Here is a 57,671-nt window from a genome sequence, read left to right on the forward strand (position 1 = left end):
ATAGCCTATAAGACCCTTAACCTTGTGCGCCTCATCATGTATATTTACATTGTTGATGGTAACACTGCCCGATTGCGGATTGAGAATTCCGGTAAGTAAATTAATTAGCGTTGTTTTTCCAGCTCCGGAATCACCCATAATACCCACCAGACTTCCTGAATTTGAACGGAAACTCATCGGGTGTAATCCTGTTTCGCTTCCGGCGTATTTAAACGCGATTTTTGAAGCTTCAAATACGAATGGCTTTTTTTGTTTGCTCTGATAGAAGTGGGATGCCACCTCGGTGTAGGTGATTGGGGTGATGCGTTTGTGCCTGAGCGAACTGCCCGGGCGCATGAAATATATACGTGCTGGTTGAACCACCTGCCCGTTAAGGGTCATCTCTGTGCCACGCTTTGATTTGATAAGCAATAAGCTGGCTGAGTGGATGTTCAGAATCCGTAGTTCATTGTTTAAATGTTCCCTGTAAAGAAAGCCTTCTTTGTCAATATTTTCAGGGTTTCCACTAATAAAGAGCAGATTGTGTCCAGGTGCTTTACTTTGAAAATCGTCAGTTATAAAAGCGTATAATTCTATATATTCATCTGCTTTTATATTGAAAGTTTCTGCAATGGTGTTGGCAAACTCCAGCTCAATTGCAGAGATGTTTCCATGCCCGGAATTTAGAAACTCGAGTAGCTGAATTAAAACAATGAGCTTTTGGTAATATGTAAGTTCCTCGTTAATCTTGGTGGCAATCCTCAGGACCCGAACTGAGCTGGCTGCATATCTTTTCTTTATTCGCTCAGTATCACGCAGTTTTTGTGTTTGTTCATTTTTGTAGGTATCAAAAAGAGCCAGATATTCATCTACCAGTTTTTGATTTAGCTGTTGGGAGAGGTAATTTCTTACGATGTTTCGACCTTCCTCCGAATCCTGCTCAGGGGAAGAGAGTAAAGCAAACAATTGCATCAAGGCTTTCAAAATTCCTTCACTCATTGTCTAAACAGATTTACCCGGTGGAGATTGATGCTTATCTATGTGTTTCTAGGGACGTTTATCGCTATTTGTGAATCCAATCAGAAGCATTGCCATACCCGATTGTGCCACATCGGTATTCAAACGGGCTTCGATAATGCACTCCATCGAACCTTCCATTTTGAAATCCCACAAGGCCGGATTGTTGTAATCTTTGCTATTGAAGAGTTTATTGCGATTGGTATCAAGAAGTGTAAACTCGATAAGTCCCGGATCAAATGAACACAACACTATTCGGTATGTATTGCCATGATAGAACGTGGTTCTGAACTCCGCAACTTCATCTCCGGTTAAAAATGCCTTCATCGATCTATCACCGGTAATGAAAGGACTCCTGATGTTTATCAGGCAGTTTTTTACAAGTTCTTCTTCCTGAGAGTTTATGCCGGTTGGAAGGATAAAAGTCAGTGCCAACAGGGTCAGTATAAAAACTGTTTTTTTCTTCATCGTTATTAGTTTTTTATCCTAATTTCTCAAAGTTATTCAAAACCTATCATAATATAAATAGATGATTGCGCTTTTTTTCGTTATTCTGTAAAAAATGGTGTTATGTCAATCTAAAATGATTAAGAGCCTTTGTGAAAAATCAGGAACAATATGGGTATTAATAGTCCAGCTAACGAAAGCAATGCGCCCCGATAGCTAATGCCGTTCTTTCCCTTGATAATAAAAAGTCCGGTTATCGATATCACTATGAGAGCTACTGCAAAAATATCGGAAAACCATTTCCACCAGCTGCCCGGATTATAATGCAGATAATTCACATGATAGAATAGTGGACGCTTGCGAATGCTCTCGAATATGAAGGATTCAGTGGTGAAGTTGAGCGTGATGGATGCATCACCTGTAAGGAATATTCTTATTTGGTCAGGAGAAGGTCTGAAGTGGCTTTTGTAGCGATTGTTGAGTTGTTGACGCTCGAGGAACTCAACAATGGCCTTTCTATCACCTGATTTCAGCTCATTGTCACTAAAAAGTGACTGCTCTTCATGGGTTATAATATAGTTGGGGTTCCAGTCGTTGCGGTGATTAATTGCAATTCCTGACAGGGCATAAACGATGGTAATGCCAGCAAAAAAATATCCCAAATCACGATGTATTGATCTATTCCACTTTCGCCAATTGGTTTTCATATCCAGGGTTAGAAAAAACCGGAATCTGAAATTCAGATTCCGGTGATTTATGTGCTCGTTTGTCTATATAATCACTTTGTATTCACTACACTCCATTTGCAGATTCGCCGTTTTGCTATCGTTTACACAGCTGTGTCCTTCAGCATGTTCATGATCGTGTTCATGTGCGTGGTTGGTGCCTACAATTACACCAAACACTTCAACTTGCGAACCTTCAAGTTGCAAACCAAAAGAACTGATAGACTCTCCTGCAGTAATCAGCAGCACATTCTCTTCATCGGTTCCCTGAAGAAACATCTTTTTTCCGCCATTTCGGCAGGTGTGGATGCACAAACCTTCCAGAAGTATTTCTTTGCCAATAAAGGCATCCGGGTTTGAAAACACATCATCTACGGATACGGAGCGGGCTTTAATTGCGTGATTACTGCAACATGGCTTTGCTGCTTCATTGCTCGAGGTGGGTCTCTTTTGGTTGCAAGCTGCGAAGCTTATCAATGCCAGGGTTAAAATAATTAATTGTTTCATCTCTTCTCGTAAGTTTAAGTTTTGTGGATGCAATTTAGTTTTTTGTTGCATGGTTTCAAAATAACCTCATACATCTCTGGTTGTTTCAAGAAAGAAACTGTATGCTGCAATTTTGTCGCTCAATGTTTTGGTGTTTTGTGTCAAAATGGCGCTAAATTGGATGTGGCAACGGATTTGTTGGTTCACTGTCTAAACCAATTATTTTAAATCATGAACTTGAATCAATTTACCATAAAAGCACAAGAGGCTGTTCAACAAGCCTTTCAGGTAGCCCAGGGATTTAACCATCAGGCTATTGAAACCGGCCATTTACTAAAAGGAGTAATTCAGACTGAAGAGGGGCTAACGCGTTTTATATTCAGCAAACTTGGAATTGGCAATGTGATGCCAATTCTCGACAAAATAGTAGAGTCATATCCAAAAGTCTCGGGAGGTGAACCATATTTGGGGCGTGGCGCTTCAGATGCGCTTCAAAAGGCGCTTAATAAAGCGCGTGAAATGGATGATAGGTTTGCATCTATCGAACATATTCTGATTGGACTTTTATCTGGCAATGATGCCGTTGGAAAAATGCTTAAAGATGCAGGTGCTACCGAAAGTGCCATGACACAGGCTGTGACGGAATTGCGCAAGGGCAGTAAGGTGGAAAGTCAGACTGCTGAAGATACATACAATGCATTGGGTAGGTTTGCCATCAATTTGAACGAACAAGCACGGCTGGGAAAGCTTGACCCCGTAATTGGACGTGATGAGGAAATCCGACGCATTTTACAAATTCTAAGCCGCCGTACAAAGAATAATCCGGTTCTTATTGGTGAACCCGGAGTGGGTAAAACAGCCATAGCAGAAGGGCTGGCTCATCGAATTATAAATGGCGATGTACCCGACAACCTGAAAAGTAAGCAAATCTATTCGCTTGACATGGGCGCATTAATAGCCGGTGCAAAGTATAAAGGCGAGTTTGAGGAGCGCTTAAAGTCCGTTGTTAAGGAGGTTATTTCGAGCAATGGCGAGATTGTCCTTTTCATTGATGAGATTCATACCCTGGTTGGAGCAGGAAAAGGCGAAGGAGCCATGGATGCTGCAAATATATTGAAACCCGCACTCGCTCGCGGAGAGTTAAGAGCCATTGGCGCCACAACGCTAAATGAGTATCAGAAGTATTTTGAAAAAGATAAAGCTCTGGAGCGCCGGTTTCAGATTGTATTAGTAGATGAACCGGATGTGCTCTCCTCTGTTTCAATACTTCGTGGACTCAAGGAGCGTTACGAATCGCACCACAAGGTTCGTATTAGAGATGAGGCTATTATTGCAGCCGTTGAACTCTCAAAACGTTACATTTCTGACAGATTTCTGCCCGACAAAGCCATTGATTTGATTGATGAGGCGGCATCCAAACTGCGTTTGGAAATGAACTCTGTTCCCGAAGAGATAGATGAAATTGAACGCCGAATAAAACAGTTGGAGATTGAACGTGAGGCTATTAAGCGCGAAGGAGATAAAAACAAGTTGGAGCAACTTAGTAGGGAGATTGCTGATTTGAAAGAGTCTCGTTCTGTATTACGAAGTAAATGGGAGGAGGAGCGTGGCATTATTGATGAAATACAAAAACAGAAAACTGCTATCGAGAATTATAAGTTTGAAGCCGATAAAGCTGAACGCGAGGGTTTATATGATAAAGTAGCCGAATTGCGGTATGGTCGCATAAAAGATGCTGAACTTACTATTGACAGACTAAAATCTTCACTTATGGAGAAGCAGTCCGATTCTGCCATGATTAAGGAGGAAGTGGATGCGGAGGATGTGGCACAGGTTGTGAGCCGATGGACGGGGATACCTGTTAGCAAGATGCTTAGGAGTGAGAGGCAGAAGCTCTTGACAATAGAAGCTGAGCTACACAAGAGAGTCGTCGGTCAGGATGAAGCCATATCTGCGGTAGCAAATGCCGTTAGACGAAGTCGGGCCGGTTTACAAGATGCGCGCAGACCAATTGGGTCATTTATCTTTCTTGGAACAACGGGAGTTGGTAAAACAGAACTTGCAAAGGCTCTTGCGGGCTTTTTGTTCGATGACGACAATCTCATGACGCGCATCGACATGTCTGAATATCAGGAGCGACACTCTGTTTCGCGATTGGTAGGTGCACCCCCGGGATATGTTGGTTATGACGAAGGCGGACAGTTGACCGAAGCTGTAAGGCGAAAACCCTACTCTGTTGTTTTACTTGACGAAATTGAAAAAGCACATCCAGATGTGTTTAATATTTTACTTCAGGTTTTGGATGATGGACGGCTTACAGACAATAAGGGGCGCGTGGTGGACTTTAAAAATACCATCGTTATTATGACATCAAACCTTGGTTCACATCTGCTTCAGCAAGGTATCGAAGGTGAAGGTGATTTTGATGCCCATGTAAGTGACGATGCCAGAAATAAGGTGATGGAGTTGCTTCGTCAGACCATTCGACCGGAGTTTCTTAACCGGGTGGATGAAATTATACTATTTACGCCGCTTAATAAGCAGCAGGTTAAAGAGATAGTGAAAATGCAGTTTGAGCAGGTGGCTGTTATGTTGCGTGCGCAAGGGATTCACATATCGCTAACAGAAATGGCCCTGGATTATCTGGTTAGAACCGGTTTTGACCCGATGTACGGCGCTCGACCCATACGGCGCACCATTCAGCGAAATCTTCTCAATCACTTATCTCAAGTGATTCTTGCTGAGCAGATTACTTCTGGAAAGGCTATTGAGGTGGATGTAGAGAACGATGCTATCATATTCAGAAACAGATGAATTTTACCAATAGTTTGCTCATAATTGGGCAAACTATTAAAAAAAATTGACACCGCGGACTGATTGGCTTAATTTTGGGAATCGAAAAAGTGAATATAAACCCAAAGCTGTTGCCATGAGTAAGATATTATTCGTTGCTGTATCTGTCGTATTCTCAATTTACCTTTCTTGCGGATGCGCTGAACGTCAGGATACCATGCAAAAGGATGTAAATCGCATCATCGGAAAGATTATTGAGGCCAATGAGTTGGCAAACCAGATTGATTATACTGATTTAAACAATTCTACCGTACAGTTACAGAAACTTGAATGGTTATCAGGTGAAATTCAGGATTGGGACTCGCAAATGAAGAAAAAATACCCATCAAAAGAGGAGCAGGAGAAGATAAGTGCTCTTCTTATTAAAACAATTGCTGATAATGGCATGGGGTTGCCAAAGTAATCAAACTATTGTGCTTATAAAAGTTAAAGCCATCGGAGTATTTGAGTTCCAATGGCTTTACTTTATTGTTTATCACAGAGTGTGAAAATCAAATACTTTATCGAGCTTCATCAGTGTGAGCAATCCCATCACATCCTTGTTCACGTTTTGAAGCTGGAATAAACCATTATTTTGACGGGCAGTTTTTAGTGCCGAAATGAGCACACCAATGCCTGTACTATCGATGAAACGGATGTTTTCAAGATTCAGAACCAGCTTGTAGTTATTCTTTACCAGCACATCAGTCAATTCATCTTTCACAAGCGGCGCAACGGAAGCATTAAGCCGATCGGTTCCTTCGAGCATGCCTACTTGCAAGTTGTTTTTGGTCTCTGTCTTTAACATAGATTATTTCTTTTCTAAAACGCTTTTTAATTCATTACATGCAATGGCGCAGGTGCTGTTGAACTTTTCTATAATCGAAAGCATTAAATTCTCCGACACATTTGCTTTTATCCATTCCTGTTTTTCGTTTGGATAGCTATTGAGATTCTGACTTAAATTATTCAATTCACTAAGCTCCTTTTCACCCAAATTTTGTTGGTCGCGAAGAAAATCAATACGCTTCCATTTGGCCATCAATTCCAAATTCTTTAATTCGATATTGCCAAGATCATTCATTCCCATCGAGATTACTGATGACTTGGCCTTATGTGCCAAAGCTGCCAACTCTTTCCACGCTTTATTATTGAAACAGTCTGTAAAACCATCTGTAAATTCCGGCATTTGCTCAAGAAAAATGACTATCAACTCCTTGATGATGCTGTCATCTCCATCTGCAATGCTCTCGAGATACGTTAGGTCTACTACACTGAATTGCTCTGACATGATGGTATTATATCGTTAAAACTATAATAAATGCAAATCTAATATATTAGTTTAAAATCCGAAATATATTAAGAAATAGTTTAATATGATATTTTGTTCATTTTAATTACATTGTTTTTTAAACCTTGGTTCAATATTATTACAAATATCAGTTAATGATGTGTCAAAATCCATTATTTTTACAATAAACACAAACGAATCTGATTGTATTTCTCAAAAATCTGAAATTCCGTATTTCTTCACGCTTCGATTTTGACAATATTTTGAGTCTACATTTTTTATTCAATGGATAATACTTTTAATATGAAAAAGACTGTACTGTATGATGTACATCTGGCTCTGGGAGCTAAAATGATTTCTTTTGCAGGTTATGATATGCCCGTTGAGTACACAGGTATTAATTCGGAACACATGGCAGTGCGCAATGCAGCAGGTATATTTGACGTATCACACATGGGTGAATTTTGGGTTAAAGGGCCAAAGGCGCTTGAGTTTCTTCAAAAAGTTACTTCCAATGATGTGAATAGACTGAAACCGGGGCAGGCGCAATACTCTTGTTTTCCCAACGGCAAAGGCGGCGTAGTAGATGATTTGCTGGTTTATCATTATTCGAATGAGAAATATATGCTGGTGGTAAATTCAGCAAACATAGATAAAGACTGGAACTGGTGTCAATTGCAAAATACCATGGGCGCCGAAATCGAAAATGCAAGCGATAACATTTCACTAATTGCAGTGCAGGGACCCAAATCGGCATCAATACTTCAAAAGCTTACTTCTGTTAATCTTACCGATATTCCTTTTTATTCGTTTATTACCGGAAATTTTGCTGGTGTGGATAATGTAATTATCTCAAATACCGGATATACAGGTTCGGGTGGGTTTGAACTGTTCATGTATAACGAAGAGGCCGTTAAAATTTGGAACGCCATACTTGAGGCTGGAGGCAACGAAGGAATTATGCCTGCAGGATTGGGTGCCAGGGACACATTAAGACTGGAAATGGGGTATTGTTTATACGGAAATGACATGGATGACAATACCTCCCCTTTGGAAGCCGGTTTGGGCTGGATAACCAAATTTGTTGACAACAAACCATTTATCGACAGAGATTTTCTGGAGAATCAGAAAGCAGAAGGTATAGCCCGCCGGTTAACAGGCATTGTAATGGAAGAGAAGGGTATACCACGCAACAGCTATTCCATTGTGGATGAGAATGGTAGTTTAATTGGACGGGTTACTTCAGGAACCATGTCGCCGGTGCTTAAGCAGGGAATTGGCTTGGGTTATATAAATAAGGAATTTGCTGTTGACGGAAAGCCTGTTTTTATTGTTATCCGCAACAAGCAATTGAAAGCAAGAGTTAAACGTCCTCCCTTTATCTAATGTTAAAGTTTTGTCCGTCACCGCCTGTTTTTGTTTCAAATTATAATCAGATATATTCATTTTTCTTTTAATTTTGCGGCGATAAATAGGTGTTACTTTTGGTTTTGTTCAAACAACTGTTTGTTAATATGTTTATTAGGCCATATTGCCCTGTTGAAAAAAACTGAAAAAAATCATTGTAGGCAATCTCTGATACGCATTAATAATTGTAACTTTACACTGCGAACAGATGCCTGAGTATCTGTTTATTTTGTTTATTATCAGTAGTATAATTGTATAAACATAAGGATTTGCAGACAATCCTCTCAGGTTCCATGCAAATCATACCATATGAGATAACCTAAAACATTTTTAATCCCATGAAGAAGCACAATTTTTCGGCCGGGCCATCAATTCTTCCCGAATTTACTATTAAAAAAACTGCGGAAGCAGTTCTGGACTTTGCAGGAACCGGCTTGTCGGTAATGGAAGTATCGCATCGCGACAAGGAGTTTATGGCTGTAATGGCTCAGGCAAACGCTTTAGTTAAAGAGTTGCTCGAGGTTCCATCAGGTTATGAAGTGTTGTTTTTGGGAGGTGGTGCCAGTATGCAGTTTTGCATGGTACCTTATAACTTTTTAAACAAAAAGGCTGCCTACCTTAATACTGGTACCTGGGCGTCCAAAGCGTTGAAAGAGGCGAAATTCTTTGGAGAGGTGGTTGAAGTGGCTTCTTCAAAAGATGAGAACTTTTGCTACATCCCAAAAAACTACGAGATTCCATCTGATGCCGATTATTTCCACATTACAACCAATAATACGATTTTTGGAACAGAGATTCGTACCGATTTGGATGTGAATGTACCATTGATTGCCGATATGTCATCCGATATTTTTTCGCGCCCAGTTGATGTGTCCAAATATGCACTTATTTATGGTGGTGCTCAAAAAAATCTTGCGCCTGCGGGAGTTGCATTCGTAATCGTGAAAGAAGATGCCCTTGGTAAAGTGGATCGTCCAATCCCAACCATGCTCAATTACCGCACGCACATGGAAAATGAATCGATGTTTAATACACCACCCGTACTTCCAATTTTCTCGGCTTTGCAAACTCTGATATGGTTGAAGGAGCAGGGCGGAGTGAAGGAGATGGAAAAGCGCAACATTAGAAAAGCTGATATTCTATATTCTGAAATTGAACGCAATAAACTGTTTAAAACCACAGTTAAGAATGTGGAAGATCGTTCATTGATGAACATCTGTTTTGTTATGAATGAAGAGTACAAAGAGCTTGAAAATGAGTTTAAAAACTTTGCCATTGCCAACGGTATGGTAGGTATTAAAGGGCACCGCTCTGTAGGTGGTTTCCGTGCTTCTACCTACAATGCCTTGCCCGAAGAGAGTGTTAAAGCTCTTGTTGCTGCTATGCAGGAGTTCGAAAGAAAATACTAGAAAAAAGCCGCCTAATTTTATAGATACATGAAAAAAATATTGGTTGCCACAGAAAAGCCTTTTTCAAAAATCGCGGTTGATCAGATACGCGAAATTGTTGAAGCAGCAGGATTCAAAATGGAGCTTCTTGAGAAGTATACATCTGAATCGCAGCTTCTGGATGCTGTTGCCGATGTGGATGCGATGATTGTTCGTTCAGATATTGTCAACAAAAATGTGCTTGAGGCTGCTAAAAACCTAAAAATTGTAGTACGCGCCGGTGCCGGTTATGACAATCTGGATCTTGATGGTTGCACCGCACACAACGTGGTGGCCATGAACACGCCGGGACAAAACTCCAATGCCGTTGCCGAACTGGTTTTTGGGATGATGATATTTGGTATCCGGAAGCAGTTTAATGGCGCTACAGGTGCTGAGTTACGCGGAAAATCTATCGGAATTCATGCTTACGGTAACGTTGGCTATTATGTTGGTAAAATAGCCCATGGTTTTGGCATGAAGGTTTATGCTTACGATCCTTATGTGAGTGCAGACAGAATGAAATCTCATGGCGTTGAACCTCTGCCGTCGGTTGAGGATCTTTATCGTACCTGTGAGTTTATTTCATTGCACATTCCGGCTACTGAAAACACTAAGAAGTCCATCAACAAAGCGTTGTTGTCATTGATGCCCAAAGGTGCAGTTCTGGTGAATACTGCGCGTAAAGAGGTAATAAATGAGGAGGAGCTTGTGGAGTTGATGGCCGAACGTAACGACTTTATCTATCTGTCGGACATTATTCCATCCAATGCAGACGTTTTCAAGGAAAAGTTTCCAGGACGATATTTCTTTACTCCTAAAAAGATGGGTGCACAAACCGAAGAGGCAAACGTAAATGCCGGAGTTGCCGCAGCACGTCAAATTGTGAGTTATCTGAATTTGGGTGACGAAACGTTTAGGGTAAACCGCTAATATTTTGTCCTGAAAACTGTTATCTGCCGATATCAGTTATAAAATAGCCGTAAGGTGCACAAACAAATGACATTTTTTCATCATTTGTTTGGGAACCTTACGGTTTTCTATTAATTTGGGGTAGATATGCGTGCTACTAAACCAAATAATATAACGAATAGATGGCTATTGTAAAACCGTTTAAAGGCATTCGTCCACCCAAGGATATTGCCAGAGATTTGTCATGTCTGCCTTATGATGTCATGAATGCCGAAGAAGCTGCACAAATGGCTGCCGGCAAGGCGTATTCACTGCTTCATATCACACGCTCCGAAATAGACTGCAGACACGGCGTGGATGTTCACTCTGAGGAGGTTTATCAAAAATCTGTGGAGAACTTTAAGCGCTTTCAGCAAAATGGATGGCTTATTAAGGACGAACAGCCACACTTTTATATTTATGCTCAAACCATGAATGGCCGCACGCAATATGGCATTGTTGGCTGTGCTGCCTGTAGCGATTATTTTGATGGGGTAATACGAAAGCATGAGCTTACCCGACCTGATAAAGAGGAAGATCGCATGATACATATCCGGGTTAATAATGCCAATCTTGAACCTGTGTTTTTCAGCTATAAGCCGGTACCTGAAATTGATGACATTGTAGCTGGCATTGTAGGCAATCAAGCGCCTGAATATGATTTTGTGAGTGAAGATGGATTTGGCCATAAGTTTTGGGTAATTTGGGAGTCCGATATTAACCTGCGTATTGAATCGTTGTTTGCAACCAAAGTGCCACATACCTATGTGGCTGATGGACATCATAGGACAGCAGCTGCCGCAAGGGTTGGACAAGAAAGAGCTCATGCCAACTCCAGCCACAGCGGACAGGAAGAGTATAACTTTTTTATGGCCGTACATTTCTCCGAAAATCAGCTGGCTATTATTGATTACAACCGGGTAGTTAAAGATTTACACGGGTTGTCAGAGTCTGATTTTTTGATTGCACTTGGACGTAGTTTTGAGGTTACTCTCATTGGTTCGCATGTTTTTAAACCGTCAACTCTTCATGAATTCGGCATGTATCTGGGCGGTAAATGGTATAAACTTGAAGCACGTAAAGGCACTTACAACGATGCCGACCCAATTGGTGTTCTGGATGTTACCATTCTATCTAAACACGTTCTTGATAAGATATTAGGTATTACAGACCTGCGTACATCTAAGCGCATTGATTTTGTTGGTGGCATTCGGGGATTGGAAGAGTTGCAAAAGCGGGTAGACTCAGGGGAAATGAGCGTTGCATTTGCGCTTTATCCCGTTTCAATGAAACAATTAACAGATATTGCCGATACCGGTAACATCATGCCACCAAAAACCACATGGTTTGAGCCTAAACTAAGGTCTGGCCTGGTAATTCACGATTTGGAGTAGCTTTATTAAAGCATGCAGAAACGTTTCAGGTTCAATTTTTTTAGAAACTGCTTAAAAACCGCTCGACACTAATATCCGCGTCACGCGGTTTTTTCGCATATTTCGGCTTAAATGGCTACCTTTGCAATTGGTAACTTATCATTTTAATCATGTCAATTGAAGAGAATCTTTTAAGGATTAAATCAACGATTCCTGCAAATGTAAGTTTAATTGCTGTTTCAAAAACCCATCCTGCCGATGTGGTAATGGAAGCTTACAACGCTGGCCAGCGCGTTTTTGGTGAGAATAAAGTTCAGGAGCTCGTGGGCAAAGCATCTGAAATGCCTGACGACATAGAATGGCACATGATTGGCCATCTGCAATCCAACAAAGTAAAATACATCGCACCTTTTGTTTCTCTTATCCACGGGGTAGATTCTTTTAAACTACTCAAAGTGATTGATAAAGAGGCTGCTAAAAATAACCGCATTATTCCCTGTTTGCTACAAGTACACATTGCTTCTGAAGAGACAAAATTCGGCTTCTCACCTGAGGAGTTGAAACTGGCGCTTCAGACTGGAGAGCACCATCAATATAAGAATGTTGACATACGAGGCTTGATGGGAATGGCTACTTTTACCGAAGATGAGTCGGTTATTCGCTCGGAGTTCAAAATGTTGAAACTACTCTTTAATGAGTTGAAGGATAGTTACTTTAAGGATGCAGTTAGTTTCCGGGAAGTGAGCATGGGCATGTCTGATGATTACCAAATTGCGATTGAAGAAGGAACTACTATGGTACGCGTTGGCAGTGCTATTTTTGGTTTACGCCATTATACCTGAGTCGCTACTTAACATTGTGGTTGATGTTTTATATGTATGAAGCATATTCATACGTTGAAAAAATGTTATATTTATGATGATATATTGATTAACCGGCATGGTTCGGTTGCAAGCATCATTACAGAAACATTTCATTTGATAAATTTGTCAGCAAACTATCATAAAAACTTAATATATGGCTAATCTGGAAACCACCTATCTGGGCCTGAAGCTTAAGAACCCCGTTATTGTCGGGAGTTCAGGATTGACAAATAGTGTAGAAAAAATAGTAAAACTACGCGATGCGGGAGCAGGTGCCGTGGTGCTAAAATCCTTGTTTGAAGAACAAATAAATCATGATGTGAATCGGGTGTTGTATACCGGACAGGGACTCGACTACCCCGAAGCAATGGATTATATTACCAGCTATTCGCGAAACAATTCAGTTTCGGAGTATATTCAACTGATAAAAGATGCCAAAGCTGCTGTTGACATTCCTGTAATAGCCAGTATCAACTGCTTTTCTGCCGATGAGTGGATCGATTTTGCCCGTCAGATTGAGAAAGCCGGTGCCGATGCCATTGAGCTTAATCTTTTTGTGGTAAATACGGATAAAAACAGTGACCCATCTGAGTATGAAGAGCTTTACTATCAGATTGCCAAATCAGTTAGCGAAGTAGTAACTATACCGGTATCCATGAAGCTGGGGTTATATTTTTCCAGCCTGGTTGCAGTGGTTAACAAATTATCTGTTTCAGGCGCTAAGGGTGTTGTCCTTTTCAACCGTTTTTACGAGCCTGATATTGATATCAATAATCTAACTCTTACTGCCGCAGAAGTATTTAGTTCGCCAGCAGATATTCGTCGCTCGTTGCGGTGGGTTGCTATTGTAAGCGACAAGATTAAGAATTTGGATGTGGCTGCTTCAACAGGGGTACACGATGGGGATGCTGTCATTAAACAGCTTTTGGCAGGCGCAAAAGCGGTACAGGTTTGTTCAGCCGTTTATAAAAATGGGCCTGAAATTGTGACACGGATGCTCAATAAACTTGAATTGTGGATGGATGAGAAGGGCTTTAAGTCGGTGGATGATTTCAGAGGCGCCATGAGTTACAGAAAGATTCAGAACCCTGCTTTGTATGAGCGGGCACAATTTATGAGATACTTTTCAAAATTTGAATAGCGTTTTTGACTATTAAGTTTTGAAACAAAGCGTGATTGGTCTGATTAACCTCGCTTCAACAACCTGAAGTAATTCTAACATGGTTGTGCCAGTCAGACTTAATGCACCAATCTATTTTAATGTAAAGACAGGTTATGACATAAGTTAGCCTGTCTTTATTGTTTTCATTATTTATTCAATATGCTCATTATGAGCAATATGTGATTGTTTTTCGGTGTGTAAGAGCAACGAAAATGTCAAGTCCAATAGACTGCCTATAGGTGCATTGGCGTTTAAAAAATATCATCCAAAAATTAATCTTTTATTATTTTTTCAAGATTTTTGCACCATTATGTTGAGTTCCTGAAATTTAATCTGTAATTTTATTTCCCGTGCATTTTGTTTTTTGCACTCAAGTTGTTGCATTATAGTTGTTTATATTGTGTTTGCAATGTATCTATGTAGCAATTGTAATATTGAACCAAACAAACGTGTCATATATAGAAATTAATTGAAAACAGACTCTGGCATGTTGCCTGTACCCATTAAAGAATAAATCATACACACATGAAAAAAGGTTTTTCCGGCTTGCTTTATATTTTGATAGCTTTTGTAGCGGTCACTTTTTTGTTTAGTTCCTGTACATGCCAAAAGCAAAAGGATCAACAGAGCAAAGAGAAAGAGATTATACGCTCTGTATCAATTGACGATCAGCTACTGGATGACTTTAACAAGTCTAAACTTATCTTCTATTCGCTGCCGTCGCCCCTCGAAACAGCGATGTTGATAAAAAGGGCAGGTGCCACATACGATCCGGAACTTCTTAATAGTATTGGAAATATCTCCCGATACAACACCAACTTAAAGATGGCCTTGAACCTCGGTATTTATAGTGCCGACATGAGTTATTCCAGTCTGTTTGACCAAACCCAGAGTACATTGAATTATATGGGTGCTGCCCGCCAACTGGCTGATCGTCTTGGTGTAATGGAAGCAATCGATGAACATACCATTCGCCGGTTAGAAGAAAATATGAATAACCGCGATGTGGTTATGGATATTATCTCTGAAACATTCATGAATTCAAATGCCTATCTTACTGAACAGGACAGGCCTGCCATTGCTGTTATGGTGCTTGTGGGTGGTTGGATTGAAGGGCTTTATATCGCCACACAATTAACAAATGGCAGTCTTGATAGCAATCCACGGCTTGTGGATAGAATTGTGTATCAGAAATTGTCATTGCAAACAGTGCTTAGTCTCTTAGAATCACATCAGAGCAATCCCGATATAAGCTATCTCATTGATCGTATGCAGGAGTTGAAGGATATCTATGATGAAGTAAAAATTGTTACAACCTCGAACGTTCAGGCCGAAACACACCCTGAGCAAGGCATGACAATACTCAGGTCAGAGGCTGAAACATTTATTACAAAAGAGACGTTTAAAAAACTGGTCACTAAAGTTCAGGAAATCCGTTCGGAATTTGTGTCCTGAAATGTTTAATAATCAGAAATTTGTTTTAGGATGAGGCTTTACCAAGTAAAATGGTATATCTTTTTATTGTTTTTATTTGCACTTACTGTTAACAGTTCAGCGCAATGTATCAGTTTTGCACGTAATATTGCCAAACCCAAACTGGCTCCTTTCGTGCATGATGGTAACTACAATGCTGCGTACATGGAGGAGGGCGAAAGTGCTGAACTCTATAAAACTTTTTTTGAAGGGGAGGAGTATCGGTTAGTTGTTGCAGGTATAGAAAGTCTTCCAAGATTGCGTATCCGACTTCTGGATGATCGCCGGGACGTTGTGTTCGACAATGCCGATCATAATTTTGCTCAGGAGTGGGATTTTACTGCTTACACAACTGGAACTATGATTGTTCAGGTTCGCGTTACGGATGATGGAAATGATAATTATACCGGTGGTTGTGTAGCCATTATGTTTGGCGTTAAAGCATCGGGTCGTCGCAGATAGTTTCTGGTTAATCTTTTTCTACTTCTTTTTGGTGCATATTGCTTATTAAAAGCCGGTTGCGTTTTTGGCTCCGAATATACTATATCCCTTTAGTCCATACAAGTGCTGAAGTCTATGTTCAAAGAAAGCTGTAGGCTCGGCACATCTTGGTAGTTTGTAAAAATGCATCGTTCCTCCGGAACTCTACTACATTTATGGTTTGGCTTTCAACCGGATTAAAATCCGGCCTTATAAAACTATCCGTTCCTCCGGAACTTTTTAAAATATCCTAAAACACTCAAAAAGTGCTTTTGTAGTAACCTTCCGTTGTTATTGCTGATTTCAACTATTTATGCCTGATCTATATAAGGTAGGGTTTTAAGTAGTGACCAGTGTAGGATTCCTTGCACTTTACTAGACCTTCCGGCGTGCCTTCATACACAAGATGCCCACCATTCTCGCCTCCTTCAGGACCTAAATCGATTACGTGATCAGCGCATTTAATCACATCCATATTGTGTTCAACCACAATGATTGAGTGTCCCTTTTCAATGAGAGCATTGAATGCTTTCAACAATTTTTGAATGTCGTGAAAATGCAATCCCGTTGTTGGTTCATCAAAAATGAAGAGGGTAGGGGCATTTTTCTCGAGAGCCAGGAATGAAGCCAGCTTCACCCGTTGACTTTCACCTCCGCTGAGTGTACTTGACGATTGTCCCAGTCTGACATATCCCAAGCCTACATCAGACAGGGGTTGTAACCTTGCAACAATCCGTTTTTCAGTTGTACCATTATATGCCGAAAAAAACTCAATGGCTTCATCAATGGTCATTTCAAGAATGTCATGCACATTTTTTCCATGATATGAAATTTCGAGCACTTCTTGCTTGAATCTCTTGCCTTGACAACTATCGCAGGTCAATACCAAATCGGCCATGAATTGCATTTCTACCTTAATTGAGCCTTCTCCCTGGCACTCATCACATCGACCTCCATCCACGTTAAATGAGAAGTGAGCCGGTTTGAGCCCGTCCATTTGGGCTGCCTTTTGGTCTGACATCAGTTTTCTGACTTCATCCCAGGCTTTGAGGTATGTTGCCGGGTTTGAGCGCGATGATTTACCAATCGGATTTTGGTCGATAAATTCAACATCCTGAATAGATTTTAAATTGCCACGAAGCAAATCAAGCGAACCGGTTTTGTCAGCGAATCCTCCTTTAATCTTCTTTAAAGCAGGATATAGCACCTTTTTTACGAGTGACGATTTCCCGGAACCACTTACTCCTGTAATAACTGTTAGGACATTAAGTGGAAACTTCACTGTAATGTTTTTCAGATTGTTTTCTCTTACACCCAATAGTTCAATGTGCTCCGTGTAACTGCGTCTTGACTTTGGTAATTCAATTTTTCGTGTGCCGGTAAGGTATTGTGTAGTGAGACTGTCGGGAACAGATGTTAGATTGGAAAAGTCACCCTGATAGACCACTTCTCCACCATGCTGACCAGCGCCGGGGCCTATGTCAATTATTTCGTCACATGCCCGAATTATCTCCTCGTCGTGTTCAACCACTACTACTGTATTCCCCAGTTTTTGTAAGTTTTTGAGTACACCAATGAGAAGGTGCGTATCTCTTGAGTGCAATCCAATGCTGGGTTCATCAAGTATATACAGTGAACCCACAAGGCTGCTTCCCAACGATGTGGCAAGGTTGATACGCTGGCTTTCCCCGCCTGAAAGTGTTGAGGACAAGCGGTTCAATGTTAGGTATCCCAATCCAACCTGATTTAAAAAGTTGATACGTGAAGTGATTTCGATAAGCAGTCGTTTTGCTACTCTCTGTTCATGCGCATCGAGTTTAATACTGTTAAATAAGGTTGATAGTAATTCAACCGGCATGTTCACCAACTCATAGATGCTCTTGTCAGCTACTTTTACCCATCGGGCCTCTTTTTTTAAACGTGTGCCATCACACTCCGGACAAACTGTCTTGCCACGGTATCGTGCCAACATCACACGGTTTTGTATTTTATAGAGCCTCTCTTCCAGGTGATTAAAAAATTCATTCAATCCATGGAAATAGCTGTTCCCGTTCCACAGAAGTTTACGTTGTTCCGGTGTAAGTTCATAATAGGGTTTATGTACCGGGAAGTCAAATTTATGTGCACTTCGTATGAGCTTTTCCTTCCATTCACCCATCACATCACCTTTCCAGCATGCAATGGCATCTTCAAAAATTGAGAGATTTTTGTTTGGAATTACAAGGTCTTCATCGATTCCAATCACACTGCCGAAACCCTCGCATCGTGGACAGGCGCCTAGCGGATTGTTGAACGCAAACATGTGCTCGGTTGGCTCTTCAAAGGTTATCCCATCTGCCTCAAATTTGTTTGAGAATACAGATGTGTTGACCGACTGCCCCTCGTATATTTTAACGATGCACTCACCACGTCCTTCATAAAAAGCCGTCTGAACCGAATCTGCAATTCGGGAGGTGTTATCATCATCATCGGGGCTTACACTTACCCTGTCAATTAAAAGATTGATATTGCCGCAATAATCATCTGTTGCCCCCGGGATGGCTAAAAGATCCTCGATGGTTACAAAGTCCCCTTTAAACTCAACTCTGCTAAACCCCTGTTGCAACAATACTTCCAGATGTGTTTTACAATCCCTTCCTTCTGATGCAAATATGGGTGCTAATATGGCAATGCGCGTGTCATTGGCATGGCTGTTTATAAAATCTACTACATCAGTTACATGATGGCGCTTTACTTCTGCTCCGGATATGGGCGAAAAGGTTTTTCCAATTCGGGCATAGAGCAACTTTAGATAATCATAAATCTCGGTTGATGTGCCAACAGTAGAGCGTGGATTACGCGTGTTAACCTTCTGTTCGATTGCAATTGCCGGTGGAATACCCTTAATGTAATCCACTTCGGGTTTGTCAATTCTGCCCAGAAATTGCCTTGCGTATGAACTCAAACTCTCAACATATCTCCTTTGGCCTTCGGCGTAGAGTGTATCAAAGGCAAGAGAGCTCTTACCAGACCCAGAAACACCAGTTATCACCACAAAACGGTTGCGTGGGAGGGAAATAGAGATATTCTTCAGGTTATGTACCCGAGCACCTTTAATGAGAATATGTGAATGTGCGTTTGGAATGGTCGGTTTCACGCTCTTATGATTTTTTATTTGGCGATATTGGCTTCGCAATGTGTAGTAATCTTCGTTGTTGATGCATAAATGCCATCAGTTAACGCTTTTATCTAATACATCGAATTACAAAATCATTAACCCGGCAAAGATACCAAACTATATTGAAAAGTGGCACCATTGAGTTGTTCTATAAATTACGAAGCTCCATTTTAGGAGCAACAAATGCCTCTATTTGACTGATTTTTTGATGTTTTTTATTCTAACGCATAAATTCGCGTATAAAATTTTGGTTTTTTTGACATTTTTTCATTTATTCGCAGTGTAATAATTTAATCACACTGCCTATCGGAACATCTTTACAAGTTTAAAACTTTACAGTAGAAGCATGACAGATTTATTTAACCTGTCGGACGAAGAACTTGTTAGAGATTTCGTATCCGGTAATCAAAAATGTTTTGACGTTTTAATCGATCGTCACAAACAAAAAGTATTCTCCTATATCTTTCTGATGGTTCGAAGAGAAGAACTTGCTGAGGATATCTTTCAGGATGCATTCCTAAAGGTTCATTTTAACATTATGCGTGGCAAGTATGCAGAATCAGGACGTTTTGCTTCCTGGGTAATGCGTATTGCACACAATCTTATCATTGATCACTTCCGCCGTCAGAAGCATTTTCCTATGGTTTACAACGAGGATCATGCAAAGGACATCTTCAATCATACGCAATTTTCTGACGCCAGCATCGAAGAGCAATTGGTACATGATGAGATACTAAAAGATGTGGCCAACCTTGTTGAATTGCTGCCTGACAATCAGAAGGAGGTAGTGAAGATGCGACACTATATGGGATTGAGCTTTAAGGAGATTGCCGATGAAACCAATGTGAGCATTAATACAGCTTTGGGGCGAATGCGATATGCGCTGATTAATTTGCGAAAGATGATGGAAGATAAAAATCTGGTGCTTACAGAAATATAATTTCTGAAAGGTTCTGATTTATCTTCGTTTAATTCTCATTATTCTAAAATCTGGCTTCAGCAGTTTTCATATTTCATCCAATAAGTTAAAACGTCTGGAAGCAGAGAGTGTATCTTGACTTATTTGGCAACTTATGTTGCTTCTTATCAGTAGATAAATCAAGCGATGTTGCAGCAGGGAGAGTTTTATTCGCAACAAAAAAAATACATTTTATAATATATTCCCAAAGATGTCGTTATAAAAATATCACAACTAACGGCAACACGGATGGGGAACTCTACCAGTCAACGATTCTATTTGCTCAACCAAAAGGGGCATATTCTGAGGGAATTAATTCTGCAACTCAGCGATGAGGAGCTGAAAATGTTGTTCCCATCACCATCTCAACGAACAGTAAAGCTTCTGAAGAAAAAGGCTGAACGCATGTCGGTTATGCGTTTATCGCGAAATTAGTGAGATCAACTATTTATAAAAGTTTGACCGAAAAGCGTGAAACTCGTTACGCTTTAAAAGCTTCCTTAAAATCAAAGCCTCTATAAATCCAAGTCCATATCCAAATGTTTGGGTAAAAGCGGCCGGAATAGCCCAAAATGCAGTTTTATGCTCTTTGGTCTCGTTGAGGGCATGGAGATAAATCACCGTTGGTACCACTAATAAAAGTAGGAGGAAAAAAGGATTGAGGCATGAGAGAGCAAAAATCCCAATGTGCCCAAGAACAAACAGTGATGGGAGTGTATGCACCAGTTTTAAAGTGCCTTTGTGTCTGATTTCAAGATTTATACGTGCAATTCCGGAATTGTACACCTGTTTGAAGAAAGAACGAAAGTTGTTACGTCGTTTATGAAACACAAATGCCGGCTTAATTAGTCTGGTGGAATAGCCCTTTTTTAGGAGTCTCATGCTGAAGTCCAAATCCTCGCCAAAGCGCATCTCCGAAAATCCTTCAAGTACTTTAAATACGCTTTTTCGCACACCCAGATTATAGCTTCTGGGATAGAAAATATCCAGATTCTCTTTGGCACCGCGTATTCCACCGGTGGTGAGTACACTGCTCATGGCATAACCAATGGCTTTTTGTTTGATGTTGAACGATGGATGGGGCTTGTCAGGACCTCCAAAGCAATCAAAATCTTCACGTTCGGTCTCGTGGTTTACCAAGTCAAGATAATCAGCAGGAAGCATGCAGTCTGAATCTAAAAAAATAAGCCATCGGCCTGCGGCTTTGTCAGCACCCGTATTGCGAGCAGGACCTGGACCCTTGTTTTCCTGCACCACATACTTTATTGGGAAACTGTTTTTAAACTTATCCACTACATGTTCACAGGGCTGATCCGAGCCATCCTCCACAACCACAACTTCAAAATCTCTGAAGTTTTGGGTTGATATGGTTTCAAGCAATTCTTCAAGCTCTTCGGATCGGTTGAATACCGGGATGATTATTGAAAATGTAGGCATACGTTTTATAGAAAAAAATGGTCTCAAATATACATAAAAATGAGCGTAAATTAGGGAAACTTATATTAGATGTCAGATAATTTCCCCTTATGGAACTTTCAGTTTAAAATATGGTTCGTTCAATTTTTTATGTTTGGAAAAATATTCTCAAATTTGCATTTCATTTCATTATTGTAGAAGGCAATATTAATACCTTTCTCAAACCTTGCATTGGTTTTATTCAGATTAAGATATTCAGATGGAAGACAGACGAGATTTGTGAGTTTTGGAAGATGTCAAAATCTCTGATTTAGTGGGTAATATAATACTTCTAACTATCTACTTATCTGCGCAGGATACCTTATAAAAAATGAATCAATTTGAGAAGCAGAGCAGATTAGAACAGAGAAAAACAGAAATATAATTAAAACACCTAATGATGATTAAAAGTCCACTTCAGATTGCAAGGGAAAGTTACATTCCCAAATTGCCTAAATCGTTAAAAGGCAATGTGAAAATTGTTGAAGGAATTAAGACCCAATCAGTAGCCGATCAGGCTGAAATTGAGCGGATGTTCCCGAATACTTATGGCATGCCGGTAATAACGTTTGAACCAGGTTCAGAAGCAAAACAGTATCCGGCTGTGAAAGTAGGCGTTATATTGTCGGGTGGTCAGGCTCCCGGAGGACATAACGTTATTTCAGGTATGTTTGATGGTCTTCTTAAGTGCAACAAGGTGAATAAACTTTATGGTTTTCTTGGAGGCCCCAGCGGTCTGGTCGATAACCAGTATATTGAACTGACTTCGGAAGTTGTGGATCATTACCGCAATACCGGTGGATTTGACATAATTGGTTCAGGACGTACCAAGCTGGAGGAAGAAGCGCAATTTATCAAAGTGATTGAGAATTGCAAAGCTTTGGGCGTTAATGCACTGGTAGTGATTGGAGGAGACGACTCCAATACCAATGCGTGCGTGTTGGCCGAGTATTTTGCTCAAAAGAAAGCCGGAATCCAGGTTATTGGTGTACCCAAAACCATCGATGGTGACCTTAAAAACGAAGTGGTTGAAACATCATTTGGTTTTGATACTGCTTGTAAAACGTACAGCGAATTGATTGGAAACATTCAGCGTGATGCCAATTCAGCTAAAAAGTACTACCACTTTATCCGCTTGATGGGACGTTCCGCTTCACATATTGCGCTGGAGTGTGCTTTACAAACGCAGCCAAACATCACCATTATCTCAGAAGAGATTGAGAAAAAGGGATTGACTTTGGATGACATTGTTACCAACATTGCCAATGTAGTTGTGCGCCGTGCCGAGAATGGTGAGAACTTTGGTACTGTATTGATTCCGGAAGGTATTGTTGAGTTTGTGCCTGCAATGAAAAAACTCATCGCTGAGCTAAATGATCTTCTCGCAAAGCATGAGTCTGAGGTTGCCGTTTTGGAATCAAACAAAGATCGTCGCGATTTTATTGCCACCAAGCTTAGCAAGGAATCGGCTTTGGTTTTTGAAAGCTTACCAAATAACATTGCCAACCAGCTGATGTTGGATCGTGACCCACACGGAAACGTTCAGGTATCAATGATTGAGACAGAGAAGATGCTTATCGACATGGTGAAGGCCAAGTTGAAAAAGATGAAGAAGGCAGGTGAGTTCACCGGTAAATTTGCCGGTCAGGGTCACTTTTTTGGATATGAAGGCCGCTGTGCCGCCCCATCCAATTTTGATGCTGACTATTGCTATAGTCTGGGTTATACTGCTTCTTTGCTGATTTCGGAAGGAAAAACTGGTTATATGGCATCGGTTAAAAATCTTACCAAGCCTGCAGACCAATGGGTAGCGGGTGGTGCGCCAATAACCATGATGATGAACATGGAAAAGCGTCATGGACACATGAAGCCTGTAATTCAGAAGGCTCTGGTTATGTTGGACGGCAAGCCTTTCCAGAAACTTGAGTCATGCAGAGAAGAATGGGCAATTGGTACCATGTATGTTTACCCAGGTCCTATTCAGTATTTTGGACCAAGTGAAGTATGTGATACTACTACCCATACCTTGCGCCTGGAGCAGTCTTTATAATATTGAAATACAGATAAATGTGAGCCCTGTATGTTTGTGCTGCAGGGCTTGCATTATTTTTAATTTAACCCAATCATCGATATCATGGCAAATATTGTTGCCTTAACCGAAGCTGCCACCATTGGACTTCATAGTATTGTGTTGATAGCTCGCTCCGAGCAGGTGATGAATGTTGGGGAGATTGCTGAAAAAATAAACAGTTCCCGTCATCATGTGGCAAAAATACTTCAGCGACTGGCAAAAGATGGATACATTTCATCGAATCGTGGTCCTTCTGGTGGTTTTCTTCTAAAAGGAAAACCTGAAGATATTACCCTTCTTAATATCTATGAAGCCATCGAAGGACGGTTTCAGGTGCATTCATGTCCTGCTGATAAGTCCCAGTGTCCTTTCGGTAGTTGCCTCTTGGGCGATTTGTCGCACAAGGTGTCTTTTGAGTTGCGTGAGTATTTGGCAAATAGAACGTTGAAGGATTATTTATAAATATTATTCTTTGTGAAATATGCTTGGCAGATAACACCTGCATTTCACTTGCTAACTACTCATTCATAAGCCTGATGGTGTGACAGGCCACCAATGCCGCTGTTTCTGTACGCAAACGTTTGGCGCCTAATGTGACCGGTTTAAAGCCATTTTGAAGTGCGAGTTCAATTTCAAGTTCGGTAAAATCTCCTTCCGGACCAATCAGAATAGTAACACTTTTTCCTCTCGTATATTGTAGTTTTAGATGTGTATCGTTCTCATCGCGACAGTGGGCAATGAATTTATCACCTTCAAAAGGTTGTTTTACAAATGTCTCGAAATCTGACAGTGGCATGAGTTGAGGCATCCATAAATCGAGGGATTGCTTCACGGCTGATGTTATCACTTTCTCCAGTCTTTCGGTTTTAATTATTCTGCGTTCCGAATTAGTGCACAGTAATGGGGTAATTATCTCAATTCCAATTTCAGTACCTTTTTCCAGAAACCACTCCAGTCTGTCGATGTTTTTGGTAGGTGCTACAGCAATGTGGGTAACATAGTCAACAGGAGCTTGTGTTTGGCGATGCTCAATTTCCACTTTGCATTTTTTCTGATTGGCATCGGTAATGATGCATGTGAACAGGTTGCCTTTTCCATCAATAACTTTTATATGGTCACCTGCCACGTGGCGTAACACACGGATACAGTGATGTGATTCATCGGGATTGAGCATACCATTGTTGGTAAGAAGCTCTGGTTCATAAAAGAGATGCATAGAGACTTGACTATTTTATGCAAAAGTAGGTAATTGCTCAAAAAAAGCTGCCTTTTATTACCCATCAATTCAAAAAAAAGCGTTCATTTGGGTAGTTATTGAACAGGTTTTTTTGCTCCTCCATTGTTTTAATAGTTAATCGATTAAGTGAATATGAGGCCTGATAATTTTATCAAGATTTTACCCCAACCCGATGATACCACATGTGGACCAACGAGTTTGCATGCCGTATACCGGTTTCACGGGCTCGAAATTGGCCTGGAGGATGTGATTAATTCGGTTTATTCTTTTGAGGGTGGAGGTACGCTTGCTGTGATGCTTGGTATTGATGCGTTGAAAAGGGGTTTTGATGCTCGTATATATTCATATAATCTAAAGGTTTTTGACCCCTCATGGAAAGGATTGGATAATGAGGAGTTGATATCATTGCTCGAAAAACAACTTGAATATAAAAGCGGGAAGAGATTTAATCGTGCCACGAAGGCATATCAGACATTTTTAAAATTGGGTGGCGAGATCCTGTTTGAAGATCTGAAATCAGACATCTTTAAACACTATTTTGATAAGGATGTGCCCATATTAACCGGATTAAGTGCCACCTATTTATATAATTCCAAGCGTGAATATACAAATCGCAAAAACAGGTCTGTTTTTGATGACATCAAAGGAGAGCCAATGGGGCATTTCGTTGTGTTGTGTGGCATGACTGATACGACTGTGTTTGTAGCCGATCCTTACAAGGAGAACCCTATTTCCGGGAAAAACTACTATGAAGTTGACATAAACCGTCTTCTTAATTCTATATTACTGGGCATCGTAACTTATGATGCCAATATGTTAATGGTATTACCACGTAATTAATTCAAACACCCTTTCTGTTACCGAGTTTTCATGAAAAAAATTATTGTAATCAATAATCCACAAAAGTGGGTAATTGAAATTCCCGGGGTTGAGGTTATCTCCCCAAAAGCTTATCTGGAGGAAGCAGTGTACGCCCGAATGAAAAATGTGCGGGTTTTCAATCTCTGCTATGATTATGCCTACCAGACACGCGGATACTATGTTTCACTACTCGCAGAAGCGCGTGGCCAGAAAGTAATACCATCAGTTAAAAATATATTAGATCTAAAAGCTCAGGGAATTGTAAAGTCTGTATCCGATGATTTGGATTTGCTTATTCAAAAATCATTTAAACACATACGCTCAGAAGAGTTTATATTGAGTGTCTATTTTGGTCACAATGTATCGCCTCAATATGACAAGCTGGCGCGTGAGCTCCATAAACTGTTTCAAGTACCATTCTTAAGAGCCAGGTTTGCGCTCAATGGTAAGAAGTGGGAGATACAATCGGTTAAAACAATTCCTTTTAAAGAGATACCGGAACATCACCTTGAGCTTGTAAACGGATTTGCCAGAAGCTATTTTAACCTTAAGCGCTACGACAAAGCTAAAATTGGAAAATACAAGTATGATCTGGCAATATTGGTTAATCCCGACGAAAAGGCGCCACCATCAAATAAGAAAGCAATTCTTAATTTTGTTGAAGCTGCTGAGAAACTTGGTTGCTACGTTGAGATAATATCGAAAGATGATTACAACAGGATTGGTGAGTTTGATGCCTTATTTATTCGTGAAACCACTTCGGTAAATCACCATACTTATCGTATGTCAAGACGTGCTCAGAGCGAAGGCCTCGCCGTAATAGATTCACCCGAATCGATACTTAAATGTGCCAACAAGGTATATTTGGCAGAGTTGTTAACACTCAACCGCATCCCAACGCCAAAAACCATAATCATTCATCGCGACAATGTGAAGGGTGTGGAGCATAAACTTGGTTTTCCGTGCGTGATAAAAATTCCCGATTCATCATTTTCTCAGGGGGTTGTAAAAGTTGGCTCATCTGATGAGATGCGTGTGAAAGTTAAGGAGATGATGAAGAGCTCAGATTTACTAATTGCTCAGGAATTTTTACCTACAAATTATGATTGGCGCGTAGGAGTTTTGAATAGCCAGGTGCTTTTTGTTTGCAAATACTACATGGCTAAAGACCACTGGCAGATATATAACTGGGAGAGTAAGAAAAAAGGTGATGTGACAGGAAATTTTGATATTTTCGAGATAAAGGATGTGCCTCCCTACATTATTGAAACTGCGCTTAAAGCCACCAGATTAATAGGCAATGGACTGTATGGCGTTGATGTTAAGGATGTGAATGGTAAAGCTTACATCATCGAAGTTAATGACAATCCAAATATAGATGCCGGAGTAGAGGATACCTTATTGCACGACAAGTTATATACCATGGTAATGGAGCATCTTTTAAGTTTGGTGTCTCATTAAACTAGTGTGTTATAACACTACTCCTAACTCAATTATAATCATGTAAATATGAACAGTGGTCTGAAAAAAACATTTTCGCTTTTTGAAGTAATCGGTGTTGAGTTAGAGTATATGATTGTTGATAGAGAGACTCTTGCTGTAAAACCTGTTTGTGATAAGTTACTTTCACACGCAGCCGGAAAACTGGTGTCTGATTACGACAATGGCGCAATTGCCTGGTCAAATGAGATTGTAAACCATGTGGTTGAACTGAAAACAAACGGGCCTGTTAACACTCTCGAAGGGCTTGATAGCCATTTTCATACCAATGTATTGCAAATTAATGATATCCTATTGCAATACAACGCAATGCTTCTGCCATCCGGCGCCCATCCGTGGATGAATCCATTTACTGAAACAAAGCTTTGGGAACATGAATACAATGAGATTTATGCATTGTATAACCGGATATTTGATTGCAGGGGTCACGGCTGGAGTAATCTGCAAAGCACGCACATCAACCTGCCATTTTCCGGCGATGAAGAGTTTGCTATACTTCATGCAGCCATAAGGCTGATTTTGCCACTGATTCCGGCTATCTCGGCCAGCACCCCGCTTTTAGATGGCCGTTTAACCGGATTTATTGACAGTCGGCTGGAGGCCTACAGACACAATCAGGATAAAATTCCATCCATAGCCGGGAAAATAGTGCCTGAAGCCGTTTTTTCGCAAAATGAGTATCATGAGCGGATTTTTAAAAAAATTGTGGATGACATTACGCCGTATGACAAGGATGGGGTTTTGGAGTATCAATTTCTCAATTCGCGGGGCGCTATAGCCCGTTTTGACCGCGGAGCCATTGAGATTAGGCTTATTGATATACAGGAGTGCCCACGGGCTGATTTGGCAATTGTAGCGTGTATTGTGGCTCTGCTTAAGAAGCTTACCAGAGGTGATTTTATCCCTCTCGAAGCCCAACAGGCATGGAGTGAGCACCGCCTTTATGATATTTTACTTGATACGATTCAGCATGGGGAAGACGCCATTATTCACAATCCTGAATATCTCAAATTGTGGGGAATGCCAGATAAACCTGTTACTGCCAGTGAATTGTGGAAATATCTGTTGCCCCTTTTGAAAATGGAGATGGATAGTGAGTCTTTTAATGATGTTGCATTTATTGTTGAGAAAGGAACACTAAGTTCACGCATAATCAATGCGTTAAATGGTGATACTTCACTCGAAAGGCAGATGAAAATATACCGCCAGTTATCCGAATCACTTATTACCAACCAACTCTTTAATTGTGTTTCATGAAGTTTTTTCTCTCGTGTGAGCACGGAGGTTGTCACATTCCAGAAAAATATGCCCTGCTTTTTAAGGATGCAGAACATGTTTTGTCAAGTCATCGAGGGTGGGATCCGGGTGCGCTCAAGCTCTTTAGGATGATGGATAGCGCATATACACACCACTCTGCTTACAATGAAGTGTCCCGTTTGCTGATAGAGTTAAATCGTAGTTTACATCACCGACAGTTATTTTCAACGTACACTGCAAGTATAAGCGATTCGCTTAAAGATGAGATAGTAAGGCAATATTATCTGCCATACCGCAACGCTTTTTCTGATGCTGTTGGCAGTGTGGTTCAAAACAATGAGATGGTATTTCATGTTTCAGTGCACTCATTTACCCCGGTACTAAACGATGTTACTCGCAATGCCGACATAGGTCTTCTCTATGATCCGCGTCATGGAATGGAAAAAGAGATAGCAAAACAATGGAAGCAGATACTTGTGTCCACCATTCCGGGAATCAGAGTACGCTTTAACTATCCTTACAGTGGCAAAGCGGATGGACACGTGGTAGCGCTACGCAAAACGTTTGGCAATCTTTATTCTGGTATTGAGTTGGAGATGAATAATGCTTTTTCAGAAAACGTTGAGGTTATGCGCCTTATTTCTCACTCATACAGTGTATTATGTGAAGATGTTAAGTCTCTTCAGCCGGTCTGAACCACTGGGGCGGGTTTGGAAAAATGGGATAGCATATATTTTCTTATCTTTGCGACTCAAAACAGATAGAGATGTCATACGCCTGGGGTCACGAGCGACGATATAACGATTTCAGTACCTACATTCGAAAACTTTTTAATGAAAGGGTTCAGAAAATATCCATACATGCCGGATTTACATGCCCCAATCGCGATGGGTCAAAAGGAACAGGTGGATGCACATTCTGTAACAATGAGTCCTTTAAACCCTCCTATTGTCAACCTGCAGTGTCTGTGTCCGACCAAATCACAAAAGGCATCTCCTTTTTCAGGGCAAGGCATCCGGAGGCTAAGTTTCTTGCCTATTTTCAAGCTTATACAAATACTTACGGTGAGTTGTCGCAACTAATTGATTTGTATGACGAAGCATTAACGCATTCAGAAGTTATCGGATTAATAGTTGGTACGCGCCCGGATTGCTTACCACCTGATGTGTTGGATTATTTTGCCGCACTGAATAAAAGAACCCATGTCACCATTGAACTCGGCGTTGAATCAACCAGCGATATCACACTAAACCGTGTAAATCGCGGCCACGATTTCAAAAGTACCCGCGATGCAGTAACCAGATTAGCTGACATGGGCATCTCTACCGGAGCCCATCTTATTCTTGGCTTGCCAGGCGAATCCCGTGAGGAGATGTTGATGCATGCCAGCAGAATTTCTGATCTACCCATCAATTATTTAAAGGTGCATCAGTTACAATATGTGAAGGGCTCACAACTTGGTTCAGCCTTTCTTCAGAATCCTGAGAATTTCAGGGTGTTTGAAGTAGAAGAGTATGTGGAGCTGGTTGTTGACTTTTTGGAACGCGTTCGACCTGATATTGTGATGGAAAGATTTGCCAGCCAGGCACCGCACAATCTGCTTCTGGCACCCAAATGGGGACTCAAAAACTTTGAGTTTGTGCGGTTGGTAGACAAAAGATTGTCTGAGCGCGATACCTGGCAGGGTAAATTGTACTAGTTGGCAGCTTCTTTAGAGCCAAACACCCGTTTAAGGATGTCATTAACCCTTGCCATAGGATCGGTGCGTATTTTACTCTCTTCCAAAGCAAGTTTGACAAATAACCCGTCAAGCGCTCTTTGCGTCAGATAGCTTTCCAATTCCACTTCAACTTTGTTTAATCCTGCAATTTGGCCTGCCATTGAGCCTGCCAAACGGTTCCACTGGGAGGTTAATGTTTCCCAGCTTTCATTGGTAGAGATGCCTGCTACAAGCGCCTTGTCGAGAGATGTTTTAATTTTTGGCTGATAAAGGTTTTTGAGCTGTTCATACGTATTCGCTTTCAGATATTGCGTGGCAGCATTTTTATCTCCCTTTAGAATGTTAAATCCATCGCGGATGGTCATGCGTGTGATGGCATTCACAAAAATGGGGGTTACCTCTTTTGCCGCATCTTCGGCCGAGCGGTTTATGCGGATAATTAAATCCTGAAGCATTTTTTCACCACCCGGTATCCGATGTATGTTTTCAGTGATGACGGCCGCTTCGGGAGGAAGTAATATTCTTATCATTTCGTCACCATAGTATCCGTTGATACGCGATAAGCGACGGGCAGCCGAGTCAGTTCCAACTTTTAACGCTTCCTTCAAGCCTGAAACTACTTCAGTCTCGGTTAAGGGACGGTCGCTGTCAATTGTTTGAACTACTTGAAGTAATTCAGCGCAACTGCTTAAAATAAAAGCAGTAAAGGCTAATGCCATAAATTGTTTTCGCATATTTTCAAAATTGGTTTCATTACTTAATATTATAAAAAAATGATGATAGTTGCCTGTCTATTGTTTTCTTTTGTGCTTAGGGTTTGGCATTTTCTCATTTTTTGATTTTGCAACTGTGTTGTTACCAAAGAGTTCTTTCTCCAGTGACTGTAAGCCATTCTTTTTAAGGCTCGATGTTATCTCTTGTCGCATTTCGGGTTTATACCAAAAGAAGTATCGACGCTGGTTTAATTTATCATTTTTTAATTGAGCAGTAAACACTGGCTCAAGGGTATAAGGGTGATAACCGGAATAATAAATTACAGTGGCAACTGTCATCGGTGTTGGCGTGAAATCTTGAATTTGCTCAAGATTAAAATTGAGTTTTTTAGTTTCCACGGCAAGTCCGGCCATCTCCTTCTCCGTTGAACCCGGATGACTTGAAATAAAGTATGGGATTAACTGTTGGTTTAATCCTGCTGCTGCATTTATCTCATGAAACAACTTGTTAAACTCTTTGAATAGATGAAACCCCGGTTTGCGCATCAATTTAAGCACCTTATCTGATGAGTGTTCCGGAGCTACCTTTAACCTCCCGGATACATGACGCGTAATAAGCTCGCGCGCATAGGCATTGTGACTTTTTTGTTCTTTTTCGCTTGCTTTTGGGTTCAGAAACAGATCGTACCGCACACCGCTTCCAACAAATGATTTTTTCACCCCGGGAATTTTGTCAACTGCCTTGTACACATCAATAAGCGGTTCATGTGAGGTATTCAGGTTAAAACATACGGAAGGGTATATACACGAAGGGCGCTTGCATTTCCTGCAAATATCAAGATCATGCCCCTGCATTTTGTACATATTGGCACTTGGGCCTCCCAAATCAGATAAGTATCCTTTAAAATCATCCATTTCAGAGATTTTGGTTACTTCATCCAATATGGATTGTTTGGAACGGGATGTAATAAACTTCCCCTGATGTGCCGATATGGTGCAGAAACTGCATCCACCAAAACAACCTCGGTGCATGATAACCGAGTGTTTAATCATCTCATAAGCGGGAATTGGCCCTTTTTTCTGATATTTTGGATGTGGCAATCGGGTATATGGCAGGTTAAACGTTGCATCAAGTTGTGCTTCGCTCATTGGGGGGTACGGCGGATTAACAATGATTCTGTCATTGCCGCAAATCTGATGCAGTCTGGCTGCATCCATGCGATTTGATTCTACCTCAATGTGTTTAAAGTTTGCAGCATACTTCTTCTTATCTGCCAGACACGCTTCATGACTATTCAGTTCAATGCTATCCCATTTTTTATGGCTGGGAATTGATTCTTCCGCTGGCCTAATAATGGCCGTTTGTGGAATGGTGTTGAGCTGACTGAAAGGTACTCCCCGTTCCAATAGCCTGACCAATTCACGCAAAGGGGATTCTCCCATGCCATAAATTAGCAAGTCGGCACCCGACCATTGTAAAATACCCGGCATCAGCTGATCCTTCCAATAGTCATAATGTGTGAGTCTGCGCAGAGAGGCCTCTATGCCACCAATCACAACCGGCACATTCGGAAAAATATCTTTTAAAATACGTGAATAAACCGATGTGGCATAATCCGGTCTGAAGCCGGCCTTGCCATCAGGCGTATAAGCATCATCAGAGCGTAATCTTTTGCCTGCTGTGTAGTGGTTAACCATAGAGTCCATGTTACCGGCAGTCACAGCAAAAAACAGTCTGGGGCGACCCATCTTTTTAAAATCCCTTAAATCATCTCTCCAGTTAGGTTGCGGTACAATAACCACTTTTAATCCAAGTGACTCGAGAAGCCGGCCAATAACTGCAGATCCAAATGCCGGATGGTCAACGTATGCATCACCGGTGAACAGAACAACATCGGCCTGCTCCCAACCAAGAATTTCCATCTCCTTGACCGAAACCGGCAGCCATTTGTGTGGTTGAAGTAGATTTTTCAAAAATTTTTTCTGCAAAGTTATATTTTTTAATGGCAATAAAAATCACTTATATCCTTTATTCTGTAAGGATTAATTGCTACTTTCCCTATTCGGGTAAACAAATGCTGCATTTAAAAAAAATAAAAGTGTATCACTTTTTTTCTTAATTTTAAAACCAATGTTAATTTTGTGATGGAAATAAAGAAACATGATTAATCCAAACATCGATCTGGTCGTAAAATTAGAAGAGAAAATTGATCAATTGGTTGAACGTTATCGCGCTGAAAAAGAGGAGACTAAAATGTTGCGTGGTAGAATCGATCAGTTAACAAATCAATTGGAGCAAGCTGCCTCTTCTTATGCATTACTTGAAGATAGCTTCAATAAGTTAAAGATGGCCAGGACGTTAGAGGCTTCCAGCGAAGATGTTCGCGAAACGAAGCTTCGGATAAATCAAATTGTGCGGGAAATTGATAAATGTATTGCTTTATTGAATCGTTAATAGCATAATATGGATGACAAACTATCTATACGTGTAAATGTGGCTGACCGGTATTATCCGTTGCGTGTTGACCGTGATGATGAAGAGCGGATCCGAAAAGCAGCTAAACTGATTAACGATAAGGTATTACAGTATAAGCAGCGCTATAACGACAAGGATGTACAGGATTTTCTTGCCATGGCCGCGTTGCAATACGTGATTAAAGCCCTTGAAATTGAAACCACTCAGGATGCGACACCCGTTTTGGATGCCGTCGCTTTGTTGGATCAGAAGCTCGATCAGGTTCTGTCAGAGGAGTAGTGTTTTAAGGCTTACGAACAATAAACCCGCATTTTTCCTTGAATTAATCTGGTGTAACATGCTATTACATCGGCTTATAGGTTCATGGAGAGGTGCGTTTTTAGTATATATAACTCAAATTAAACGACAAAGTAATGAACATACTAATAGGAGTATTGGCCTTTATTGGCGGCAGTTTAGCCACGTGGGTCATCATTGTTCAGGCAATGAAATCCCGATCACGAAAAATAATTCGTGAGGCTGAATCAGAAGCTGAAGTAATTAAGAAGGACAAAATCCTTCAGGCCAAAGAGAAGTTTCTGCAGCTGAAAGCTGATTATGAGAAGGAGATTAACAGTAGAAACGCCAAAGTATTGGCCGTTGAAAATCGGTTGAAGCAGAAAGAGCTAGCCATATCTCAGAGATTAGAAGAATATCAGCGCAAGAAGAAAGAAGTTGATACCGTTCGTGAGAATTTGGATACACAACTTGAACTGGTTGAACGCAAAGAGGAAGAACTTGAAAGACTTCATAAGCAGCAGATTGATAAGCTCGAGTCCATCTCAGGCATGTCTGCCGACGAAGCCAAGGAAATCCTTATGGAGTCTCTGAAAGGCGAAGCAAAATCAGAAGCTATGTCATATATCAATGACATCATGGACGACGCCAAAATCAATGCCAACAAAGAGGCCAAACGAATTGTGCTGAATACAATACAGCGAGTGGCAACTGAAACTGCCATCGAAAATTCTGTGACCATTTTCCATATTGATTCTGACGAGATTAAAGGTCGCATCATTGGTCGTGAAGGACGAAATATTAGGGCGTTGGAAGCAGCTACAGGCGTTGAAATTATAGTGGATGACACCCCTGAAGCAATTGTTTTATCAGCTTTTGACCCCATGCGTCGTGAAATTGCCCGTTTGGCACTACACCAATTGGTTACCGATGGCCGTATTCACCCGGCTCGTATCGAGGAGGTGGTGAATAAAGTACGCAAACAGGTTGAGGAAGAGGTTATTGAAACCGGAAAACGGACAACCATTGACATGGGCGTTCATGGTTTGCATCCCGAGTTAATCAAGCTGGTGGGTAAGATGAAATACCGCTCATCGTATGGGCAAAACCTATTACAGCATAGCCGTGAAACCGCTAACTTGTGTGCCCTGATGGCATCTGAACTGGGACTGAATGCCAAGCGAGCCAAGCGAGCCGGTTTGTTACATGATATTGGTAAAGTTTCTGATGAGGATCCGGAATTGCCACACGCCATTCTTGGTATGAAGCTGGCTGAGAAATATAAAGAGAAACCTGATATTTGCAATGCAATTGGTGCGCACCACGATGAAGTGGAGATGACAACCATGATTGCACCAATTATTCAGGTGTGTGATGCCATTTCAGGTGCGCGCCCCGGTGCCCGTCGCGAAGTGGTTGAAGCATATATCAAGCGACTGAAAGATTTGGAAACACTTGCATTAAATTATCCCGGTGTTTTGAAAACCTACGCCATACAGGCTGGTCGTGAGTTGCGTGTAATAGTGGGCAGTGAAAAGGTTACTGATAAAGAAGCCGAAGAGTTATCCTACGATATTGCTAAGAAAATACAAACGGAAATGACATATCCCGGACAAGTAAAAATTACCGTTATCAGGGAAACGAGAGCAATAAGCTACGCCAAGTAGTTATAACCAATTCAAAAACAAGTAAAGGGCGGTGCCACGGCATCGCCCTTTTGCATACAAGAAACAAGCCTTGGTCATTTTATTTCTGTTGACACGGATTAATTTGTTATTTTTGCATCACTAACCGAAAATCAATGGCTATTATCGAAAACAGCAGCGTTCTGGTAACCGGCGGCGCCGGTTTTATTGGTTCCAACATCATAGATAAGTTGATGAATCAGGGCAACCGGGTAGTGTGCCTCGACAATTTTTCAACAGGTAAACGGGATAATATAGCCCACCACTTGCCAAACGCCAATTTTAAATTGATAGATGGCGATATAAGAGATTTTGCAACCTGTACAAAGGCAACACAAGGAGTTGATTTTGTGCTCCATCAGGCTGCATTAGGTTCCGTGCCACGTTCAATAAAGGATCCGATAACCACCAACGAGGTAAATGTAACAGGATTTCTAAATATGCTTGTGGCATCAAGCGATGCAGGTGTAAAGCGTTTTGTTTATGCTGCAAGCAGTTCTACTTATGGTGATAGTAAAGAGTTGCCTAAGGTGGAAGAGCGCATTGGAAACCCTTTGTCGCCTTATGCGGTAACTAAATATGTGAATGAATTATATGCAAATGTGTTTTCATCGGTGTATAAGATGGAGATTATTGGTTTGCGCTATTTCAATGTGTTTGGTCCACGACAGGATCCTAATGGTGCTTATGCGGCCGTTATACCGCTCTTCGTAAAATCACTTATCTCTAAAACATCGCCATTGATAAACGGAGATGGAAACTTCTCAAGGGATTTTACCTATGTGGCCAATGTGGTGCAGGCCAATGAACTTGCCGCAACAACAACCAGTACAGAAGCTATTAATACTGTATATAATATTGCCTGCGGCACCAGAACAACACTTAACGAGCTATTCAGCGTAATAAAAGGCGAATTGTCTGCTTTTGATGCGGAAATAGTCCACACCAAGGCAATCTATGGTCCCGAGCGTGCAGGCGATGTGCCGCACTCACTTGCCTCAATCAGCAAGGCGCAAAAGTTTCTCGACTATATGCCAACTCATTCTTTTTCTCAAGGTATTAAGGAAGCAATTGGCTGGTATTGGGAAAATCTTGCCTGATTATTTTAATCACAAACAGTTTCATACATTATTATACTAGTACAAATCAAAATGTCAAAAACAGCATTAATTACAGGAGTAACCGGTCAGGATGGAGCCTATCTGTCTGAATTTCTTTTGAAAAAGGGATATACCGTTCACGGTATCAAACGCCGTTCGTCGTTGTTTAATACTGAAAGAATCGACCACATCTATCAGGATCCTCACGCCGAGAACCGTAATTTCACTTTACATTATGGTGATTTAACCGATTCGACAAACCTTATCCGCATTATACAAGAGACACAACCGGACGAAATATATAACCTGGCAGCCATGTCACATGTGGGGGTTAGTTTTGATACACCAGAGTATACTGCAAATGCTGATGGCATCGGAACCTTGCGATTTCTTGAAGCGATAAGGCTTTTGGGATTAACACAGAAAACCAAGTTCTATCAGGCTTCAACCAGCGAATTGTATGGTTTGGTGCAGGAGGTTCCACAAAAGGAGTCTACACCTTTTTATCCGCGTAGCCCATACGCTGTGGCTAAGTTATATGGTTACTGGATAACCGTAAACTATCGTGAAGCCTACAACATGTATGCCTGCAACGGTATTCTTTTTAACCATGAGTCGCCCATTCGTGGTGAAACTTTTGTTACCCGAAAAATTACACGTGCTGTATCACGCATTGGTCTTGGATTACAGGATAAACTCTATTTGGGAAATTTATCGGCACAGCGCGACTGGGGGCATGCCAAGGATTATGTAAAAGCAATGTACCTTATTTTGCAACAAGATGAGCCTGATGATTATGTGGTTGCAACCGGTGTAACCACTGAGGTTCGTGAGTTTGTGCGTATGTCATTTTCCTACCTTGGTTGTGAAATTGATTTTAGGGGCAAAGACGCCGAAGAGAAAGGATATATTGTTTCAAGCACCAACGAGGAGTTTGCCCATTTAATAGGCAAATGTGTTGTGGAAGTGGATCCTCGCTACTTTAGACCCACAGAGGTAGAACTGCTTATTGGCGACCCTTCTAAAGCGAAAATGAAATTGGGATGGGAACCAAAGTATGATCTTGATGCGCTGGTTCAAGATATGATGCAGTCCGATCTCAAATTGATGAAGAAGGAGAAATACCTGAGAGAGGGCGGATATCAAACGCTAAACTACTTTGAATAATGCAAAAAAGCAGTAGAATATATATAGCAGGACATCGCGGTTTGGTTGGTTCGGCTATCACACGGCATCTGCAAACCGAGGGGTTTACCAATCTGATTTTACCCGGCAGGTCGGATTTGGATTTGGTGAATCAGGACCAAGTGTCTGCTTTTTTTGAAAAAGAGAAGCCCGAATATGTTTTTCTGGCCGCTGCCAAGGTGGGTGGCATAATGGCAAACAATACATACCGTGCAGATTTTATTTATGAGAATCTGCAAATACAGAACAACATCATACACAACGCCTGGAAACATGGGGTTAAGAAACTTCTCTTTTTGGGAAGTTCCTGCATATATCCCAAGTCATGCCCACAACCCATGAAGGAGGAGTATCTGCTCACCGATACTCTGGAGTATACAAATGAGCCTTATGCAGTGGCAAAAATTGCCGGAATGAAAATGTGTGAATCCTATAACATCCAATATGGGACAGATTTTGTATCCGTAATGCCAACAAACCTTTATGGACCAAATGACAATTACAATCTGCAAGGTTCACATGTTTTACCTGCTCTTATCCGTAAGATGCATCTGGGAAAATCTTTAGTTGAAGGTCAAATGACCGAAATTCGTAAAGATTTAAGTAAGCGTCCAATGCACGGATACACCCCTGATATGTCGGACGATGAAATTGTAACCAGACTTCAGGAGTTTGGAATTTTTATGGGTGATAAAGGTGTTGAGATTCGTTTGTGGGGCACAGGTACGCCCCGGCGTGAGTTCTTGCATTCTGATGATTTGGCCGAGGCGGTTGTTTTTGTCATGAAACATGTTAGTTTTGCAGATGTAGTTAATGAAAGAGGGCTGCAGGAAGTTCGAAACACACATATAAATGTTGGCTCAGGTGTTGATCTTTCCATTTCAGAACTGGCACTGTTGGTTCAAAAGATAACCGGATACAGCGGCGAAATTAGCTGGGATTCGTCAAAACCCGATGGAACCTATCAAAAATTGATGGATGTGTCACGGTTGAAACAACTGGGCTGGCAAGCCCGGATATCATTAGAAGAAGGCATTAAAAAAGTTTACGATGATTATAAAAACTGATACCCAAATCCGCTGAAACTGTTTATTAATCCCCAAATTAAATAACATGAACAGAGTTTGTATTGATGTGCGCGAAAAGTTTCGTGCTACAAAGGGTTTTATGACCCGAAAAGTTTTAATGGTTCTGATAGGTGCGGCACTTATTGCTGTTTCTGGTTGCAAAAAAGATGACCCAAAAGACGAGACACCTCCAGTGATTGAAATCTCAAAACCCGTAGAAAACGATCTCTATCTGATAACCGATTTTATCGAGTTTAGCGGCAGGTTTTCAGACGATAAAGAGCTGGACAGGGTAGAGGTATCGCTCATCTACCTTGGGCAGGTGAGTCCGTCAGCAGGCAGACTAAAAGATACGGGAGCCTGGGAGCCACAGCAGGTAATAACCTTGACAGGGGCTGCACAAAATTTTCAGGATTTTAAGTTGTTTAACATGGCAATTCCTGACAGAACCTACGGTTTTTTTAAACTCCGTTTTGAGCTCTTTGATAAAGAAGGCAACTCTTCGTTGAAGGAGATCGTCATATCAATCAGCTAAAATCGGATTGTGTTTAAATGTTGGATTTTTTATGCAGGTACTGCTAATGATTATGCGTAAAAGATAGTCCTAACATGCTAATTAAAAGCTGATATGAGTTTGAGTGGGTGTATACTGTATTAGTTATCAGGATTTTGTAACTACCTTAGGGTGAAATGATATTGCATGTCGCAGTTTGATGAAATCTATAATAGAGAAGGAACCCGTGCCATAAAGCTGGAGTATCGGGACAAGGTGTTTGGTAATTCAGATGTTATTCCATTATGGGTGGCAGATATGGATTTTGCTGCACCACCTGCTGTACTCAAGGCTTTGCAACAAAGGATGGCGCATCCGCTTTTTGGTTATACCAATCGTCCGAAACCATTTTTTGAAGCCATTCAGAGTTGGGTTAAGCGCAGATTTAACTGGGATGTGGAGCAATCGTGGATTGAGTTTTCGCCCGGAGTGGTACCCAATTTGGGGCTGGCAGTTCAGGCGTTTACAAATCCTGGTGATGGTGTAGTGGTACAGCCGCCGGTTTATCCGCCTTTCTTTGGTGTGGTAAAGGATTTTGGCCGCAAGGTAGTTGAAAACCCATTGATTGAGACCGAGAGTGGCTACGTGATGGATTTAGAGCATTTGGATAAAGTGACATCCTCACCTGATGTAAAGTTATTCCTTTTGTGCCATCCCCACAACCCGGTTGGGCGGGTATGGTCACCTGATGAACTGCTTAAAATGGGTGAGATCTGCCTGAAAAATGGTGTAACAATCATTTCGGATGAAATTCATTGCGACTTAACGCTATTTGGCCATCAGCATCAACCTTTAGCTACTTTGTCGCATGATATAGCCAACATTACAGTTACCTGTATGGCACCCAGCAAGACATTTAACCTGGCTGGGTTTAGTACTTCTTATATGATTTCATCCAACCCAGAACTCTTAAATGCTGTGCGGCAACAAGTCATGGGCTACCATTTGCACATGGGAAATACTTTTGGTGCTGTGGCGCTTGAGGCTGCATATAACGATTCAGAGGATTGGCTCGAGGAGTTAAAACCTTATCTGGAGAGTAACATAAATCTGGTAATTCAATTTTTAAAGACCCACATGCCCGAAGTAAAAGCCAGAAAACCAGAGGCCACTTATCTTATGTGGCTCGATTTTAGGGCTTGGAAACTAAACTCTTCAGAATTGAAGAATTTTATGGTTCACAAAGCCGGGCTGGGATTAAATGATGGTGTAACTTTTGGTAAAGAGGGCCGAGGTTTTATGCGAATGAATATGGCCAGCCCTCAAAGTGTGATAGAAAAGTCACTGAGTCAGCTGCTTACAGCGTATGAGTCTATGAAGTAGTCTAATTTAACCTCTGGTGGGAAATTTCTTTCGCAAAACCGGAAATAAGAATACTGCTGATAACACAATTAATGTCCCCAGGTAAAAGCCAGGGGACATTTTTTCTGTATCGCCAAACATGAAAAATGCCATTAGTATTCCATAAACCGGTTCAAGGTTTACAGTCAACACCACGGTATAGGCCGACAGACTTTTCATCACTTTTACGCTGGCCATAAAGGCATAGGATGTACAAACAATGCCTAGCAGTAAGAGATATATCAAATCGTTTTCTTTGGGAATGGGAAAATATGCGTTAAAACTTCCACTGACAAGCATAAATAGGGTGATTGCCAGAAATCCGCCACCCATCTCATAAAAACTGATTGTAACAGGATGGTGTTTTTTTACCAATGCTTTGTTGAGCACGGTAAATAGAGCCGCCAGAAACGCCGATAACAGCGCAATCAGGATGCCCAAAAAGTGATCCGGCTCAAATTGGAAAATGATATAAAGTCCGATGATGATCACAACACCGGTTAACACCTCCAAAAAAGAGATTCGCCGCCTGATAATTGCGGGCTCTAAAAAACTTGTAAATAGCGTTGTGGAAGCAAGGCATCCCAACGCAACAGAAATTGTGGATATCTTTATGGCATGAAAGAAGGTAATCCAGTGAAATGCGACAATGAAACCAATCCCAACCATAACCATTAGCGATTTGGGCGATACATCTATTCGTTTTTTAAGACCCAAAAGCATCAAACCCAAGGTTACGAAAGCAATCAGCATCCTATACCAAACCAACGAAATGGCATCGAGTGTTATTAACCTGCCCAGGATGGCAGTAAATCCATAAATAAATACAATAATGTGCAGGTGTATAAGATGCTTTTTGTATTGTTCCATTGGCATGATTTTAGATGCGCCAAAAATGCAAAATATCCCGCAATTTTAGGCTCATAATTGCGGTAATTAAGTGTTGTATTTGAGTGGTTTTGATTAATTTTATTGAATTAATAGAACATCTCGGAAACGATAATCTAATCCAAAAAAACAAACTATGAATACTGAAAAGAGGAATTACATTGGTTTAGTTGTAATTGCTGTTACATTGACATCTTTTTTATGGGCATGTTCCACTGTACCCATAACCGGAAGACGGCAGTTCACTCTCATTCCTGAATCGGAATTAATGGCGATGAGTTTTACGCAGTATTCCCAATTTTTGCAAGAGAGCAAACTTTCCACCAATAAAGAGCAAACAGCATTGGTTAAAAACGTAGGCACAAGAATATCCGTGGCTGTGGAAAAGTATTTTGCCGACAAGGGACTATCTAATCAGTTGGCAAATTTTCAGTGGGAGTTTAATCTGATTGAGGATGACACGCCCAATGCCTGGTGTATGCCGGGAGGTAAGGTGGTTTTTTACACTGGCATATTACCTATTACAAAGGATGAGCACGGAATAGCCGTGGTGATGGGGCATGAAATTGCACATGCGGTGGCCAAACATGGGAGCGAACGAATGAGTCAACAACTTGGCGTGCAGTTTGGAGCGGTAGCTCTAAGCGCCATTTTAGCAGAGAAGCCGCAGGAAACGCAAAACCTCTATATGATGGCTTATGGTGCCACATCCCAAATGGCATTAATCTTACCTTATTCCAGAACGCATGAGTATGAGGCGGATCGATTGGGGTTGATATTCATGGCTATGGCAGGGTATGATCCATCGGCAGCTGTTGATTTTTGGAGCAGGATGGCTGCTTTAAGCGGTAGAGGTAGTTCTATGGCATTTTTGAGCACACACCCATCCGACGAAGCGCGTATTCGTAATCTGCAAAAAGTGCTTCCGGAGGCGATGTCATATTATCAGCCTGCAACCAGGTAAGCATAGTACAGAAATAAAAAGGCACCGCAACCAATTGGTTAGCGGTGCTTTTTTGTTTACATCCGTTTGTTACTAAAGTCTGTTCACGGCATCTCTTATTATTGACAGTTTGGTAAGCAAGTTCTCTAGCAAGTCGAGCCGAAGCATGTTGGCGCCATCCGATTTGGCGTTGGCGGGATCGTGATGTGTTTCAAGAAAAAAGCCATCAACCCCAACAGCCACACCTGCACGTGCTACTGTTTCAATGAGTTCAGGCTTTCCGCCGGTAACACCTGACGATTGGTTGGGTTGCTGCAGCGAATGGGTGATATCCAGAACAACAGGCGCTCCCAGTTTTTGCATGGCCGGAATTCCTCTGTAGTCCACAATTAAGTCCTGATAGCCGAACATGGTACCTCTATCGGTTATCATCACGTTTGGGTTGCCACAATCGCGCACTTTCTCTACAGCATACTTCATGGCGTCGGGTGCCAGAAACTGTCCCTTTTTGATGTTTACTACTTTACCTGTATGCGCAGCAGCCATCACAATGTCAGTTTGTCGGCAAAGGAAGGCAGGAATCTGTAAAACATCTACATATTCGGCAGCCATAGCCGCCTCTTCTGCCGAGTGGAAATCGGTAACGGTTGGTACATCAAAGGTTTCACTTACTTTGCGAAGAATTTTCAGTGCCTTTTCATCGCCGATGCCGGCAAATGAGTCGATGCGTGAACGGTTTGCTTTACGGTATGAGCCTTTAAATACGAAAGGTATTTTCAACTTATCTGTTACCCGTAAAATTTCTTCGGCAATACGCAGCGCCATCTCTTCACCCTCGATGGCACAGGGACCGGCCAACAAAAAAAACTGGCCGCTGTCGGTATGTTTTATTTTTGGAATGTTGCTAATAGTCATTTTATTGATTGTTAGTTAATTTGATACGCGAGTGATGATATTTTTTAAGTCTGATATACGGTTACTTGTATCTTTCTTTCCACAAATATTGCATTCTTTCTCGAAGTTTGGCCTCCTGGGAGTTATCCTGTGGCGACCAGAGCTGATGTCCCTTAAGTTTTTCAGGCAGATATTCCTGTTCGGCAAAATTGTCACGATAATCGTGCGCGTATTTATAGGATTTTCCGTAATCGAGTTCTTTCATCAGTTTGGTTGGCGCATTTCTGAGATGAAGCGGAACAGGCAGGTTACCGGTCTCTCTAACCAGGGCTTGCGCCTGATTGATGGCCATATAAGCCGAATTGCTTTTGGGGCTGGTGGCCAGATAGATGGTAACTTCGCTAAGAATGATGCGTGACTCGGGCCAACCCACCATGTGAATGGCTTCAAAGCAATTGGTGGCTAGCAGAAGCGCATTGGGGTTGGCCAGACCAATATCTTCAGCGGCAGAAATGATGAGACGCCGGGCTATGAATTTTGGATCTTCGCCGCCTTCAACCATGCGTGCCAGCCAATAAACGGCTCCGTCGGGGTCACTTCCGCGAATGGACTTGATAAACGCGGAGATGATATCGTAATGCATCTCACCATTCTTGTCGTATTGCGCCGGATTTTGCTGCAATAGTTTGGTGACAAGCTCATTGGTGATTACTATCTCTTCGTCTTCATTGTGGGCGTTTACAATTAGCTCAACAATGTTGAGAAATTTACGCGCATCGCCACCGGCAAAACGAAGCAAAGCATCATCCTCCTCAATCTTGAATTTCCGGTTCTTTAAAACCACATCGTCAGTGGAAACCTTTAGCCATAAATCCATCAGATCATCATTACCCAGATGCTCAAGTACGTAAACCTGACATCGCGACAGCAATGGTGATATGACTTCGAAAGAGGGATTTTCGGTTGTGGCGCCAATTAATGTGACAATTCCCTCTTCCACAGCGCCCAACAGGCTATCTTGTTGCGATTTGCTAAAACGGTGTATTTCATCGATAAAAAGGATGGACGATGCTGTATTGAAAAACCGCGAATTGCGCGCCTTTTCTATGGCTTCGCGTACATCTTTCACACCGGAAGAGACGGCCGACAGAGTGTAGAACGGCCGTTGAAGCTGATTGGCAATGATGCGTGCCAATGTGGTTTTTCCAACACCTGGCGGTCCCCACAAAATGATGGATGAGAAGCGTCCCGACTCAAGCATATTGCGCAACACAGCCCCTTCACCCACCAGATGTTTTTGTCCGATGTAGTCATTCAGATTTTTAGGACGCATGCGCTCAGCCAGCGGTGGATAACTGCTCATTTTTTATTTGAAATTATTTATCACAAAGGTAGCTAATTTGATGGAAAAAAGGGGGGTGTTTGAAAGGTGTTGTGACCAAACTTAGGTGTCAAAATCGGCAATCGTAAAAAGTTATTAAGGCATAATTGCTATGTTTTTATTATTTTTCAGCGTTATATCAAAATTGAATTATGACACAGCCCATTAAAACAGCATTGGCATCGTTTGGAATGTCGGGTAGGGTATTTCATGGCCCATTGCTTTTAAACAATTCAGATTATGAGCTCACACATATTGTTCAGCGCTCATCCAACTCGGCTCAAGCGTTTGCGCCAAAAGCCAAAGTAGTTTCGTCATTCGAAGCCATGTTGGCCAACGATGACATCGAACTTGTGATTGTGAATACACCCGATATGCTGCACTTTGAACAGACGCGCCTGGCGCTGGAGTCCGGAAAGCATGTGGTGACAGAAAAGCCATTTGTTCAATCCTTTTCAGAAGGGGAGAAGTTACTGAAGTTAGCAGCAGATAAAGGGGTTGTGCTATCAGTGTTTCAAAACAGGCGATGGGACAACAGTTTCATGACCGTAAGAAAAGTGATGCAAGAAGGCTTGCTTGGCCGTTTGGTTGAGTATGAAGCACGCTATGATCGCTATCGCACCTGGGTGGCCGACTCCTGGAAAGAGCAATCAGGCATTGGGGTTGGTATTTTGCAGAATCTTGGCTCACATCTTATTGACCAGGCACTGGTGTTGTTTGGCATGCCTTCTGGCGTGTTTTGCAAACTAAATGCAATGAGGGACAACTCGCAAGTAAGTGATTATTTTGATGTGAAGCTGATATATCCGAATTTAAGTGTGACCCTAAAGGCCAGTTATCTTGTGCGTCAACCTGGTCCGGCTTATGTTTTACATGGTGTCAACGGCACGTTTGTGAAGCATGGACTCGACCCACAGGAGGATGCATTAAATCGCGGATTAACGCCTGGCACCGAAGGATGGGGCAGTGATCCGGAAGCGCTCTATGGAACAATTAATAGTGATATTTCTGGTCTACACTTTATGGGAAGAATTGAAACGATACCCGGAAACTATCAGGCATACTATAACGAATTGTATCACGCCATTAGATTTGGAAAGCCGGCACCTGTGCAAGCTTTCGAAGCACTAAATGTGATTCGTGTTATTGAAGCTGCTGTGCGAAGTAATGAGATTAATAGAATTGTAGAGTTGTAATAATCCGATTTTTGAACATTGTTGGTGCACTAGCTGAACAAGAAGCTTTTCAGGATTGTTTAATAGATGGGTTTTGCATCTATCCATTTAAATCTTTAGATCATACTAACAACTATTGAAATGAGGCGGGTGATTTATATGGTTTTGTTGGTTTTTACTTCATTTTTCGGTGTTATGGCAAATGAAAGAAAAGAGACAGCTGTGCTGGGCGGAGGATGTTTCTGGTGTCTTGAAGCTGTGTATCAGAAAGTTCGTGGCGTGCATGAAGTTGTATCCGGATACAGTGGCGGGACAATAAAAAATCCTGCATATAGGGAGGTGACAACCGGACGAACAGGACATGCCGAAGTGGTAAAAATTACATTCAACCCGGATGTAATTTCTTACGAGATTATACTCTCCATTTTTTTCACTATACACGATCCCACCACGCTCAATCGTCAAGGAGCCGATGTGGGAACGCAATATCGTTCTGTTATTTTCTATCAGGATGAGAAGCAGAAAGAAACAGCGCTGCAATTGATGAAGAGCATTTCGGAAGAGAAGGTCTTTGCAAACCCTCTGGTAACGCAGTTGGTAGCATCGGCTCCGTTTTATGTGGCTGAAGAGTATCATCAAAATTACTATAGCCGAAATCAGGAGCAACCTTATTGCCAGGTTGTTATATCACCTAAAATTAATAAGTTCAGAAGTCGTTTTAGTGAGTGGTTAAACAAATAGTTTCTGCAATATCTGTTTTTCAGCAGAAGCGTTCTGCCCGGCCTGATTTTATTATGGTTCCGATACTTCTTTATTCAGCAATTGAAGTATTTTCTTTCCACGACTTCGAAATCCGGGTGTTCCATTTTGCATGCCGGTTTCGATAATTGGGATAAGTTCCACAGACAGTTCGGGATAGATTGTGCTGAGGTTACCCAATACCGTCATGGCATTGGCCTTTACAGCTACAGGACTTTTTAAATCGGATAACCACCGGATACAGCAGTCAACCACTCGTCCATCCTCTATCATTGCGGGATCTACATCGCCCAAAATTCGGGTGATGTGTCTTCTGACACCAGGATGTGGCGTTGAAATGAGAATGTTGATGAGGAGATCAAAAACAGGCATTATTTTATCCGGATTGATACGTGCAAAATTGTCGAGCACCCAGGCTGCTCGCCAGGCCACTGTCGCATTGTTATTTTGCATACACTCCAAAACCGAAGATATTTCGTTGGGATTTGTCTCCAGAATGTTGGCAATCACGCGGCTTTGACCGCCTGAGTCAATTTCAGTCAGAATTTTAATCCAATTCATCCACTTTTAGCTTAATCGCGATGGTATAGTGTGTAAATATGAGAAAATTTTCAATAGAAATAGCTGCGTATTGTTGAATTTACCTGTCTATCATGGGCACAAAGCGCACCGGCATGAGTGTTGTGGTTGTAATTTTATCACCCTTTTTACGCACCAGTTTAAGATATTGAAGACTATTGACAGGGCCAACGGGCAATACCATTACGCCACCATCTGCCAGTTGTTCAATTAGTTTTGGAGGGATTTCTTCCGGGGCAGCGGTTACCACAATGGCATCGAATGGTGCATGTTCAGGCCAGCCCAGATATCCATTTCCAGCCATCACCGTCACGTTGGTAAAGTTTAAATTATCAAGTGTTTGTTGTGCTTGTTTGGCCAGTTCGGGCACCAATTCAATGGTATAAACTTCACATTCGAGTTGAGCCAAAATGGCTGCCTGATATCCAGACCCTGTTCCTATTTCGAGCACTTTCATGCCGGCTTTTGGGTTGATTTGCTCGGTCATGAACGCCACGATATAGGGTTGGGAAATGGTCTGGTTATATCCTATTGGCAGTGGACGATCTTCATAGGCCATCCGCTTCATCTCATCAGGAACAAACTCGTGCCGGGGAACCTCACGCATGGCATCCAAAACAGATTTTGAACGAATGTCGCGACTACGCAATTGTTCATTCACCATTTTTGCTCTGAGAGTGTTCCAATTTTGAGCCATAAGCGAATTGTTATTCATTATAAGCAAGGTAGTAAGTAACAATACAAGCACAGCCGGTGCCTTTAAGTACCGGCTGTGTTTTTGCTTTATGATTTGATATTTAATGAACTGCTTTTGCATGTTTTGCATGGTAATTCTCAAAGAAAAGTTTTACATGAGCCACAAGTTGTCTTTCGGTCATTTTATCAGCCGATTCAACAATAACAGGTTTATGTGAGAAGGATTGGTGCTTTTTAAGTTCCTTATCGAGCTCTATTTTAGCTGTTGCCGGCCCAAACAAATATAGAGTGTTGGTGTCCGCGTCAATTTCATGAACAATTTTGCTGAGATACTGATGCATCTGTTGTTTTCTGCGGTTGGTAACTTTACTTGATGTATTGGTCAGCAGTGAGCCCAATCTCGAAAATGGCTTTTTTTCGCCCGGGAAGCGGGTTCTGGATTCAATTCCTGATTCAAGAATACGGATGTTTTCATTTTTTCCGTCGTCCAGACTGACTAAAACAGCTTTGCTGGTATTCAACCAGATTCCAATCTCTTTTCTCATGATTAAACTAAATTTAATGAATAAGATTTACTTCAGCATAAATACGCTCTCTTGGGTTATTTCTGCGGCTACAAAATCAGAAGATGATTCAAATTCAACGCATAGGCAATTAAATATTTGAAATTCAATCGCTAATTAAGATACAAAAGGAAGAACCATGTGTCAAGATGAATGGCTGTTTTAACAAAAATGCTCCTCTATATAATTATGATAATGTGCCAGCCCATCGATGCAAAGCCTAAAAAATCGACCAGCTGAATATCTTTGTTATCTTTGCTAAAAAAGGAAGAGAGATGGTTCGGTATTTCATGGAATTGGCCTACAATGGCAGCAAATATCACGGATGGCAACGTCAGCCAAATGGCAACTCGGTGCAAGAGTTGCTCGAAACTGCATTGACTACCATTTTGCGGCAGCCTACTCAGGTAACGGGAGCAGGCAGAACCGATGCTGGTGTACATGCAGCATATATTGTTGCCCATTTTGATACCACTACGCCAATTGATGATCCAATGCAACTGGCTGCCCATATTTCCCGTTTTTTGCCGTCTGATGTGGTTGTTTACAGCGTGACACCTGTAAATGATGAGGCCCACAGTCGTTTTAGTGCTATTGCCAGGCGATATGAGTATCATGTCACAACTGAAAAGAACCCTTTCCTGCAAGGATTGGCTGCCCGGCTAAGGTTTGTGCCTGATTTCGATAAAATGAATCAGGCAGCAGCTATATTACTGGAGTATTCTGATTTTACGAGCTTTAGCAGGTTGCACGGAAGTGCAAAAACCAATATATGCAAGGTGCAAAAAGCCATATGGGAACAATCGGGGCATAGATACATTTTTACCATTGAGGCCGATAGGTTTTTGCGAAATATGGTGCGTGCCATCGTGGGAACCCTTTTGGATGTAGGTCGTGGTAAATTAACCATTGACCAGTTTAGGGAGATTATTGAATTAAAGGATAGAAGCAGGGCAGGCACTTCAGCACCTGCCGAGGGGTTGTATCTTGTGGATGTGACCTATCCCCCTGAAGTTTTTGTCCCGAGTCGCAGGGTTATTGTTTAACCTGTTAGAGGTTCCAGATTCGCCAAGCCTCTTCAGCCTGAAGATGCAGCATTTCAAGTCCGTTCTTTGTTACTGCCCCTTTTTCAGATGCTTTTTTCATAAACATTGTCACTTCAGGGTTGTAGATGAGATCATAAATCAGATGCTCACCACCAAGACCTGCATAAGGAATAGGTGGATATTCATCTGACCTTGGATACATGCCCAATGGTGAGGTGTTAACAATCAGTTTGTATTCCGAGACTATCTCAGGTGTAAGCGAATCATAACTCACATGGGCAGGCGCTTTGGGTGTGCGGCTCACATATCGGAATAAGATTCCGCATTTCAACAGGCCATGCGCCACAGCTTTGGATGCCCCCCCGGTACCAAGTATCAATGCTTTTGAATGATATGGTTTTAACATGGGCTGAATGGAATCGACAAATCCTTTCACATCACTATTATAGCCTTTAAGAAAAGGCTTGTTGTTGTCCCATCTGATTTTAATTACATTGACGGCACCAATTTTTGCAGCTTCAGCATCCAATTCGTCAAGATAAGGAATGACCTGTTCTTTGTAAGGAATTGTGACATTTAAACCCGCAAGATAGGGGTGTTGTTCAAGCAATCCTCTAAACTCGCCAATTTCGGGAATGGCAAAATTAAGATATCGGGCGTCAATCTTTTCATTGACAAATTTCTGAGAGAAAAAGCCTTGCGAAAAAGAGTGCCCCAAGGGGTAACCTATTAATCCAAAAGTTCTCATACCGTTAATGCACTTTATTGGTTTTTCCTGCCAGTGATTCAGTAAGCCAAATTACAGCAAACCCTGCAAAAAACAGTGCCAGCGCCAGAAAAAAGGCTGCGTCGGCCGTAGGCCAAAACCATTCATAGCCAACTATTTTGGTTTTTGTACCAAACGTTTCGATGATGGCATTTTTCCATGGCCACAATATTCCCAACGAACCGGTAATAAATCCGGTGAGCAGAGCAATGGTGGAGTCGGGAAACCGTTTTAACAACCAGGAAAGCAGCCGTGAAAATGCCAGCAGACCAAATCCTCCACCAACAATTACCGGTAGAAGAATGTCGATTCTAAACTGGTTTACAGCCTGAATCATTACCAATTGATAATTTCCCATCAATACAAGAACAAATGAGCCACTTAACCCCGGAAGTATCATACTGCAAACGGCAACGATACCACATAGGAAAAGATACCATGTAGAAGCATTTTCAGAGGCAGGGGAGAGTACACTAATTCCAATGGCGATGGCTGTTCCACCTACAAACGAGAGTACAGAGGCGGTATGCCACTTACCAACGGTTTTTCCCACAAACCAAACCGATGCCAAAACAAGGCCAAAAAAGAAGGCCCATACATATACCGGATGGTTCTGAAACAGAAAGTCGAGCACTCGAGCCAGAGAAATAACAGCAATACCAATCCCAAAAAACAGTGTAATCAGAAAAAACAGATCTATATGGGCGGCAAAAGCTTTTAAATCGCCTTTTGTAAGAAGTTTTAGTGCTTTTAAGTCGAAGGACTTGATGGCGTTAATAAGCCGTTCAAATATGCCCGTTATAAGGGCAATGGTACCACCAGAAACACCCGGAATCACGTTGGCAGCACCCATGGCCATCCCTTTCAAAATATTGACTAGATATGAGTTAAGCATATTAAGTTTGAGTTATTCGGTATGTTCAGCTTTGTCTATCAGTTTCAGAAGTGTAGAACTGTGAAGACCAAGACGCTTGGTTTCAAGGGCGATGACATCAAAGCTTGCAATGTTGTAGAGGTTAACGTTACTGCCAAACAGATTAATCAGCTCAATTTGTTCACTCTTCTGCGAAGCGTCCCATATGACTCTGTTCAGGTCGATGGTATGGTTGGATGCATTTGCAGCAAGATAGGCGGCAAGGCCATTTTTTCCGTAAAGGGGCATCTGCGCACTTTCCTTAATGATGATGTGCGATGCACCAGCCTGTAGTTCATCTTCGGCAAATTGTATCCATTTGTCGAAACTCAGATGTCCACCTTCTACCATGTTGGTAACCTGGCTAATAACCTGGAAGTTGGCCGAAAATTGATTGATGTGATTTAGTTTTGTCTCCCTGCTGAGTTTGATGGCGCTGTCCGATACTTCAAGATATTCAATACCATAGCGATCAAGGTACCGGTTATAGTCGTCCATCGCCTCTCTATGGGCAAAAACCTCGAAAAGTGTGCCACCAAAATAGGGGATGATGCCGGCACCACGGTAAATATTGAGTTTCGATTCAAGCGAAGGTATCAGCAAACTGGTCCCAAAGGCCATCTTCACAAAATCGGTGTAAGGTGCATTTCCTTCGGTAAAGTTCTCTGCTTCACGCACACTTAAACCTTTGTCCGTCATTATGGTAATGCCCGAACTCCTTGGCTTTTCGGCTCTTTGCGGTAGAAATGGAAGATTAAAATTCATAAGGAAAATAGTTTTCGATGAGTTGTGTTAGCTTTTTGCTTTTGGAAACCATTTTTTCAATAGTTGGGAACAGTTCCACAAAAAACTCATAGTCTTCCGGATTTTCGATCAATGCAGTTCTCAGATGCCCGATGGCTTTATTCAGATTCCGTTCATCCAGCAAGTAATAGGCGGTTGCCAGATAGTGGACTGCAGGTGAGTCAGGATAAGCCTTAAGCCATCGATTCAATAGTTTATCGCCTTTGAATTTTGGCGACAAGGCCTTTTTTAGTTGATATAACTCGTACGCGTTTCGTAAATTATCATAGTCCTCCTTAAAACAGACTTCGAACGCATCTTCAGCTTCATTCAGATTTCCGGTAAGCAGCAAACTGCGGGCTCTCAAATACCACAGTTCACTAATTTCACCATGATACTGCAGCGCTTTTTCTGACACTTCTGAAGCTTCTGAAGCATACTCTTGATTTATCAAAAGCGCCAGATAACCAAGCCATGCTGGCATATAGCCCGTGTCTGTGTTTACAGTGAGGCGGTAAAAGCGTAATGCCAAGTCCCAATTACCCAACTGGTCCAAACAATCAGCTATATAGTGATAGGGCAGCAACACATCATAACCGTATGATATATAATCGATATAGCAGTCAATCGCTTCCAGATACTGTCCCTGATTAACCAGCGAATTGCCTTTATTAAACAATGCCTCTCCGTGAGCAGGATTTATTGCCAGTGCGTAATCATAACACTTATTGGCATTGTCAAAGTCGTTGTTTTTGATGTATAGAATGCCGAGGTTATACCACGCATTTTCCGAAAACGGGTTGATGTCGATAAGCCGATTATAGGTTTCGAGCCCTTTCTCGATAATAAACTCTTTGTCGTAGGCAAAAGCAAGTTCAAACAGAAGGCTCTCATTATTAGGAAACTCTCTGCAACCCGACGCCAAAAAATCTATGGTTATTTTATAAGCTTCGTGTTGATTCAGATAAATGCCTATATCGAGCATTACATCTTCTCTATCCTCAAATGCTGTTTCCAATGCCTTTTTAAAGAAAACAACAGCTTTTTCTTGCTGATTGTTACGGAGATAGGCTAATCCCAGATTCAAAAATATTTCCTGATTGGATTGCTCCAATTGGAGGAGACTCTCCATAAGTTTTATGGCCCTGTCATCTTCGCCTTTTTCCATCAGAATAATGGCATGTTTGGCCTGAAGTGAAGTGGCATCGGGGTGCTGCCTAATACCTATCTGCAAAGCCTTTTCCGCTTTCTCAAATTGAAATTTGTCGGTATAGAAATCAAAGATGTTTTCGATGGTATGAACATCAAAATAGAAGGTTTTTTGCCCGTTCTCCATCTGTTCGAACCGCTCAATTTCTCCCTTGATATCGTTATAATTGGCTTGCCAGGATTCGTGCATAAATTCAATTTCGTTTTACATCGCAAATTTACTCATTATCGACGAGCTTTTATCATTATGAGGACTTAAACTTCCATAATTTGCTCAGGCCGGCTGGTGTTGTGGGCGCAGTAAATCGTTGACGGTTTTTACCGGATTAAAGGTTTCGATGGGCACTTCCACAAAAAGTGTAATCCAGTCCGACATGGCTCCATTCCATAGTCCAGGCAGTTCGAGTGCTTTTAACGGACGGCCGTTCATCGATTTTTCGGAGATGAAACCGGTTTCCGGATCGGTGTGTTTTGTCAGATCGAATTTATTCCCTTTATAGTCAAAAGTGGAGCAAACCAAATCAACCGGATTAAAGTGCGTAGCTGCCTTAAACTGATTGGCCTGATGCGCATCATTTAAGTCAAGTTGAGAACTCTCGAGTATTTGTAGCGACAGCTGCATGTTTTTCTCTCGCACCCAAAAAGGACCACCACCGGGCTCCCCTTCATTGCGAACCATTCCGCATACACGAATTGGTCTGTTCAGATACTGTTTCAGGTATTCTGCCTGCTTTGAGATCTCCTGACTCAGTATGTCATTGGGAAGTACAACAAACAACTGCGCTTTAAGAAATGCAGAAGCTTCATCAATTAAACTGTGGCTAAGGTCAGAATCCATCCGTTTCAGAAAATCAAATATCTTATCTCTGAGCTCAAGAAGTAAACCACCTAAAGCCTTTTTATACTCTATGGTTTTATCAATCAGATGCTCCGGCACTACATTGTCGATGTTTTTGATGAAAATAATTTCGGCCGTTTGTTCGTTCAGGTTTTCGATAAGCGCCCCATGTCCGCCCGGGCGGAAAATCAAATGACCTTTTTCGTCACGGAAAGGTTCGTTATCGGGCGAAACGGCAAGTGTATCGGTATGCGGTTTTTGAAAGCTGAAGGATATATCCAGACCTATGTCGTATTTATTTTCAATGGCAGGCCCTTCATTGTAGAGCTTGTTTCGGAAGAGTTCGTGGTGTTCGGGGCTTACGGTGAAATGCACCTTTACCAAACCATCGCTGTTGGTAGCATAATTGGCGCCTTCAACCAGATGCTCTTCCATGGCAGTGCGTATGGCATCCTCATACAAATGAAAATGTATCAGCCCCTTTGGAAGCGCACCGTAGTTAAGCGTTTCGTGTGTGAGTAGGGTGTGAATAATCTCTTCGGCCTTTGATTTTCGCACATGAACATTGTTGAGATTATACACTTTAAGTGCATCAGCAAGTATTGGGAAAAACGCGAATCTTGGCAGTAGTTCGATAAATCGGACTACCGGATGCTCAACTGGCAGTGATTTAATGGGTACGGGATTGTCAAGGTATTGATAAAGATCTTTGAACATCCTTGTGGCAGCGCCAGATGCTGGTACAAATTTGGAGATGGTTAGCTGTCTGGAAATCTTTTGATGAAGAATTTCTGCGTAGTGCTTCGATTCTTTTTCCGATAGTATGCGGATGCCATCATTCGGCGTGGCCGGCTTTATCACATCCAGTTTTGAAAAACCAGTTTTAAACCTGTGTATCTGTTCTTCCAGTTGCGATGGAGTAATGCCTTTCTGCTTTAGCTGTATATGATCTTTATCTGTGAGCATAAATTGAGGTAATAGTTACTTAAAATAAATATTTAATTATCTGATAATGATAATGAAGTATGCTTGTTAGGGTTGGTTATTGTGGAGATTCAGGAATTTCCCGTTTTTGATTCCATGAATTTACATAAATATTTTGTTAGATATTCGATTTTTGCCACAAAAAAGATGATTTTCGTCAAATTCAGTTTGTGCAATAGCCTTAAACGTTTCTCCATTATTACGCTGAACTTCCGCAAAATAAACTATTTGAATAATTGAATATTAAATTTTTCGTATCAAATGGTTTAATATGCTGAAAATCAAAACAGTAATTCGCTTGCACGTTGAATATTTTATTTAATTTCGTGTTTTTGTTACTATGGCTCTTTTGAATAATCAAAATGTAATTTCCTGATAACAATGGTGAAAACCGCTAAGGATATTGCAGTTTGCTGCCTAATAGAGTTTTTAAGTTTTACATACCAATCGTAAACCAATAAATTTAATACAAAATGAGAAGAATTTTGTTCTTATGCCTGATGATATTACCTGGCATGATTGTTCTGGGCGAGGGATATCAGATAAATTTACAGGGTGCCCGCCAGATTGGAATGGGCCATACCGGTACCGGACTAAATTTTGGTGCATCATCTATTCACTTTAACCCGGGCGCATTGGGTATGATGAGTGGAAATTTTGAAGTGACAGCCGGTGCAAGTGCCATTTTTTCAAATAACACTTTTCAAAAATCCGGCTCGGTATATACACATAAATCCGACAACCCAATTGGCACACCATTCTTTTTATATGGAGCCGGAAAAGTGAATGACAGACTTGTGCTGGGACTTGGAGTTACAACGCCATTTGGTAATTCGCTTGTATGGGGCGATGATTGGGATGGACGTTATTTGATTCAGGACATCTCGTTGAAAGCCATATACATACAGCCGACCATTGCATTTAAACTTTCCGATAACCTGAGTATTGGTGCAGGACTGGTATATGCATACGGCGATGTGGAGCTACATAAAGCATTACCAGTTCAGGGGGTTAATGGCGATGGACAAGCGGAACTTACCGGTAAAACAACAGCTTTTGGCGTAAATGCGGGCATCTTTTATCAGGCATCTCCATCGCTTTCATTCGGATTGAGTTACAGATCAACGGTGGACATGAAAATGGATGAAGGAAAAGCATCATTTAAGGTTCCGGCTTCGCTTGCAACTCAATTTCCCGAAACCACCTTCAAATCAGCATTGCCAATGCCCGGTGGCATTCAGTTTGGTACCGGCTGGCAGGTAACTGACAGATTTCTGCTTGCAGCCGATTTGCAATATGTACTTTGGAGTGCCTATCAGGAGTTAAACTTTGAGTTTGATGCGGAGACAGTTCCGGATTCCAGAAACGTGCGCAATTTTGAAAACACATTGATTTACCGTATTGGCGCTGAATACGCCTTGAACGATTTTGTATCCGGACGTGCCGGCTTTGCCTGGGATACCACACCAATCCCAAAGGACTATCTCACACCGGAAACTCCAGGAGCCAATAAACTAAACTACACGCTTGGGCTTTCGTTTAGGTTTTCTGAGAACGTCTCGTTGGACACATCGCTACAGTTCATACGTGCCCTTGAGAGAGAAGACGGTTATGCTCCGGCTAATTTCTACGGCACATACAATACAAATGCTGTTATTCCGGGTTTTGGCCTCAACATTAGTTTCTAATCAGATAAATGATGAACATCATGAGATATATTTTATCGATAACACTTGCCCTAATATTTTGGCAGTGTGACATTAAAACAGATGATTTTGCGACATCAGCCGGTGAGGCAGATTTTGCTGTGTATGTGGCACTTGGCGACAGTTATTCGGCTGGTTATATGGATGGTGCACTCGGATTGGAGGGACAGCAAACCTCATTGCCTGCGATGTTGGCAGAGCAGTTTAAACTTGTTGGCGGTGGCGAATTTAAGCAACCGCTGATGCCAGAGGGAAAAAGTGCCGGTACCACAGTGATTGATCAAAGCGGAAACATCAACGGTTATTTTGAACTGAAAGTTGTGGGCGGAGCGCTTCGACCTGTGCCAACGGTGGGCGATAAAACGGTGTTTTCGCAACTGATAGGAAGTGAAGCACCATTTAATAACATGTCGGTACCGGGCGCAAAATCATTTCATCTTTTGGCTCCCGCATTCAGTAACCCGGTAGGTGGTAATCCTTTCTTTGTACGATTTGCCAAACAACCCGGGGTTTCGTCGGTTATCTCAGATGCCCTAAAGCTTGAGGCGACCTTTTTCTCATTGTGGATTGGAGGCAATGATGTACTAACCTATGCGCTTTCAGGTGGTACTTCAGATATCATTACGCCGCTTGAGAGCTTTCAAATGGCACTCTCTACTTTAATAACAGAGTTAACTATGCTTGGCAGCAAAGGGGTAATTGCAAATATCCCTGATATCGACGCCCTTCCATATTTTAATCTTGTCCCATACAATGCATTGCCATTGTCGCAGGTGCAGGCCGACCAGCTAAACGCTGCCTACGCGCAGTATAACCTCGCAGCCAACGGTGCCGGGCGTCCAGCAATTGTTTTTGTGGCAGGCCAGAATGCAATGGTTATTGCCGACCCAAAAATGACGGATATGCCCACTCAGCTGCGATTCAGACAAATAAAGGCCAACGAGAAGTTTTTAATGAACCTTCCCACTGATAAGATTGCAACTGAAGGATGGGGAAGCCAGGTTCCGGTGCCAGCAAATTACA

The 57,671-nt window shown here is 41.6% G+C and carries 55 protein-coding genes (2 of these 55 running past the window's edge); 33 read left to right on the forward strand and 22 right to left on the reverse strand.

The features are described from left to right. The 4 genes from ALKIM_RS18910 to ALKIM_RS19445 form a co-directional block, all read right to left on the reverse strand. Positions 1–978: the 5' portion of an ATP-binding cassette domain-containing protein gene (locus ALKIM_RS18910; RefSeq protein WP_044118019.1), read on the reverse strand. The gene continues 2,109 nt to the left of window position 1, outside the view; only the first 978 of its 3,087 coding nucleotides appear in the window; its start codon is at positions 976–978; its stop codon lies off the left edge, out of view. 48 nt (positions 979–1,026) lie between these two features. After that, on the reverse strand, positions 1,027–1,464 hold the full coding sequence (locus ALKIM_RS0115880; RefSeq protein WP_026475500.1) for a hypothetical protein: 438 nt from the start codon (positions 1,462–1,464) through the stop codon (positions 1,027–1,029). Between the two features lie 119 nt (positions 1,465–1,583). After that, positions 1,584–2,150 carry a PepSY-associated TM helix domain-containing protein gene (locus ALKIM_RS0115885; RefSeq protein ID WP_026475501.1) on the reverse strand — a complete coding sequence of 189 codons (567 nt, stop codon included), beginning with the start codon at positions 2,148–2,150 and terminating at the stop codon, positions 1,584–1,586. Between the two features lie 63 nt (positions 2,151–2,213). Next, positions 2,214–2,675, reverse strand: a complete 462-nt coding sequence (locus ALKIM_RS19445) for a hypothetical protein (protein WP_052345609.1) — start codon at positions 2,673–2,675, stop codon at positions 2,214–2,216. Between the two features lie 210 nt (positions 2,676–2,885). Between ALKIM_RS19445 and clpB the strand changes: the two genes are divergently transcribed. Together clpB and ALKIM_RS18920 are read left to right on the forward strand one after the other, a co-directional pair. Beyond that, positions 2,886–5,468, forward strand: a complete 2,583-nt coding sequence (gene clpB, locus ALKIM_RS0115895; protein WP_026475502.1) for an ATP-dependent chaperone ClpB — start codon at positions 2,886–2,888, stop codon at positions 5,466–5,468. 115 nt (positions 5,469–5,583) lie between these two features. Further along, positions 5,584–5,910 carry a hypothetical protein gene (locus ALKIM_RS18920; RefSeq protein WP_157363948.1) on the forward strand — a complete coding sequence of 109 codons (327 nt, stop codon included), beginning with the start codon at positions 5,584–5,586 and terminating at the stop codon, positions 5,908–5,910. A 72-nt stretch (positions 5,911–5,982) separates the two neighbouring features. Here ALKIM_RS18920 and ALKIM_RS0115905 read toward each other — a convergent pair whose 3' ends face one another. Beyond that, positions 5,983–6,294 (reverse strand): STAS domain-containing protein, encoded by a 312-nt coding sequence (locus ALKIM_RS0115905; protein ID WP_026475504.1) that lies wholly within the window; start codon positions 6,292–6,294, stop codon positions 5,983–5,985. A 3-nt stretch (positions 6,295–6,297) separates the two neighbouring features. Beyond that, a complete protein-coding gene (locus ALKIM_RS0115910) occupies positions 6,298–6,777 on the reverse strand; it encodes an Hpt domain-containing protein (protein ID WP_026475505.1) in 480 nt (159 codons plus the stop codon). Positions 6,778–7,080: 303 nt separating this feature from the next. Between ALKIM_RS0115910 and gcvT the strand changes: the two genes are divergently transcribed. The 8 genes from gcvT to ALKIM_RS0115960 all read left to right on the forward strand — a co-directional run bounded on the left by gcvT (position 7,081) and on the right by ALKIM_RS0115960 (position 15,895). After that, positions 7,081–8,163 (forward strand): glycine cleavage system aminomethyltransferase GcvT, encoded by a 1,083-nt coding sequence (gene gcvT / locus ALKIM_RS0115915; protein ID WP_026475506.1) that lies wholly within the window; start codon positions 7,081–7,083, stop codon positions 8,161–8,163. Between the two features lie 359 nt (positions 8,164–8,522). After that, the gene (gene serC, locus ALKIM_RS0115920) at positions 8,523–9,593 is read left to right on the forward strand and encodes a 3-phosphoserine/phosphohydroxythreonine transaminase (protein WP_026475507.1); all 1,071 of its coding nucleotides are present in this window, start codon (positions 8,523–8,525) and stop codon (positions 9,591–9,593) included. 27 nt (positions 9,594–9,620) lie between these two features. Beyond that, on the forward strand, positions 9,621–10,544 hold the full coding sequence (locus ALKIM_RS0115925) for an NAD(P)-dependent oxidoreductase (protein WP_026475508.1): 924 nt from the start codon (positions 9,621–9,623) through the stop codon (positions 10,542–10,544). 161 nt (positions 10,545–10,705) lie between these two features. Further along, positions 10,706–11,956: a DUF1015 domain-containing protein gene (locus ALKIM_RS0115930; protein WP_026475509.1), complete on the forward strand. Its 1,251-nt coding sequence runs from the start codon at positions 10,706–10,708 to the stop codon at positions 11,954–11,956. Positions 11,957–12,105: 149 nt separating this feature from the next. Next, complete coding sequence (locus ALKIM_RS0115935; protein ID WP_044118021.1) at positions 12,106–12,777, forward strand: YggS family pyridoxal phosphate-dependent enzyme; 672 nt, start codon at positions 12,106–12,108, stop codon at positions 12,775–12,777. A 175-nt stretch (positions 12,778–12,952) separates the two neighbouring features. After that, entirely contained in the window at positions 12,953–13,939 is a 987-nt protein-coding gene (locus ALKIM_RS0115945; RefSeq protein WP_026475511.1) for a dihydroorotate dehydrogenase-like protein, read from the forward strand. A 546-nt stretch (positions 13,940–14,485) separates the two neighbouring features. Next, positions 14,486–15,415 carry a hypothetical protein gene (locus ALKIM_RS0115955; RefSeq protein WP_044118022.1) on the forward strand — a complete coding sequence of 310 codons (930 nt, stop codon included), beginning with the start codon at positions 14,486–14,488 and terminating at the stop codon, positions 15,413–15,415. Positions 15,416–15,445: 30 nt separating this feature from the next. Continuing rightward, a complete protein-coding gene (locus ALKIM_RS0115960; protein WP_044118023.1) occupies positions 15,446–15,895 on the forward strand; it encodes a hypothetical protein in 450 nt (149 codons plus the stop codon). Between the two features lie 340 nt (positions 15,896–16,235). Here ALKIM_RS0115960 and uvrA read toward each other — a convergent pair whose 3' ends face one another. Further along, a complete protein-coding gene (uvrA, locus tag ALKIM_RS0115965; protein WP_026475514.1) occupies positions 16,236–19,049 on the reverse strand; it encodes an excinuclease ABC subunit UvrA in 2,814 nt (937 codons plus the stop codon). Between the two features lie 367 nt (positions 19,050–19,416). On the opposite strand from uvrA, the gene ALKIM_RS0115970 reads away from it, so the two are divergent. Together ALKIM_RS0115970 and ALKIM_RS19955 are read left to right on the forward strand one after the other, a co-directional pair. Continuing rightward, a complete protein-coding gene (locus ALKIM_RS0115970) occupies positions 19,417–20,010 on the forward strand; it encodes an RNA polymerase sigma factor (protein ID WP_026475515.1) in 594 nt (197 codons plus the stop codon). Between the two features lie 267 nt (positions 20,011–20,277). Continuing rightward, a complete protein-coding gene (locus tag ALKIM_RS19955; RefSeq protein WP_157363950.1) occupies positions 20,278–20,463 on the forward strand; it encodes a hypothetical protein in 186 nt (61 codons plus the stop codon). A gap of 9 nt (positions 20,464–20,472) precedes the next feature. Here the strand turns inward: ALKIM_RS19955 and ALKIM_RS0115975 are convergent, their stop codons facing one another. Next, positions 20,473–21,465, reverse strand: a complete 993-nt coding sequence (locus tag ALKIM_RS0115975; protein WP_026475516.1) for a glycosyltransferase — start codon at positions 21,463–21,465, stop codon at positions 20,473–20,475. 415 nt (positions 21,466–21,880) lie between these two features. On the opposite strand from ALKIM_RS0115975, the gene ALKIM_RS0115985 reads away from it, so the two are divergent. Continuing rightward, on the forward strand, positions 21,881–23,533 hold the full coding sequence (locus ALKIM_RS0115985) for a diphosphate--fructose-6-phosphate 1-phosphotransferase (protein ID WP_235714438.1): 1,653 nt from the start codon (positions 21,881–21,883) through the stop codon (positions 23,531–23,533). 84 nt (positions 23,534–23,617) lie between these two features. Then, positions 23,618–24,016: an RrF2 family transcriptional regulator gene (locus ALKIM_RS0115990; RefSeq protein WP_026475519.1), complete on the forward strand. Its 399-nt coding sequence runs from the start codon at positions 23,618–23,620 to the stop codon at positions 24,014–24,016. Positions 24,017–24,071: 55 nt separating this feature from the next. On the opposite strand, the gene ALKIM_RS0115995 is transcribed toward ALKIM_RS0115990, so the two are convergent. Next, the gene (locus tag ALKIM_RS0115995; RefSeq protein ID WP_026475520.1) at positions 24,072–24,770 is read right to left on the reverse strand and encodes a 16S rRNA (uracil(1498)-N(3))-methyltransferase; all 699 of its coding nucleotides are present in this window, start codon (positions 24,768–24,770) and stop codon (positions 24,072–24,074) included. Positions 24,771–24,923: 153 nt separating this feature from the next. On the opposite strand from ALKIM_RS0115995, the gene ALKIM_RS0116000 reads away from it, so the two are divergent. From ALKIM_RS0116000 to ALKIM_RS0116020, 5 genes are all read left to right on the forward strand, one after another. Further along, on the forward strand, positions 24,924–25,631 hold the full coding sequence (locus ALKIM_RS0116000; RefSeq protein WP_026475521.1) for a hypothetical protein: 708 nt from the start codon (positions 24,924–24,926) through the stop codon (positions 25,629–25,631). A 30-nt stretch (positions 25,632–25,661) separates the two neighbouring features. Next, complete coding sequence (locus ALKIM_RS0116005) at positions 25,662–27,113, forward strand: RimK family protein (protein ID WP_026475522.1); 1,452 nt, start codon at positions 25,662–25,664, stop codon at positions 27,111–27,113. Positions 27,114–27,161: 48 nt separating this feature from the next. After that, positions 27,162–28,409, forward strand: coding sequence for a carboxylate-amine ligase (locus ALKIM_RS0116010; RefSeq protein ID WP_026475523.1), 1,248 nt, complete (start codon positions 27,162–27,164; stop codon positions 28,407–28,409). Further along, positions 28,406–29,104 carry an N-formylglutamate amidohydrolase gene (locus tag ALKIM_RS0116015; protein ID WP_026475524.1) on the forward strand — a complete coding sequence of 233 codons (699 nt, stop codon included), beginning with the start codon at positions 28,406–28,408 and terminating at the stop codon, positions 29,102–29,104. The genes ALKIM_RS0116010 and ALKIM_RS0116015 overlap by 4 nt, the downstream gene beginning before the upstream one ends. 71 nt (positions 29,105–29,175) lie before the next feature. Continuing rightward, the gene (locus ALKIM_RS0116020) at positions 29,176–30,108 is read left to right on the forward strand and encodes a TIGR01212 family radical SAM protein (protein ID WP_026475525.1); all 933 of its coding nucleotides are present in this window, start codon (positions 29,176–29,178) and stop codon (positions 30,106–30,108) included. On the opposite strand, the gene ALKIM_RS0116025 is transcribed toward ALKIM_RS0116020, so the two are convergent. Both ALKIM_RS0116025 and ALKIM_RS0116030 read right to left on the reverse strand, forming a co-directional pair. Beyond that, positions 30,105–30,863 carry a DUF4197 domain-containing protein gene (locus ALKIM_RS0116025; RefSeq protein WP_044118024.1) on the reverse strand — a complete coding sequence of 253 codons (759 nt, stop codon included), beginning with the start codon at positions 30,861–30,863 and terminating at the stop codon, positions 30,105–30,107. The genes ALKIM_RS0116020 and ALKIM_RS0116025 overlap by 4 nt on opposite strands. Positions 30,864–30,920: 57 nt before the next feature. Continuing rightward, on the reverse strand, positions 30,921–32,831 hold the full coding sequence (locus tag ALKIM_RS0116030; RefSeq protein ID WP_235714439.1) for a YgiQ family radical SAM protein: 1,911 nt from the start codon (positions 32,829–32,831) through the stop codon (positions 30,921–30,923). A 172-nt stretch (positions 32,832–33,003) separates the two neighbouring features. Here ALKIM_RS0116030 and ALKIM_RS0116040 point away from each other — a divergent pair, with 172 nt between their 5' ends. From ALKIM_RS0116040 to ALKIM_RS0116075, 8 genes are all read left to right on the forward strand, one after another. After that, on the forward strand, positions 33,004–33,297 hold the full coding sequence (locus ALKIM_RS0116040) for a hypothetical protein (protein ID WP_026475528.1): 294 nt from the start codon (positions 33,004–33,006) through the stop codon (positions 33,295–33,297). Between the two features lie 9 nt (positions 33,298–33,306). Then, a complete protein-coding gene (locus ALKIM_RS0116045; RefSeq protein WP_026475529.1) occupies positions 33,307–33,597 on the forward strand; it encodes a cell division protein ZapA in 291 nt (96 codons plus the stop codon). A 134-nt stretch (positions 33,598–33,731) separates the two neighbouring features. Further along, positions 33,732–35,261 carry a ribonuclease Y gene (gene rny / locus ALKIM_RS0116050; RefSeq protein ID WP_026475530.1) on the forward strand — a complete coding sequence of 510 codons (1,530 nt, stop codon included), beginning with the start codon at positions 33,732–33,734 and terminating at the stop codon, positions 35,259–35,261. Positions 35,262–35,395: 134 nt separating this feature from the next. Beyond that, entirely contained in the window at positions 35,396–36,379 is a 984-nt protein-coding gene (locus ALKIM_RS0116055; RefSeq protein ID WP_026475531.1) for an SDR family oxidoreductase, read from the forward strand. Positions 36,380–36,430: 51 nt separating this feature from the next. Then, on the forward strand, positions 36,431–37,546 hold the full coding sequence (gene gmd, locus ALKIM_RS0116060; protein WP_026475532.1) for a GDP-mannose 4,6-dehydratase: 1,116 nt from the start codon (positions 36,431–36,433) through the stop codon (positions 37,544–37,546). Continuing rightward, positions 37,546–38,631: a GDP-L-fucose synthase family protein gene (locus tag ALKIM_RS0116065; RefSeq protein WP_026475533.1), complete on the forward strand. Its 1,086-nt coding sequence runs from the start codon at positions 37,546–37,548 to the stop codon at positions 38,629–38,631. The genes gmd and ALKIM_RS0116065 overlap by 1 nt, the downstream gene beginning before the upstream one ends. 46 nt (positions 38,632–38,677) lie before the next feature. After that, positions 38,678–39,166 carry a DUF4625 domain-containing protein gene (locus ALKIM_RS0116070; protein ID WP_026475534.1) on the forward strand — a complete coding sequence of 163 codons (489 nt, stop codon included), beginning with the start codon at positions 38,678–38,680 and terminating at the stop codon, positions 39,164–39,166. Positions 39,167–39,331: 165 nt separating this feature from the next. Then, positions 39,332–40,507 carry a MalY/PatB family protein gene (locus ALKIM_RS0116075; RefSeq protein WP_026475535.1) on the forward strand — a complete coding sequence of 392 codons (1,176 nt, stop codon included), beginning with the start codon at positions 39,332–39,334 and terminating at the stop codon, positions 40,505–40,507. A 6-nt stretch (positions 40,508–40,513) separates the two neighbouring features. Here the strand turns inward: ALKIM_RS0116075 and ALKIM_RS0116080 are convergent, their stop codons facing one another. Further along, positions 40,514–41,395 carry a DMT family transporter gene (locus ALKIM_RS0116080; protein ID WP_044118025.1) on the reverse strand — a complete coding sequence of 294 codons (882 nt, stop codon included), beginning with the start codon at positions 41,393–41,395 and terminating at the stop codon, positions 40,514–40,516. Between the two features lie 154 nt (positions 41,396–41,549). Between ALKIM_RS0116080 and ALKIM_RS0116085 the strand changes: the two genes are divergently transcribed. After that, positions 41,550–42,377 carry a M48 family metallopeptidase gene (locus ALKIM_RS0116085; protein WP_026475537.1) on the forward strand — a complete coding sequence of 276 codons (828 nt, stop codon included), beginning with the start codon at positions 41,550–41,552 and terminating at the stop codon, positions 42,375–42,377. Positions 42,378–42,449: 72 nt separating this feature from the next. On the opposite strand, the gene kdsA is transcribed toward ALKIM_RS0116085, so the two are convergent. Together kdsA and ALKIM_RS0116095 are read right to left on the reverse strand one after the other, a co-directional pair. Continuing rightward, positions 42,450–43,271 carry a 3-deoxy-8-phosphooctulonate synthase gene (gene kdsA / locus ALKIM_RS0116090; protein WP_026475538.1) on the reverse strand — a complete coding sequence of 274 codons (822 nt, stop codon included), beginning with the start codon at positions 43,269–43,271 and terminating at the stop codon, positions 42,450–42,452. A gap of 61 nt (positions 43,272–43,332) precedes the next feature. Next, positions 43,333–44,613, reverse strand: a complete 1,281-nt coding sequence (locus ALKIM_RS0116095; protein WP_026475539.1) for a replication-associated recombination protein A — start codon at positions 44,611–44,613, stop codon at positions 43,333–43,335. 170 nt (positions 44,614–44,783) lie between these two features. Here ALKIM_RS0116095 and ALKIM_RS0116100 point away from each other — a divergent pair, with 170 nt between their 5' ends. Beyond that, on the forward strand, positions 44,784–45,827 hold the full coding sequence (locus tag ALKIM_RS0116100; protein ID WP_026475540.1) for a Gfo/Idh/MocA family oxidoreductase: 1,044 nt from the start codon (positions 44,784–44,786) through the stop codon (positions 45,825–45,827). A gap of 174 nt (positions 45,828–46,001) precedes the next feature. Beyond that, the gene (gene msrA / locus ALKIM_RS0116105; RefSeq protein ID WP_026475541.1) at positions 46,002–46,547 is read left to right on the forward strand and encodes a peptide-methionine (S)-S-oxide reductase MsrA; all 546 of its coding nucleotides are present in this window, start codon (positions 46,002–46,004) and stop codon (positions 46,545–46,547) included. A 51-nt stretch (positions 46,548–46,598) separates the two neighbouring features. Here the strand turns inward: msrA and ALKIM_RS19450 are convergent, their stop codons facing one another. The 3 genes from ALKIM_RS19450 to ALKIM_RS0116120 all read right to left on the reverse strand — a co-directional run bounded on the left by ALKIM_RS19450 (position 46,599) and on the right by ALKIM_RS0116120 (position 48,385). Then, positions 46,599–47,126, reverse strand: coding sequence for a HEAT repeat domain-containing protein (locus ALKIM_RS19450; RefSeq protein ID WP_052345610.1), 528 nt, complete (start codon positions 47,124–47,126; stop codon positions 46,599–46,601). 79 nt (positions 47,127–47,205) lie between these two features. Then, a complete protein-coding gene (locus ALKIM_RS0116115; RefSeq protein ID WP_084555966.1) occupies positions 47,206–47,961 on the reverse strand; it encodes a protein-L-isoaspartate(D-aspartate) O-methyltransferase in 756 nt (251 codons plus the stop codon). Then, positions 47,942–48,385 carry a hypothetical protein gene (locus ALKIM_RS0116120; RefSeq protein ID WP_026475543.1) on the reverse strand — a complete coding sequence of 148 codons (444 nt, stop codon included), beginning with the start codon at positions 48,383–48,385 and terminating at the stop codon, positions 47,942–47,944. The genes ALKIM_RS0116115 and ALKIM_RS0116120 overlap by 20 nt, the downstream gene beginning before the upstream one ends. Before the next feature lie 293 nt (positions 48,386–48,678). Here ALKIM_RS0116120 and truA point away from each other — a divergent pair, with 293 nt between their 5' ends. After that, on the forward strand, positions 48,679–49,449 hold the full coding sequence (gene truA / locus ALKIM_RS0116125; protein ID WP_084555922.1) for a tRNA pseudouridine(38-40) synthase TruA: 771 nt from the start codon (positions 48,679–48,681) through the stop codon (positions 49,447–49,449). 4 nt (positions 49,450–49,453) lie between these two features. Here truA and ALKIM_RS0116130 read toward each other — a convergent pair whose 3' ends face one another. The 5 genes from ALKIM_RS0116130 to ALKIM_RS0116150 all read right to left on the reverse strand — a co-directional run bounded on the left by ALKIM_RS0116130 (position 49,454) and on the right by ALKIM_RS0116150 (position 54,924). Further along, complete coding sequence (locus ALKIM_RS0116130) at positions 49,454–50,197, reverse strand: shikimate dehydrogenase family protein (RefSeq protein WP_026475545.1); 744 nt, start codon at positions 50,195–50,197, stop codon at positions 49,454–49,456. A gap of 4 nt (positions 50,198–50,201) precedes the next feature. Then, on the reverse strand, positions 50,202–51,110 hold the full coding sequence (locus ALKIM_RS0116135) for a DUF368 domain-containing protein (RefSeq protein WP_026475546.1): 909 nt from the start codon (positions 51,108–51,110) through the stop codon (positions 50,202–50,204). 12 nt (positions 51,111–51,122) lie between these two features. After that, entirely contained in the window at positions 51,123–51,893 is a 771-nt protein-coding gene (locus ALKIM_RS0116140; RefSeq protein WP_026475547.1) for a phosphosulfolactate synthase, read from the reverse strand. Next, positions 51,883–53,310, reverse strand: a complete 1,428-nt coding sequence (locus ALKIM_RS0116145; RefSeq protein WP_026475548.1) for a tetratricopeptide repeat protein — start codon at positions 53,308–53,310, stop codon at positions 51,883–51,885. Before ALKIM_RS0116145 ends, ALKIM_RS0116140 begins: the two co-directional genes overlap by 11 nt. An 84-nt stretch (positions 53,311–53,394) precedes the next feature. After that, the gene (locus tag ALKIM_RS0116150; RefSeq protein ID WP_026475549.1) at positions 53,395–54,924 is read right to left on the reverse strand and encodes a DUF4301 family protein; all 1,530 of its coding nucleotides are present in this window, start codon (positions 54,922–54,924) and stop codon (positions 53,395–53,397) included. 491 nt (positions 54,925–55,415) lie between these two features. On the opposite strand from ALKIM_RS0116150, the gene ALKIM_RS0116155 reads away from it, so the two are divergent. Then, on the forward strand, positions 55,416–56,630 hold the full coding sequence (locus ALKIM_RS0116155) for an OmpP1/FadL family transporter (protein ID WP_044118027.1): 1,215 nt from the start codon (positions 55,416–55,418) through the stop codon (positions 56,628–56,630). A gap of 20 nt (positions 56,631–56,650) precedes the next feature. Next, on the forward strand, positions 56,651–57,671 hold the 5' portion of the coding sequence (locus tag ALKIM_RS0116160) for an SGNH/GDSL hydrolase family protein (RefSeq protein WP_026475551.1). The gene runs 329 nt beyond the window's last position; the window shows 1,021 of its 1,350 coding nt (coding positions 1–1,021); the start codon lies at positions 56,651–56,653; its stop codon lies beyond the right edge, outside the window.

Source organism: Alkaliflexus imshenetskii DSM 15055 (assembly GCF_000517065.1).
Classification (GTDB): Bacteria; Bacteroidota; Bacteroidia; order Bacteroidales; family Marinilabiliaceae; genus Alkaliflexus; species Alkaliflexus imshenetskii.

Bases quoted from the DNA above. Each gene is read 5' to 3' on its own strand.
- ALKIM_RS0115880 (WP_026475500.1), bottom strand. From the start codon at position 1,464: ATGAAGAAAAAAACAGTTTTTATACTGACCCTGTTGGCACTGACTTTT.
- ALKIM_RS0115885 (WP_026475501.1), bottom strand. From the start codon at position 2,150: ATGAAAACCAATTGGCGAAAGTGGAATAGATCAATACATCGTGATTTG.
- ALKIM_RS19445 (WP_052345609.1), bottom strand. From the start codon at position 2,675: ATGAAACAATTAATTATTTTAACCCTGGCATTGATAAGCTTCGCAGCT.
- clpB (WP_026475502.1), top strand. From the start codon at position 2,886: ATGAACTTGAATCAATTTACCATAAAAGCACAAGAGGCTGTTCAACAA.
- ALKIM_RS18920 (WP_157363948.1), top strand. From the start codon at position 5,584: ATGAGTAAGATATTATTCGTTGCTGTATCTGTCGTATTCTCAATTTAC.
- ALKIM_RS0115905 (WP_026475504.1), bottom strand. From the start codon at position 6,294: ATGTTAAAGACAGAGACCAAAAACAACTTGCAAGTAGGCATGCTCGAA.
- ALKIM_RS0115910 (WP_026475505.1), bottom strand. From the start codon at position 6,777: ATGTCAGAGCAATTCAGTGTAGTAGACCTAACGTATCTCGAGAGCATT.
- gcvT (WP_026475506.1), top strand. From the start codon at position 7,081: ATGAAAAAGACTGTACTGTATGATGTACATCTGGCTCTGGGAGCTAAA.
- serC (WP_026475507.1), top strand. From the start codon at position 8,523: ATGAAGAAGCACAATTTTTCGGCCGGGCCATCAATTCTTCCCGAATTT.
- ALKIM_RS0115925 (WP_026475508.1), top strand. From the start codon at position 9,621: ATGAAAAAAATATTGGTTGCCACAGAAAAGCCTTTTTCAAAAATCGCG.
- ALKIM_RS0115930 (WP_026475509.1), top strand. From the start codon at position 10,706: ATGGCTATTGTAAAACCGTTTAAAGGCATTCGTCCACCCAAGGATATT.
- ALKIM_RS0115935 (WP_044118021.1), top strand. From the start codon at position 12,106: ATGTCAATTGAAGAGAATCTTTTAAGGATTAAATCAACGATTCCTGCA.
- ALKIM_RS0115945 (WP_026475511.1), top strand. From the start codon at position 12,953: ATGGCTAATCTGGAAACCACCTATCTGGGCCTGAAGCTTAAGAACCCC.
- ALKIM_RS0115955 (WP_044118022.1), top strand. From the start codon at position 14,486: ATGAAAAAAGGTTTTTCCGGCTTGCTTTATATTTTGATAGCTTTTGTA.
- ALKIM_RS0115960 (WP_044118023.1), top strand. From the start codon at position 15,446: ATGAGGCTTTACCAAGTAAAATGGTATATCTTTTTATTGTTTTTATTT.
- ALKIM_RS0115970 (WP_026475515.1), top strand. From the start codon at position 19,417: ATGACAGATTTATTTAACCTGTCGGACGAAGAACTTGTTAGAGATTTC.
- ALKIM_RS19955 (WP_157363950.1), top strand. From the start codon at position 20,278: ATGGGGAACTCTACCAGTCAACGATTCTATTTGCTCAACCAAAAGGGG.
- ALKIM_RS0115975 (WP_026475516.1), bottom strand. From the start codon at position 21,465: ATGCCTACATTTTCAATAATCATCCCGGTATTCAACCGATCCGAAGAG.
- ALKIM_RS0115985 (WP_235714438.1), top strand. From the start codon at position 21,881: ATGATGATTAAAAGTCCACTTCAGATTGCAAGGGAAAGTTACATTCCC.
- ALKIM_RS0115990 (WP_026475519.1), top strand. From the start codon at position 23,618: ATGGCAAATATTGTTGCCTTAACCGAAGCTGCCACCATTGGACTTCAT.
- ALKIM_RS0115995 (WP_026475520.1), bottom strand. From the start codon at position 24,770: ATGCATCTCTTTTATGAACCAGAGCTTCTTACCAACAATGGTATGCTC.
- ALKIM_RS0116000 (WP_026475521.1), top strand. From the start codon at position 24,924: ATGAGGCCTGATAATTTTATCAAGATTTTACCCCAACCCGATGATACC.
- ALKIM_RS0116005 (WP_026475522.1), top strand. From the start codon at position 25,662: ATGAAAAAAATTATTGTAATCAATAATCCACAAAAGTGGGTAATTGAA.
- ALKIM_RS0116010 (WP_026475523.1), top strand. From the start codon at position 27,162: ATGAACAGTGGTCTGAAAAAAACATTTTCGCTTTTTGAAGTAATCGGT.
- ALKIM_RS0116015 (WP_026475524.1), top strand. From the start codon at position 28,406: ATGAAGTTTTTTCTCTCGTGTGAGCACGGAGGTTGTCACATTCCAGAA.
- ALKIM_RS0116020 (WP_026475525.1), top strand. From the start codon at position 29,176: ATGTCATACGCCTGGGGTCACGAGCGACGATATAACGATTTCAGTACC.
- ALKIM_RS0116025 (WP_044118024.1), bottom strand. From the start codon at position 30,863: ATGCGAAAACAATTTATGGCATTAGCCTTTACTGCTTTTATTTTAAGC.
- ALKIM_RS0116040 (WP_026475528.1), top strand. From the start codon at position 33,004: ATGATTAATCCAAACATCGATCTGGTCGTAAAATTAGAAGAGAAAATT.
- ALKIM_RS0116045 (WP_026475529.1), top strand. From the start codon at position 33,307: ATGGATGACAAACTATCTATACGTGTAAATGTGGCTGACCGGTATTAT.
- rny (WP_026475530.1), top strand. From the start codon at position 33,732: ATGAACATACTAATAGGAGTATTGGCCTTTATTGGCGGCAGTTTAGCC.
- ALKIM_RS0116055 (WP_026475531.1), top strand. From the start codon at position 35,396: ATGGCTATTATCGAAAACAGCAGCGTTCTGGTAACCGGCGGCGCCGGT.
- gmd (WP_026475532.1), top strand. From the start codon at position 36,431: ATGTCAAAAACAGCATTAATTACAGGAGTAACCGGTCAGGATGGAGCC.
- ALKIM_RS0116065 (WP_026475533.1), top strand. From the start codon at position 37,546: ATGCAAAAAAGCAGTAGAATATATATAGCAGGACATCGCGGTTTGGTT.
- ALKIM_RS0116070 (WP_026475534.1), top strand. From the start codon at position 38,678: ATGAACAGAGTTTGTATTGATGTGCGCGAAAAGTTTCGTGCTACAAAG.
- ALKIM_RS0116075 (WP_026475535.1), top strand. From the start codon at position 39,332: ATGTCGCAGTTTGATGAAATCTATAATAGAGAAGGAACCCGTGCCATA.
- ALKIM_RS0116080 (WP_044118025.1), bottom strand. From the start codon at position 41,395: ATGGAACAATACAAAAAGCATCTTATACACCTGCACATTATTGTATTT.
- ALKIM_RS0116085 (WP_026475537.1), top strand. From the start codon at position 41,550: ATGAATACTGAAAAGAGGAATTACATTGGTTTAGTTGTAATTGCTGTT.
- kdsA (WP_026475538.1), bottom strand. From the start codon at position 43,271: ATGACTATTAGCAACATTCCAAAAATAAAACATACCGACAGCGGCCAG.
- ALKIM_RS0116095 (WP_026475539.1), bottom strand. From the start codon at position 44,613: ATGAGCAGTTATCCACCGCTGGCTGAGCGCATGCGTCCTAAAAATCTG.
- ALKIM_RS0116100 (WP_026475540.1), top strand. From the start codon at position 44,784: ATGACACAGCCCATTAAAACAGCATTGGCATCGTTTGGAATGTCGGGT.
- msrA (WP_026475541.1), top strand. From the start codon at position 46,002: ATGGCAAATGAAAGAAAAGAGACAGCTGTGCTGGGCGGAGGATGTTTC.
- ALKIM_RS19450 (WP_052345610.1), bottom strand. From the start codon at position 47,126: ATGAATTGGATTAAAATTCTGACTGAAATTGACTCAGGCGGTCAAAGC.
- ALKIM_RS0116115 (WP_084555966.1), bottom strand. From the start codon at position 47,961: ATGCAAAAGCAGTTCATTAAATATCAAATCATAAAGCAAAAACACAGC.
- ALKIM_RS0116120 (WP_026475543.1), bottom strand. From the start codon at position 48,385: ATGAGAAAAGAGATTGGAATCTGGTTGAATACCAGCAAAGCTGTTTTA.
- truA (WP_084555922.1), top strand. From the start codon at position 48,679: ATGGTTCGGTATTTCATGGAATTGGCCTACAATGGCAGCAAATATCAC.
- ALKIM_RS0116130 (WP_026475545.1), bottom strand. From the start codon at position 50,197: ATGAGAACTTTTGGATTAATAGGTTACCCCTTGGGGCACTCTTTTTCG.
- ALKIM_RS0116135 (WP_026475546.1), bottom strand. From the start codon at position 51,110: ATGCTTAACTCATATCTAGTCAATATTTTGAAAGGGATGGCCATGGGT.
- ALKIM_RS0116140 (WP_026475547.1), bottom strand. From the start codon at position 51,893: ATGAATTTTAATCTTCCATTTCTACCGCAAAGAGCCGAAAAGCCAAGG.
- ALKIM_RS0116145 (WP_026475548.1), bottom strand. From the start codon at position 53,310: ATGCACGAATCCTGGCAAGCCAATTATAACGATATCAAGGGAGAAATT.
- ALKIM_RS0116150 (WP_026475549.1), bottom strand. From the start codon at position 54,924: ATGCTCACAGATAAAGATCATATACAGCTAAAGCAGAAAGGCATTACT.
- ALKIM_RS0116155 (WP_044118027.1), top strand. From the start codon at position 55,416: ATGAGAAGAATTTTGTTCTTATGCCTGATGATATTACCTGGCATGATT.